Below are 57,671 nucleotides of genomic sequence, written 5' to 3'. Positions count from 1 at the left end.
TATGATAAATTCATCCATTGGAATTCTGACTTTTTTCATAGAAGAAAGCCAGTCATTAGCTTCGTCACGGTATCCAAGATATAAAAGAGTCACACTTTTTAATCCCAGTTCTTTCAATCCCAGTACTTCATCCACCACAGCATTGTTGAAACCTTCTGCAGGAGTACTGTCGATTTTAAGTTCTGCAGCCTGTGCAAGAGCAATTCCTAAGGCAATATAAGTCTGACGGGCAGTGTGGGCAAAATGCTCTTCAGGAGTCTGTGCTCCGTACATTTTTTTGATGGTGTCCGTATAGCTGCCGAAACGTCCTCTCGGAAGGTCTCTTACATCGGTGTGATAATCGTAAACTTTGTCAATTTTTTCATTAGAATAACTGTCCCATGCTGCAAAGACCAAAACGTGAGAAGAATCTCTCATTACTTCAGGGTTTAAAGCACCTGCTACCATTTTCTCTTTCAGTTCCTGATTTTCTACTACAATAATTCTGAACGGTTGTAGTCCAGATGAAGTAGGAGCCAGTCTTGCTGATTCTAAAATAGTATTAAGGTCTTCCTGTGAAACTTTTTTGGTAGGATCATAAGCTTTTACAGCGTGTCTCCAGTTTAGATTTTCTATTAATGACATTTTTATTTTGTTTTTAAATTAAACTACTTTGTGTTTTATCACTTCTATTTGAATGTTGAAGTAAATTAACAGTACAAATGTACATTCAATTTAATTGTGTGCAATTTAATTTTGAAAGATTTTATTGATGGCAATTATTGATAAACTTTAAAAAGGTAAAATAATGAAGAGGTTAATGAGAAATTTTTAGTTTCGGTTTTAATCATTTCAGCATGATTCGGATTTTTTCAAAGCCTTTGAATTCCAATCTTTGCCATAGAATTTTAAACTAAAAACAATGCAGAGATTTAAAAACAAAACCGCCTTAATTACAGGAGGAACCAATGGAATGGGCTTGGCAACGGCTCAGAAATTTATTGAAGAAGGAGGAAGAGTCATTATTACGGGCAGAAGTGAAGAAACAGTGAATAATGCTTTGGAAACACTTGGTGAAAATGCCTTCGGGATTGTATCCAATGCAGGAAATATAAAAGATCTGATGAATCTTCAGCAGGAAGTCAGAAAATATACAGAACATATTGATCTGATCTTTGCCAATGCGGGATACGGAAGATTTGCTCCCGTGGAATATGTAGATGAAAATCAGTTTGATGAACTCTTTGATATGCTGGTAAAAGGACCGTTTTTTACTGTACAGCAGATATTACCATTGATGAAAAGCGGAAGTTCTGTTATTTTCAATACTTCCGTGGCGACAGAGATTGCGATGCCCAATTTTTCGGTGTATTCTGCGGCAAAATCTGCGGTGCAGTCATTCATCAAAACTTTTGCCGTAGAACTTACAGAACGTGGAATCCGTGTGAATGGAGTAAGTCCCGGACATATTAAAACCAATATTTTTAATAATACAGGATTAACGGGAGAGCAGATTGAAAGTGCTATTGATGATATTATTCCGACAATCCCTTTTAAAAGGCAGGGCGAACCGTCAGAAATAGCCAATGTAGTTCTGTTTCTGGCTTCAGAAGAAGCTTCATACATTCATGGAGCTGAGATAAAAGTGGATGCCGGAATTTCTGTGATCAGATAATCCGGATTATTTGACCTCTTTGATTTCTTTGATGATATTGGTTTTATTTTCAATACCGATATTATAGGTCTTACCTTTTTTAAAGCTTTGGGTTGCTTTTTCCATAAGGCTTTTGTATTCCGGAGATTTTTTTGAAAGATAAAAAACCTGTGCACTGATTCCAATAGCGACACGCACCACTTCATTCGGTTTATCAGGATCTTCCATGATGTTGGAAATAGTGGCATTATTGTACCATGTCAAGTTCTGTGAACTGGAGTTACCGGAACAGGATGTAATCATAATAAATAGTAATAGTAAATAGGACCAGGCTTTCATAATAAAAGAGATTAAGTAAAAAAGCTCCTGCAATATATCAAAATATGGGCAGGAGCTCTATATAAATTAGTTAAAATCCACAGCTCGCTACACTTGGTGCAGGGGAAGGAGAACATCCTGAAAGGGATGAGAATATGTTTAATACACAGTTGGTATTGACATAATTGTTATCATATAACAGAGAACCTGATGGACTTCTGTAGTATACGTTTCCTGCTGTATTGGCATAAGAAGATACAGAAGCAGATCCACAGCTTGTATTGGTACATGCAGCTCTCCATGCAGTGTCAGTTACAGGTCCGCTGGAGAATAATGATGGGTCAATGATTCTTTTTTCAACAATTCCTGAAGCATTTTTGAAGCTTACCAAAATGGCTACGTGATATACCCATGAAACACAGCATGTTCCTGTAGAAGCTCTTAAGTTACCATATACGAATTGCTTTTCACAATCGTAACCTGCATTCAAAAGGATTTGTCTCATTTTGTGCGCTCTTGCATAGCATCCATCCACAGGATATCTGAATGTGATACATGGTGAAGATGCAGTAGAAGTTCCACAAGACTGGTTTTTGATCTGAGTGAATAAGCTGTTCAGTGTTGCAAGATTAGGAATAACGCTTACCGCTTTTTTGCTGTCACCTCTTTCTTCTTTGTTAAATACTGATTTGAAATAACGGATGTCATCAGCTGTTGCTTTTTCAACCTTTGCAATTTCATTAGAATTGGCCTTCAAGAAAACCTGAACAGGCGTTTCATTTTCTACAGCTTCTTTGATCATGGAGATAAATCCCGCATTTTCTTTGGTATCCTTAATTTGATAAGGTTGTGCGGAAACCATAAATGAAACTTTAAATTTTCCTTCCTCTTTTTCTATCCCTACCGGAACAGTTTTGCCGAAGTCTTTCATTGCGATTTCGTTAGACTCTTTAGCAACAAGATTAGGATCCTGATTGGCACCTGAATCCGAGCAGGAATTAAATGACAGTACCGTCACGAATACCATCATGGATAACAGAAATTTTTTCATAGTTTTTATATTTTGTGGTTAATTTTCAGTGAACTTTATAATGGTGATAGTTCACTATTTTGTGATATTAAAAGTAATAAAAATTAAAATATGTGCAAGAGTTTTTTTGAAAAAAATAAATTATTCTGCTGTTTTATTGGTTTTATGGTATTGAAAAAGGTAGAAAAATGATGATTTTTATAGGGATATTCAGAGAAAATAGAAAATTTTTAAAATGGTGAAATCCGTTATTTTTTGCGACGGGAATACAGATGTTTTAGTACGTATCTTTACTCGCTTTGTCCATTCCGTAGGAATCTAAACTCTTATTTTATCCTCATTCCTTATCACAAGCTTTCTGTGTCTGGATTCCTATGGAATGACAAACGTTGTGGATAGTCTAAACGAACTACGGAATAGACAATGCGAGTAAAGATGTAGACCAAAAATTACCAGTATTTTATGAATTGATTATCCATCCATATTGTCCATTCCGAAAGAATTTAAACATTGGAAAATAGTTTGTATGTCTGGAGCAAATAAGGGACTATGCACACCCATAAGCGCCCACCTTGTCATTCCGTAGGAATCTAAACTCTTATTTTATCCTCATTCCTTATCACAAGCTTTCTGTGTCTGGATTCTTGCGGAATGACAAACGTTGTGGATAGTCTAAGTGAATAAAAATAACATTATCATAAAACTAAAAACCCGGTTCCAACTATTGAAACCGGGTTTGTTATATTGTAAATAAACTTGACTATTTGTAAATCAATTCTGCCTGAAAAACATCAGCGAAATGTTTTCTGATCTTTGCTTTCAGTTCTTCCATTTCTTCTGGTGTCAATTCTCTTTCAAGTTCTCTTTTCAAAGAAGTTACCTGCTTGTCTTTGATCCCACATGGAATAATGTATTCAAAATAACGCATGTCGGTATTTACATTCAAAGCAAAACCATGAAGAGTTACCCATCGGGAAGCTTTTACTCCCATCGCACACATTTTTCTGGCGTAAGGCTTTCCTACATCCAGCCAAACTCCTGTTTCTCCCGGAGAACGTTCTCCTTTAATACCATATTCGGCAATGGTTCTGATGATCACTTCTTCCAGATTTCTCATATATAAATGAATATCCGTGAAAAAGTTTTCAAGATCCAGAATAGGATAACCTACCACCTGTCCGTAACCATGATAGGTAATATCTCCGCCACGGTTTACTTTCACGAAAGTAGCATCAATTTCTTTCAGTTTATCAATACCGGCAAGCATATTTTCTTCATGCCCACTTTTTCCTAAGGTATACACATGAGGATGTTCTACGAAAAGAAGATGATTAGGCGTAGTGGTATGCTGTTCTGCAGGAAGATCTCTGTTTTTTATTTTGGTGTCAATGATGTTTTTCATCAGCTGTTCCTGATAATCCCAGGCAGGCTGATATTCTTTGACTCCTAAGTCTTCAAATTCTACTGCTTTATTTTGATTTGTATTCATTTCAATTTTTGATATACAAATTTAGTGAATTTTACCCTTTTATGGAATGGATAAAATCTATAGCACTTTTCTTCCAGTCTCTATCCTGAAGTAAAATATTCACAAAGGCCGTCCCAATGATACCACCATCTGCTTTTTCTGTTACATTTTCAAAATCATCTTTCGATTTAATTCCGAATCCTATCATTACCGGATTTTTAAGTGGAAGAGCTGCTATTCTGGAAAGGTAACTCTCATTTTTCAAAACAGCATTTTCATTTCCGGTGGTGGAAGAAGAGCTTACGGCATAAAGGAAACCTGAGCTTAGAGAATCCAGATAGATCATCCTTTCATCGGACGTTTCCGGAGTTACCAGAAAAGTGAAATTAAGATTATACTGCTTTAAAATATGTTGATAATTTTTCTCAAACTCAATAGGAGGAAGGTCTGGAAGGATCAATCCTGAAACACCACTTTCCGAACATGCTGCACAGAATTTCTCAAATCCAAAGCTCAAAACAGGATTGATATAACCCATCAGAATAATGGGAATTTTTATTTCGTCCTTGATGGTTTTCAGCTGAGACAATAGTTTTTCAATGGTCATTCCGTTTTGTAAAGCCAGTTCGTGAGCTTTCTGGATCACAGGTCCGTCTGCTACAGGATCAGAATAGGGCATTCCGATTTCGATCATGTCGGCTCCCGAATCCTGAATCAGTTGTATAATATCAGCGGTATCTTCCAATTGTGGAATTCCTGCTGTGAAGTATATATTTAGTTTTTTCATTTCTTTATTATAGAAGTTAGAAATTAGCGATGAGAAGTTAGAAGGCAAATACTTTTTATGAGTTAATACTTACTGATTTCTGGTATCTAACTTCTAATTTCTTTCAGATAGGTTTCCATATCCTTATCTCCACGGCCACTCAGACAAATCACTACGACATCATTTTCCTTGAATTTTTTCTTGTCTAAAACTGCCAGTGCGTGAGAACTTTCCAATGCGGGAATAATTCCTTCCAGTCTGGTAAGGTCAAATGCACATTGTAAAGCTTCATCATCATTAATACTAAAGAATTCTGCTCTTTTTTCTTTAAACAAATGCGCATGAAAAGGTCCTATTCCTGGGTAATCCAATCCTGCGGAAATAGAATGAGGTTCTATCACCTGTCCGTCTTCTGTCTGCATTACAAGGCTTTTGCTTCCGTGAAGTACCCCCAAAGTTCCTAAAAATGTAGTCGCAGCAGATTTTCCTGAATCTACACCCAATCCTCCCGCTTCCGCAGCAATGATTTTTACTTCTTTTTCCTCTACAAAATGATAGAAAGTTCCTGCAGCATTGCTTCCTCCGCCCACACAGGCAATCACATAATCAGGATTTTCTCTTCCGATTTTCTCTTGAAGCTGTTCTTTGATTTCTTTTGAAATAATACTTTGAAATCTTGCCACCAAATCAGGAAAAGGGTGAGGTCCCACCACACTTCCAATCACATAATGAGTCGTCACAGGATTGTTGATCCAGTCTCTTAATGCTTCATTTACTGCATCTTTAAGGGTCTTTGAACCTGAAGTAGCTGCTACTACTTCTGCACCAAGCATTTTCATTCTTGCGACATTCGGGGCTTGTCTCTGGATATCAATTTCTCCCATATAAACGATGCACTCAAGACCAAGCAAAGCACACGCTGTAGCGGTAGCAACACCATGCTGTCCTGCACCGGTTTCAGCAATGATTCTTGTTTTTCCAAGACGTTTTGCCAATAAAACCTGTCCCAGAGCATTATTGATCTTGTGAGCTCCCGTATGGTTGAGATCTTCCCGTTTCAAATAAATCTGTGTCTGGTATTTTTGACTTAAGTTTTTAGCAAAATATAAAGGAGTAGCCCTTCCGACATAATTTTTCAGCAAATCCTGATATTCAGCCTGAAAATCTTCAGATTCTATGATTTCAAGATAGTTTTTTTGCAGTTCTTCTACATTAGGATAGAGCATTTCGGGGATGAAAGCGCCTCCAAACTCTCCATAATATCCGTTTTCATCGGGGTTTTTATAATTCATTTTTTTATTCTTTAGTAGTTAAATAGGCATTGTTTTGTGCACTCAGCTGGTTCAGTAGTTTTTTTCTTTCCTGCGAGGTATGAAAAATCAAAATATCATCATCTTCAGAATTTACCCACTCCGAACCGATACTTTCTTTGATCATTTTGGCTTTGTCGTGGAGAATTTCTATATCACATTTTTCATAAAAGGAACGAAGATCGGAATGGCAGAAACCAATCGTTTCCAAATTTCTCTGAATGACGTTTTCCTTGAAACTCTTTACCAATGCAGCACCATACCCTTTCTTTTTATGAACTGCCACAAGTCCTACGGCTTCTGCAAAAATATATGCTGTGTCTGCTATTTTTAAGGTAAAATCAAAATTCACCCTCATAATGGCCAGTATATTTTCATGGGTATCTACCAGAAAATGAAACTCTGAATCTTTAAAAAAAGACCGGAAATAGGTAGATTTCATCGTGTTCCATGCAGAAATGTCCCAAAGTTCAAGAATATGTTTTATCTCGGCTTCTGTTAAATCTTTCGTTTCTTTTATCTGATATTTCATGGGTTTAAGCTATTAATAAATGTGAGGTGATAATCGTGCTGCTGTTTGGTAATCAGTTTTTTATAATACAGCAATTCTATTTTGTGCATTAAATCAATTAAAGTTGCTTTATCAATTTTCGACTGATACATGGTAATCGCAATTTCCAGATTGTCAATCAGATAATAAGGATCGGAATCTTCATAAAGCAAGAATATTTTAGCATAAATCAGTCCTAAGTCATACTTTACACTTGATTTTACATGGGTTTCTAAAAATTTATCTGAAATAATGACAAGATAATAGCTGTTCCATAAGCTGATTCTTTCAAAAAAATACTGAATATCTGTTTCTTCAAAATCTTTAATAATACAAATGAAATCGGACAATAATCCACCCACTTCCCAATGTTCTGTATTACTGTCGTTCTGTGCAACAAAGTGGTACAGATTCTGGATTTTTTCATTCCCGAATTTAGGGGGAAATAAGGTTTTATAAAATGTCTTTTTGAGCAAATGTATATTCATCCTTGTGTGTTTTTATGTGTTATTTATTGTGCTGATATAAAGTTTTAAACTTTTTTATGCTGTCAATATTTTTACTGCCAGGTTCTGTTTCAAATTTAGAATTGATATCCAAAGCAAAAGGTTGTTGTTTCAATGTATCAATATTCCCTATATTTTCCTCAGAAATACCGCCGCTTAAAAAGTAGGGCAGTGGAATTTCAAATTCATTCAGAATATTCCAGTCGAATTGTTTTCCCGTTCCGCCAAAGGCTTTGCTGTCAGTATCGAATAGGTAGTAGGTGATAGGTTGGAGGTTGCAGGAAAGAGTTTGTGCTATTTTATCTTTGTTATCAGAATCAATATTTCCTATTCTGATTACTTTAATGATTCCAACCTTAGGACTCAGTTTTTGTCTTAGTTCAGTAATGAAATCATTACTTTCATCACCGTGAAGCTGTACAAAATTCAAATTTGCGTGCTGAACGATCTTTACAATGATATCTACTTCTTCATTAACAAAAACACCTACTTTTCCTTGATGATCAATGGTTGAGATCTCTTCCAGACTCAGATGATTCAGAACATATCTTGGTGACTTTTCGTAGAAGATAAAACCAAGGAAATCTGTATTCATAGCAATCAATTCCTGAATCTGGTCCTGTTTGGTCAGGCCGCAGACTTTGAGTTGAGGTAGCAGGTTTGAGGTTGTAGGTTGCAGTTTCATTGTTGTTGAGTTTAAATTTGAGATGCGAATTCTTCAAAAGCTTTGGCAGGATCTGTATTTTTCATAAAATATTCTCCCATCAGGAAACCGTCAAATCCTTTTTCTTTTAAAAACAGAAAATCTTCAAGGCTGTAAATACCACTTTCTGCAACAGATAAAACTTCTTTTGGAAGTTGATTCTTCAACTGAACCGAATGCTGAAGATCTACCTTAAAATCTTTAAGATTCCTGTTATTAATCCCAACTAAGTCGATTTTTGAATTAAAATGTTTCAGTTCATCTTCTGTATGAATTTCCAGTAAAACCTCCAATTTCAGTTGGTGAGCTAATTCTGTGAATTCCTGTACCTGAGCTGGTGACAGACATGAAGCAATCAGTAAAACGACATCAGCCCCAATACTTTTGGCTTCATAAAACTGATATTCATCAATCATAAAATCTTTTCGCAGAATCGGAATGTTAATCTCATTTCTTACATCCAGAACATCATTTAAATTTCCTCCGAAAAAATCATGGTCAGTCAGAATAGAAATTCCGCTGGCTCCAAAATTTTCGTAAGCAGAAACTACTTCTAAAGGCTGTACACTATTGTTGATGATTCCTTTTGAAGGAGACTGTCTTTTAAACTCAGCAATAATTCCACTCTTATTTTTGATGGATTCTTTCAGGGAATACGTAGGTCTTCCAAAAAAGGCTGTGCTTTTTAATCGGTCAAGGGAAATTCGCAATTTTGCTGCAGCAACTTCTTCTTTTTTTCGTTCAATAATTTTATCCAGTATAGTCATTTTTTTGTGTTTAAAATTTAATCAATGATTATTTTATTCGAACCTGTTTAAACTTTTTTCTTTTGAACCATTAAGATTGTATTAAGGTGTTAAGATTATTAAGATGAACTTTGCTCTAGCTTAAAATCAGAATGATTAATCTTAACGATTCTTCATTACTTAAAAATCCTTAACGGTTAAAAAAATTGTAAGACTAATTAATTAAAAGATTAAAACTATTCAATGCTTTTCCGTTTTGAAGGCTTTCCTGAGCCATTAAAAGACAGTTGTCATACGTCCCGAATTTATGAGTGTTGTGTAAGGCTACTGAAGCGTTGGCAAGGATTACAGAATTCTGTTGCTCTGTACCATTTCCTTCCAGAATATTCATAAATATTTTTGCGGTTTCCCGAATAGAGCTTCCGGCTTTAATATCTTCCAGCATTACCGGATTGAAACCTAAATCTTCTGCAGAATAGATTTCTTCACCGTTTTTTGTAATAATCTTGCTGTCGTCGGTAAGGCTTATTTCATCATATCCGTCAAGACCATGAACCAGAGTAAAGTCACGTTCCTCTTTCTGAAGGAGATACTGATAAATTCTTGCGATTTCCAGATTATAAACTCCAATCATAGAATATTTAGGTTTTGCAGGGTTCACTAATGGTCCCAAAAGATTAAAAAATGTTCTCAATCCCAAAGATTTTCTCAATAATCCGACTGATTGCAGTGCAGGATGAAAATAAGGGGCATGTAAGAAGCAGATGTTGGCTCTTTCAAGATCTTCATTCAATTGTTCTGAACTGTTTTTAAACTGATATCCCAGTTCTTCCAGTACATTCGATGACCCTGTAGTAGTGGAAGCTCCGTAATTTCCATGTTTTGTTACTTTCTGTCCGGCTCCGGCAACTACAAAACTGGCCAAAGTTGAGATATTAATGGTGTCCTTTCCGTCACCTCCGGTTCCAACAATGTCAATGGCATCACTGGCGTTGATATTTACAGGAACAGCCATTTGTAATAGTGCTTCTCTGAAGCCTTCCAGTTCTTTCAGGGTGATATTCCGCATCAGGAAAACACTTATGAAAGCGGTAACTTCTGCAGCGTTGAATTTATTCTGTGCAATCTCAATCATCATCGCTTTTGCTTCAGATTTTGAGAGTGTGTTATGATTGAACAGATATTGCAGTATTTCTTTCATTTGTGGTGTTTTTATGGTTGTTGAAGAGATTTCTAAGGTTTTCATGACAACAGAAAGTTTTTAATAATTACTTCTCCTTCCGGCGTTAAAATACTTTCAGGGTGAAACTGTACTCCGTGTACATCATATGTTTTGTGCTGCAAAGCCATGATCATTCCGTCTTTATCTACAGCTGTAATTTCCAGTTCTTCCGGAAATCCTTCCGGATTTACTGCCCAGCTGTGATATCTTCCTACTTCCAATCCTGATTGCAGATCTTTGAAAACTTTGGTATTTTCTTTTACAATTTCAGTAGTGGTGGCTACTCCGTGGAAGATTTCAGAGAGATTAATCAGGCTTCCTCCAAAAGCTTCGGCTATAGCCTGCTGCCCGAGACATACCCCAAGGATACTTTTTGTAGGAGCATATTCTTTAATAAGGTCTAATAAAATACCGGCTTCTTCTGGAATTCCGGGGCCGGGAGAAAGGATGATTTTGTCATATTTTCCAATCTCTTCGAGAGTAATTTTATCATTTCTTACCACATCCACTCTTTGATTCAGAACTCTTTCGATAATCTGGACAAGGTTATAGGTGAAGCTGTCATAGTTGTCGAAAACGAGAACTTTAAGCTGTGGCTGTTGGGTGTTTATATTGTTGTTCATTGCTTTTTTTGTTAGATAGTTGCTGGTAATTTTTGTTGCTGGTTGACGGACTTATTTTTCAACTATTTTTTCGGCTTTTTCTACAGCTTTTTTAAGAGCATTCAGTTTGTTATTGACTTCCTGCAGCTCACTTTCAGGAACAGATTTTGCCACAAGGCCTGCACCAGCCTGATAAAATAATGTATTGTTTTTGCTTAAGAAGGTTCTGATCATAATAGCCTGATTGCAGGTTCCATTCAATCCGATAATTCCTATACAACCGCCATAGTATCCACGGGAATCTTTTTCGTATTGGTTGATTAGCTGAAGTGCTTTATGCTTAGGTGCACCGCTCAATGTTCCTTGAGGGAAAGTTGTGGAAACCATTTCAAGAGGATTGATATCATTAGCAACATCTGCAGTCACTTCACTTACCATATGAATCACGTGAGAGAAAAGCTGGATCTCTTTAAGTTTAGTAACAGTTACATTTTTTCCAAGCTTTCCAAGATCATTTCTAGCGAGATCTACCAGCATAGTATGTTCTGCATTTTCTTTGGGATCAGCTTTTAAAACTTCAATAGCTTCAAGATCAGCTTCAAAGTTTCCTGTTCTTTTTGAAGTTCCGGCAATCGGATGAATAATTGCTTTATTATTTTTAATGATTAACTGGCTTTCAGGACTTGATCCGAATAATTTATAATTTCCGTAATCAAAATAGAACAGGTAAGGGGAAGGGTTGATATTTCTCAAAGCACGGTACACATTGAACTCATCTCCCTTGAATTTCTGTTCAAATCTTCTGCTCAGTACCAACTGGAAAACATCACCACGCATACAGTGTTTCTGTGCTGTTTTTACCAGTTCAAGATAATCTTCATCAGTAATATTAGAGGTTTCCTCACTGGTTTTCTCAAAAGGATAAACCGGAGTATTTTGATTTTTAATAAGGTTTTCCAACAGATGAAGTTCAGATTTTACCCCATCAATAAAGTTTTCAATAATATGCATTTCATCATTGAAATGATTGATCGCAATTACATATTGGTATAATCTGTATCTCATCACAGGAATTTCTACTTCCTTGCTCTGTGCTTTAAGATGGATGTTTTCAAAAAACTGTACCGCTTCAAAACTTGTATATCCAAAAAGACTCTGAGCTGTCTGTTCAATCGGATCATTGGTTTCTTCACATTTAAAAATTTTTCGGAACTCTTCAAATATATCTGTGATATTTCGCTCCATAATAAATTGCTTTACGGGAGCAGAAGCAGGAAGTTTGATTTCATATTCGTTGAGGTTTTTCACTTCTATTCCGGCAATAGCATTTACCGCAATGAAGGAAAAGTTATTATCAATACTCTTGGAATCTGAACTTTCCAGAAGAATAGTATCCCGGAATTTATCCCTGATCTTAAGATAAATATTCATGGGAGTATGAAGGTCTCCCAGTGTTTTTTTCGAAACAGTTTTTATTGTAATTGTGTTGGTCAACATTTTATTGTTTTTTGTGAGATTAAGGAATAAAAAAAGGCTTTAACGGTATCCGTCAAAGCCTATATATTGTTTTTTGATTATTTCTGCTGTAGTTAACAACATGACAATACCTCCAGACCCGACGAAGAGTTTGAAAGCCACCACCAAATATTGTTGTTCATTTTTAACATGGGACAAATGTAGAAATTTTTTTAATAAAAAAACTAAAAAATATCAGAAAATACTAAAACTTAATATAAAAATCCTTTATTTAAGCTGCTTAAGCTCCTGTTTCAATTCTTTGATTTTTTCCTTATAAGTTTCATTATCGTAGTATCTTACATAATCTTCCAGGGCAGAAATGTATTCTTCAATAAATTCTTTATTCGTTTTGTCTGCTTCATATTTGATTCTGGCAGAGTTTACAGGAGCCAGTTTTGAATATTTAAGATTAGCCTGCCCTTCATCAGACTGATTGTAAAGAATGACGATATTTTTTTCATATCCCGGAATATATTTTACAGGGAAAGCAATTTCAGTTTGCGGGATTCTGATTGCATTTTCAATAGGATAGATGGATGCAGTAGTGGTGGAGAAAAAGGTTGAAATATATTTTCCATCCTGTTTTTTCACAATAGCTTCATAATCGTGGATATACATGTCATTCAGGGTAGAATTGGTTTCTACATCCGAGGTGATAATAGCTGTGCTTTCCACTCCGTATTTGTTTAAAAACCATGCATTTAAAAACTGTCCGCCAAATCCATTTACTATAGCCAATGGAATAATCGGAATTAAAAGCCATGCTTTTTTGGTCAGATAGGAGAGCAATCCAAAGAACGCAAACAACAGAATCACAGTATAAAAACCATGATGACTGGTGAAAAACAGAATTTTTGAAATTAAAACCATGGATTAAATATAACCATAATAATCTTTTATTTAAACGCTGAGATCGCAAAGATGTTATTAAATGATTGTTAAAATGGCCACAAAGGCGTTTCACTCAGCAAAAGACGCTGTCATTAGCTAAACGACGTGGCTTTGCGAACATAAATAAGGTTTTACTATAAATATTTTGCGAGCATAGTGTTTAAACTATTTATTGTATTGGTTCTATAGAAGAATAATCTAAACGCTGAGGTCGCAAAGATGCTATTAAATTATTATTAAAACGGTCGCAAAGGCGTTTCACTTAGCAAAACCCGCTGTCATTAGCTGAACGAAGTGGCTTTGCGAGCAAAAAATATAGTTTTATGATAATTTCCTTTGCGAACAAAGCGTTTAAAACCATTTATTGTACCGGTTCGGACAAAGGAATATCAGGAGTTCCGCTGTAGAAAACAATTAAGGTGACTCCTTTGTCTCCCGTTTTACCTCGGTGGCCCACATTCACCATTTCTGGCAGCACCTGACCTTTACGTATCCATTGTGTTTTGCCATCTTCCTTTCTTTCCACCTGAATTTCACCTTTTTCTACATAAGCTGCATTGATCACAGGATGTTTATGCCAACTCAGTGCTGAATTAGGAGGTACGGTAATTTTAAGAACCGTGATTTCCGGCTGTGTAGTAGGATAGGCCGGATATACTGTTCCATCCCATGATTTAGTTGTTTTTAAAAGTGTCACCGACTCTATTTTATCAGAATATTCTGATTGTGGTTCGTTAGATGAATTGTCACACGAAAGAAAAAGGGAAGAGGCTACAACAAAGAAAGTTGTAGCCAACAAATTTTTTTTAGTCATAAGCTTCATATTTATATTTCGGTTTTGGCTCGGATCATCCGATATACAAAAATAATAACCTATTTTAAATTTCCCTATTGATTGAATTATTTTTTTATTGTTAAATTAAAACTCTGATCCCAAAAATATTTCTCAAAGAAAACATTTGTCATAAGTTTAAAAGGTTATTTTTTATATTTTTGCTTCCAAATTAGAAAAAAATGAAAAAAGTATTAGCAATCGCATTTATCGGAGGTTTATTATTAGCAAGCTGTTCTAAAAAAGTAGATCACTCTTTACAGGACACCAACACGATGCTTCCAGAGCCAGAAGTAGCTACTGTTGATTCTACGGCTAAAACTGCTGCTCCAGCTGCTGCAACTCCGGCTGCTCCTGCACCTGAAGCTGCTAAAACAGATTCTACAGCGAAGAAATAATGAAAAAAATACTTTTAGCAGGAACTTTAGGTCTTATGATCATTTCCTGTTCTAAAAAAGAAAATACAGCAGAACTAGCATCTTCTTCTGAAACGGCCGCTGTTTCAGAACCTGCTCAATCTAATCTTTCAGGTGATCAGATCATGGAAACATTGGATTGCTCAGGATGCCATTCTGTTAATGAGAGAATGATAGGACCTTCTTATAAGGAAATTGCAGGAAAGTATTCTGAAAAGGATACAGAACTGCTGGCTTCCAAAATTATAGAAGGCGGAAGTGGAGTATGGGGAAGTGTGCCTATGGCCGCCCATCCACAGGTATCTAAAGAAGATGCCAAAAAAATGGTGGAATATATTTTAAGTCAGAAGAAATAGAATATGTCCGCTGAAAAATCCAGTCTGCACACAAGAAATCTGCATCGCAATCCCTATGATTTTGATCAGCTTATTTCTTGTGTGCCGGAACTGAAACATTATGTTTTCGAGAATGCTTATCAGACGGTAACCATTAATTTCAGCATTCCAAAAGCAGTGAAACTGCTCAACAAAGCCTTACTCTTACATTTCTACAATATTAAAGGCTGGGATATTCCCGATACCAATCTTTGTCCGCCCATTCCGGGAAGGGCAGATTATGTACATTATATTGCAGATCTTTTAGGCAAACAGCTTGATACAATTCCCGTAGGAAATTCTGTAAAAGGGTTGGATATAGGAACAGGAGCTAACCTTGTGTACCCTTTAATCAGTCAGAGATCTTATGGCTGGACCATGCTGGGAACAGATATCAATCAGGATTCTTTGAAAAATGCTCAGAATATTCTGGACCAGAATGAAGATTTATCCACTGCCATTCAGTTGAAAAGTCAGCCTGATGCTGGTCATATCTTTACCAATATCATTGGTTCTGACGACAGATTCACTTTTACGATGTGTAATCCTCCTTTTCATGATTCTGAAGAATCTGCCATAAAAGGGAATATCAGGAAAACCAAAAACCTTAGTAAATCAAAGAAAACGAAACCTCTTCTTAACTTCGGTGGGCAACAGTCGGAACTTTGGTGTGAAGGTGGTGAGCTGGCATTTATCACAAAAATGATTAATGAAAGCGTATTATTTTCATCACAGGTTCTTTGGTTCACATGTCTGGTTTCTAAAAAAGATAATCTCAATAAGTTGACTAACCTTTTAAAAAACGTCAAAGCCGTAGAGGTGAAAACCATTGATATGGCTCAGGGACAAAAAGTTAGCAGAATGCTGGCGTGGACGTTTATTCCTCAGAAAAACAGAAAAACTGGTTGGTTTAAAGTTCGAGGGTTTAAAGTTTAAGGTTAATAGCGCAATAATTCAACTCTTGCATCTTATACCCCGCATCCCGCAACACGTACCTCACAACCCGCATCTCAACTACTTTTTAAAATTTCTGAAAAAAGCCATTGATGGTCATGTCAAAAATGCCTAAATTTGTACGCTTTTAGAAAAATAAGAAATGCAATTATCAGAACAAGAAATCATTAGAAGAGAAAAGCTGAATAAGCTTACTGAAATGGGGATTAATGCGTTCCCTGCGGATGAGTATATAATTACAGATACTACAGAATCTATAAAACAGGACTTTTCTGAAAGTAAACAGGTGAAGATCGCTGGTAGATTGATGTCCCGCAGAATTCAAGGAAAAGCTTCTTTTGCAGAATTGCAGGATTCTAAAGGAAAAATCCAGGTTTACTTCAACAGAGACGAGATCTGTCCGGGTGAAGATAAAGAACTATATAATGAAGTTTACAAGCACCTTTTGGATATCGGTGATATTATCGGTATTGAGGGAGAATTGTTTACTACTCAGGTAGGAGAGAAGACTGTTTTAGTGAAAAACTTTACGCTTCTTACAAAGGCTTTACGTCCTCTTCCTCAGGCAAAAACTGACGATAACGGTGTTGTACACGATGGGTTCACCGATCCGGAATTAAGATACAGACAGCGTTATGTAGATTTAACGGTAAATCCACAGGTAAAAGAAATTTTTGTGAAAAGAACAAAATTGTTCAATGCCATGAGAACATTCTTTAATGATGCAGGATATTTTGAAGTGGAAACACCAATTCTACAGTCAATTCCTGGTGGAGCAGCAGCAAAACCGTTTATCACACACCACAATGCGCTGGACATTCCACTATATTTAAGAATTGCCAACGAATTATATCTGAAAAGACTGATCGTAGGTGGTTTTGACGGAGTATATGAGTTCTCTAAAAACTTCAGAAATGAAGGGATGGACAGAACCCATAACCCGGAATTTACGGCTATGGAAATCTATGTAGCGTACAAAGATTACAACTGGATGATGGATTTCACTGAGAAATTATTGGAATTCTGTGCTATCCAGGTAAACGGAACTACAACGGCTACTTTCGGAGAACATAATGTAGACTTCAAAGCTCCTTATCCAAGAGTTTCCATGACAGAAGCAATCCTTAAATTTACAGGATTCGATATCACTGGAAAAACGGAGAAGGAATTATACGATTTTGCCAAGTCTATCGGTATTGAAGTGAATGAGACAATGGGGAAAGGAAAATTAATCGATGAGATCTTTGGTGAGAAATGTGAAGGAAACTTCATTCAGCCGACTTTCATTACGGATTATCCGATCGAAATGTCTCCACTGACAAAGAAACACAGAAGCAAAGAAGGTTTAACAGAGCGTTTTGAATTAATGGTATGCGGTAAAGAAATCGCTAACGCTTATTCAGAGCTTAATGATCCTATCGATCAGAGAGAACGTTTTGAAGCACAGATGGCGTTATCTGAAAGAGGAGATGATGAAGCAATGTTCATCGACCAGGACTTCTTAAGAGCGCTGGAATATGGTATGCCGCCAACTTCAGGATTAGGTATCGGTATGGACAGATTAATTATGTTCTTAACGAATAATGCCTCAATCCAGGAAGTATTGTTCTTCCCTCAGATGAGACCTGAAAAAGCAGTTCCACAGATTGAATTAGGTGAGGATGAGAAAGTAATCCTTGAAATCCTTAACTCTCAGGAAGAAGCAATGTCTCTAGCTGAAGTAAAAGAAAGAAGCCAGTTATCAGGTAAAAAATGGGATAAAGCTTCTAAAACTTTGACAAAAAATAATATTGTGAAAGTAGAAAAGATTGACGAAAATCTTTTGATGAAATTGGCTTAAGATTTAATACAATAAATAGTATAAATAGAAAGACTGCTTTTGGGCAGTCTTTTTTTGTAGGACATTGTAAAAGAAGGTTTTATTTGTATATTCATCTCTTAAAAAACTAACTGAAAACCTATTAAACATGTCAAAACGAATTAAAATTCTTCAGCCTGTGGCGCTATATTCTGCTCATGAAGAAAATTCCAAAACCTCTGACTTTTTACATGAAGGAGAAATTGTAGAATTTAACCGGGAAAAAAGGCGAAATGGAATTAACTGGATGGAAATTTATATTGCCGGAAAGACCTTATATATTAAGAAAGATTTTTCTAAAATGTATATTGTGAGAGATGCCAGTCTTTCCGATGATTCCTGCACCGTTGTATTTATTGAAGAAAATGATGGTAGAAAAAGATCTTTTTCTGAAGTATTCAGTGGTTCAAGAATAGAAAATGAAGAAAATAATACGGCTGTAAGACTAAGCAGGACTTATGATTCAGGGAAAAAGGAAAAGTATCTGGAACTTTTCTATGATAAAAGCAATGCAGACGTGAATATTAAAACACTTGTTAAAAAAGATAAATTTGACATTACTTCTGAAAACAAGGTTTTTCTTGAAATTTTATATGGTAAAAGAACAGGGTATATTCTTTCCAATGTAGATTATTCTGAAAGTAAAGACTGGTGGATGAAACCCCTTATGTATATCATCATGATTGCTGTGGCAATCCTTGCATTTGCCGTAATTTTTAAAACCGGATGGATCGTTATAGGGCCAATTCTTTTGATTCCAGGTGCTATATTAGCATTTGTCATTATGCTTGTTGTCAAAATAACACTAGGAATACTCAATTTCTTTTTTCAAAGGATCAGAAAGCGTTTTTAAACAATAAAAAAGGTACAGAACTATGCTGTACCTTTTTCTTTTTTCCATTTCCGAAGCTGTGCCCTGAAGTTTTTAAACGGAGCCACGGTATTGATATGAATCCATTTCCAGACTGGCCACTGGGCGGGAGTAGTTGCCCATTTTCTTTGTCCGGGAGTGAATAATGTTTCATCGTCAAGATTTTCTATCCAAGTGATAATTTCATCAACCTTACTTTGCAGCAGTTCTCTTTGCTGTTGTAAACTATAAGAACCGTATTCATGATAAAAAAACTGATATAATCCTCCCAGATTATTCCATTTATATTCAGGAGTGGGAGTTTTCACTTCAATTCCTTTGCTTTCATCAGATTCCCACTGTAAAAGCAGGTGAGTCCAACCCAATTGATAGGAAATATTTTGGGACGGAGTTTTGTCAACTCCTGGTTGCAGAAGATCTTTTTCCTCTTCTTTTACATCATTAAATTCCTGATCATAGAGCAGGTATCTTTTCTTTAGCTCCTCAATGAGTTCTGTTTTGTCTTTATAAGTCTGCATATTTTACCTATTTTCTCAACTTACTGAAAGAAGCCATCAGATAAAATAAAAACGGAAGAATAAATAATGAACCCAGCATCAATGCCCATCCCAATGCGGCAATAGTCTTTGGAGGAGCCATATGCTCAAGCAATGAAAGATGTTGTCCGTTTCCTAATAAAATAATATCCGGATTATGCTGATACGTTGCTGCCACTAAAATCATCACCATCTGGAATCCGGCCAAAGCACGTACAGGAAGTAGTTTTTGACGGTTCATCGCTCTTAAAATAAGCAATAAAGCAATCGTAGCAAAGGCAATTGCCATAATCCCCAAAGGTTTAGAAAATACCCACATCAAAAGGGGAATGTCTGAAATATAAGCGGTCACAAATACCAAAATACCTGTAATTACCACGAAGATCATCGTCTGCTTGGATTTTCTGATCATTAATAAAAGATCAGCCTTATCACGCGTTTCTCTTAATGAAAAGATAGAAGCAAGATAGGCACAAAGCGCTACCGTAAATAAACCTACAGAAACTCCAAACCAGTTCAGCCAGCTGAATACATACAAGTCCAGAAAACCTACAGCATCAGGATTGATAGAATGTGAAACCGTAGCAGCAGCAATTAATCCCAAAAAGAAAGGAGTTAAAAGACTGGCATAATAAAAGATCTGAGTATATAAAACCTGCCAGTTATCTTTCACAGCATCATAATGTCTGAAGGTAAATGCTGTTCCTCTCGCAATAATTCCCAAAAGCATCAGTACTAAAGGAATATGAAGATAGGTAGACATGGTGGTATAAATCTCGGGAAACCCTACAAAGAGAATTACAATCGCAATGATGAGCCACATATGATTGGCTTCCCATACAGGAGCTATGGATTCATACATGATTTCCTGGGTCTTATTTCTGGCTTTTTTATGCGTGAAAAGTTCCACAATTCCAGCCCCGAAATCAGCTCCGCCTAAAATAATATAAAGACAGATGGATAGCCAGAGAAAACCTATTACAATGTAAATCATGATTTTTTGTTTTTATCGTTAAACTGAGCATCGGTAGGATCGTAAAGCTTCGGTACCATTTGAATCTGTCTCTTTAAAAGAAAAACAAGGATTAATGATAATGATACGAAAATAGCAGTAAAGAAATAGAATGAATACTGTATTCCCGGCATAGGAGTTACTGCATCAACCGTTCTCATAATCCCATAAATAATCCAGGGCTGTCTTCCTACTTCTGTCACTGTCCATCCGGCTTCCAGCGCAATATATCCGAAAGGTGTTGCTATTAAAAATGTTTTCAGTAACCAGTGTTTGTTCAGCCATTCTTTTTTGAAGAAGAAAGCATATAAATAAATAGCTCCAATAACAATCATTACCACTCCGAAGAAAATCATGATTTGAAAAGCATAATGAACCACAGCAATCGGAGGCCATTCATCTCTAGGGAAATCCTTAAGACCTTTAACTTCAGAGTTGAAATCATTGCTCACCAGAAAACTTAAAACTTTCGGAATTTTTACTGCATATTTCACCTCTTCTTTTTCCTCATCAGGAATTCCTCCGATCACAAATGAAGCCCCTTTTTCAGTTTCAAAATGAGCTTCCATAGCTGCCAGTTTGATAGGTTGTCTTTCTGCCACCGATTTCGCAGCAACATCACCACTTAAAGGTGCTCCGAACGCTCCAATCAAAGCAAATCCTACGGCAATTCTAAAAGCTTTGGTATGAAATTCAATATTTCTTTTTCGTAGAATCATAAAGGCGTGTACTCCAGCTACAGCAAACCCCGTTGCACAAAATGCCGCAACCGTCATGTGAAGAGCCTGAGGGAACCAAGCATCATTGAACATTGCTTTGATAGGATCTATGTTAAGATACTGTCCATTGATATAATCGAAACCGGTAGGAGAATTCATCCATGAGTTGGCTGCTACTACCAGAATTCCGGAAGCAAGTCCGCTTACTCCTACTAGAAATCCACAGAACCAGTGAAACCATTTATTGAACCTTTCCCATCCATATAAAAAGAAGCCGATAGCAATAGCCTCAATGAAAAAGGCAGTTCCTTCCAGAGAAAACGGCATCCCGAAAATCGGACCTGCATGTTTCATAAAACCGGGCCATAGAAGTCCGAGTTCAAAGGAAAGCATCGTTCCTGAAACAGCTCCCGTAGCAAAAAGGATGGCTACTCCTTTGCTCCATGCTTTTGTCAGTCCTTTATATACTTCATTATTGGTCTTTAGGTATTTCCAATGGGCAAAAGCCATCAGAAAAGGCATCACCATACCCACACAGGAGAATATGATATGAAAGCCCAGAGAGAGTGCCATCTGAGCGCGTGCAGCTATAAAATCATCCATAATATCAACTTTTCAGTAAATAAATTTACGCATAAATTATTGATTAGAGTATGATTTACAACAGTTGGTATTTCAACAATACATTTTAATTTTGAATCTTTTATTGGCTTACTTTTTCTTATGTTTTTACTAAGAAAACTCTACATTTTTTTGACACTTTTTAACTTTCATACCTCGAAAAAAATCACGATATTTGTAAGTCTTTGCATATAGCAGGATTTTTAATATTTAATATGAGTCAAAAACAATATACAGCTAGTAGTATTCAGGCATTGGAAGGAATGGAGCACGTTCGTATGCGTCCTTCAATGTACATTGGTGATGTAGGAGTCAGAGGACTTCACCACTTGGTTTATGAAGTAGTAGATAACTCTATTGACGAGGCATTGGCAGGATACTGCGACACGATCTTCGTTAGCATCAAGGAAGGAAACGGAATTGAAGTAAGTGATAACGGTAGAGGTATCCCGGTTGATTTCCATGAAAAAGAACAGAAATCTGCCCTTGAAGTTGTAATGACGAAAATTGGAGCCGGAGGTAAGTTTGACAAAGACTCTTATAAGGTTTCAGGAGGTCTTCACGGGGTTGGGGTTTCGTGTGTGAATGCACTTTCCAATGAGATGATCACTACAGTTTACAGAGATGGAAACGTTTACCAGCAGATCTATTCAAGAGGAAAAGCTCAGACAGGTGTAGAGGAAATTGGTCACAGTGAAAGAAGAGGTACCAAACAGTTTTTCCAACCGGATGATACCATCTTTACAGAATTAATTTATAATTACGATACATTAGCAAGCCGTTTAAGAGAACTTTCTTATCTTAATAAAGGAATTACCATTACATTAACTGATGAAAGAGAGAAATTAGAAGATGGTTCTTTCAGAACGGAAATTTTTCATTCAGAAGGTGGGTTAAAAGAATTCGTTGCTTACATTGACGGAAACCGTGAATCTATCATGGAACACGTAATTTTCATGGAAGGTGAAAGAGATGATATTCCTGTAGAAGTAGCAATGCGTTACAATACTTCTTTCAATGAAAATCTTCACTCTTACGTAAACAACATCAATACGCATGAAGGAGGAACTCACCTGGCAGGTTTCAGACGTGCTTTGACGAGAACCCTTAAGAAATATGCAGATGATCTTGGTATTCCACAGAAAGAGAAAGTAGAAGTTACAGGAGATGACTTCCGTGAGGGGTTAACAGCTGTAGTTTCTGTAAAAGTAATGGAACCTCAGTTTGAAGGACAGACTAAAACAAAATTAGGAAACTCTGAAGTTTCAGGGGCTGTAGATAAAATTGTAGGGGAGATGCTTACTAACTTTTTGGAAGAAAACCCTAATGAAGCTAAGCTGATCGTTCAAAAGGTTGTTTTAGCTGCAAAAGCAAGACAGGCTGCTAAAAAAGCCCGTGAAATGGTTCAGAGAAAATCTCCGATGGGAGGTTCTGGTCTTCCGGGAAAACTATCTGACTGTTCTTCAAAAGATCCGGCAGAATCAGAGATCTTCCTTGTAGAGGGAGATTCCGCAGGTGGAACAGCTAAGCAGGGAAGAGACAGACACTTCCAGGCTATCCTTCCTTTAAGAGGTAAAATTCTGAACGTAGAGAAATCTATGCTTCATAAAGTTTATGACAATGAGGAAATCAGAAATATATATACAGCTCTTGGGGTTTCTGTAGGTACTGAAGAAGATAGCAAAGCATTGAATATGGCTAAGCTGAGATATCACAAAATCGTTATCATGACCGATGCCGATATTGACGGATCTCACATTTCTACACTGATCCTTACTTTCTTCTTCAGATATATGAAGGAGCTTATTGAGAACGGTTATATTTATATTGCTCAGCCACCTTTATATCTATTAAAGAAAGGAAACAAAAAAGTATATGCTTATAACGAAAAAGAACGTGAAGAGTTTACTTTAGAAATGGCTCCGGACGGTAAAGGAGTAGAAGTACAACGTTACAAAGGTCTTGGAGAAATGAACCCTGAGCAGCTTTGGGAAACTACCCTTAATCCTGAACACAGAATTCTGAAGCAGGTAACTATCGATAATGCTGTAGAGGCAGATAGTGTTTTCTCAATGTTGATGGGAGATGAAGTTCCGCCAAGAAGAGAGTTTATCGAGAAAAATGCGAAATATGCAAAAATTGATGCATAAACGTTTTTAAAAATATAATAAAAAAAGCTTCTAATTATTTAGAAGCTTTTTTTATATTTGGATAAACCAAAAAAACAATAATATGTTAACTCTTTTACAAACAGACCCTTACAACGGGGCAGATGCAGCTTCTGGAGCAGTAGCTGCAGGATTAGGGATCGGAACAATGTTCTTCGGCTTACTTTGCTATATTTTCTATGGATATTGCATGTACAAAATCTTCCAGAAAGCAGGAAGACAAGATGCCTGGGCTGCCTTTATTCCTATTTATAACACCATCGTATTGCTGGAAATTGTGAAAAAACCAATTTGGTGGATCATTCTTTTCTTTATTCCATTGGTGAATATCTATGCATGCTGGATTGTATATGACAGGCTAGCTAAAGGCTTTGCCAAAGAAACTCCTCTTTACACGATTCTGATTCTCCTTTTCGGATTTATTTTTATTCCTGTACTGGGACTTGGAAGTGATCAGTTTGATAGTAAACTGGTCCCGAATGATTAAAAAAGAAACAAAAAAATTAAAAGACTTCATTTTTGAGGTCTTTTTTTATAAATAATTTTCAACTGTAGAATTTATTGTACTTCTTATTGTTATTAATTCTACATTATTTAAATTACATGAATTGTAATTTATTTTAAATTTGAAATGCAGATAATATGAAGTTTATCCCTTCATGCTACAGAATAGGTACACCCTTCTCCCAATATAGAATGAGTATAAATATTCTGTTTTTAACTTTTCAAAATTGAATGATGAAAAGTTGATAATGTGTTCATTTTCTTATAGGTACATTTAATACGGTACTTTTTTAAGTAATAGGTTAAGGCTTCACATGTTGAAGCCTTTTATATTTTTTTTAACAGTTATTAAGATTTTATTATTTTTGTACCATCTTAATAACTATGATGAAAATATTAGTCTTGGGGGCTTTATCTACCGCCTCATTATATTTCGCACAGAGCTATCCTGCCTCTGCTATTCCTGAGAATTTAAAGAAAAATGCAGATGTTGTGATTCGGAAGGATTTTACAACAATTCAGATCAATAAAATTGATGAAATAAAATATCAGAAAAATAAGGTAACTACAGTCTTAAATAAAGATGGGGATAATGAAGCCGTAGCTTATATTTCTTATGATAAATCAAAAAGTATTTCGAACATCAAAGTGACGATCTATGATGAAGCCGGGAAAAAAATTAAAAGTGTTTCAAAATCTGATTTTAAAGATGTAGCCAACAATCCTCAGGGAGTTTTTTATTCTGATAACAGAATATTGGTTTATTCATATACTCCAGTTCAATATCCCTACACTATTGATTTTTCGTATGAAGCGGAAGATGAAGATACTGTTTTTATTCCGGATTTTGTACCGTTTACTTCTCCTAAAATCTCTTTGGAGGAAGCACAGTTTAAAATCATTAATACGTCGGGAATTGAACTTAGATCTAAGATTTACCCTTCAAAATACAATTACACTTCTGTGATAGAAAGCGGTAGTGGAAATGATAAAACGTATTCATATAAAAATGTACCAGCCATTGATGATGCTTTTATGATTCCACAACCTGTTAAAATTTTACCTGCAGTCAACTTCGCACTTGCGAAATTTAATCTGGCAGGAAAGCAGGGAACTTTAAATACCTGGACAGACTTTGGAACCTGGATTTACAATGATCTTTTGGTACCTGTTTCTGCATCTACTCCTGCAATTAAAGCTGAAGTAGCTTCTTTGCAATTACAAGGATCTGTAGAAGATAAAGTAAAGAAAATTTATCAGTACATGCAGAACAAAACCCGATATATCGCTGTTTCATTAGGAATAGGAGGCTGGCAGCCCATGTTGCCGGATGAGGTTCAGAAAAAAGGGTATGGAGATTGTAAAGGGCTCACCAATTATATGAAGATTCTTTTGAATGAAGCTGGAATTCCTTCCAATTATTGTATTATCAATTCCGGTCGTTCACAGGTTTCCTTTGATCCGGAATTTCCTTCTATGGGTGGGAATCATATTATTCTGATGGTCCCAACGGAAAAAGGAAATATCTGGCTTGAAAATACTTCTCAGCAAATAGCTTTTAACCACTTAAGTTACAGTACTACGGACAGAAATGTACTTTCCGTAACATCAAAAGGAATTGAGCTGATCAATACACCGGTTTATAAAGCTGAACAGAACAAAGAAAAACAAATATTGAGAGTTAACCTTAATGAAGATAACAGCATTACGGGAACAGGAAATTTTTCCTATACAGGAAATCAGTATGATTATAATTTAAGATTTGCTAATCTTAATCCTAAGGAAAAAAATGATGCACTGAAGGGAACTTTTGATGTTTTAAACTTTGAAAAAGTTGAAATGAAAAATTTTAATAATGACAGAGATAATGCTGTTATTTCTTATGATGTGGATTTCAAAACCAATAATTTCTCTAAAAAAGCAGGAAACAGTCTTCTGTTCAGATCGGTTCCTATTTTCTCTGATTTGATCTTTAAAACAGACGAAAATCGTGAACTTCCTTTTGAAGTAAATATGTCTTACGAAGATGAATATGAAATTGCTTTTGTTCTTCCTATGGGGTATAAAGTGGATGAAACTCCGGATAATTCAAGCATTACTTCTGAATTTGGATCTTATAAACTGAGCTTCGCTACAAGTGACGGGCAAGTAAAGGTGATCAGAAAAATGCAGATTAATAAAGGATTATATCCAAAAGAAAAATACAATGATTACATCAATTTCAGAAAAAAGATTCTGAATATGGACAACTCAAAAATTTTAATAACAAAAATATAACCATGAAAAAAATTATAGTATTGCTTCTTTGCTCTGCCAATACAATATTGGTCAATGCTCAGAAGAAATATGAATTTCTGAATCCTCCTAAATTTAATGACGCAGACCTATCTAAAGCAAAATCATTATTAGATGAAAATGCTCCTGCTGAAATTTTATATAAGTCTGCTTATTTTATGGTAGATGCTAATACAGGGAATCTGCACAAAAGATATTTTTACAGAGTTAAGATTTATAATAAAGATAAAGCTGAAGACTGGTTGAATCTTGAAATTCCTATTTATAATGTTGGAACCAACAGAGAATCGCTGGGGAAGTTCAAAGCTTTTACCTACAATCTTGAAAATGGAACTACGGTTCCCGTAAAAGTGGAGAAAAGTTCTCAATATAAAAGCAAAGAGAATAAATATGTTACTTTAACGAAATTTGCTTTTCCAAGCGTGAAAAACGGATCGGTAATAGAATATCAGTATGAAATTATATCTCCGTTCCGATTTATAATTCCAGAGGTATTGATAGAATCCGATACTCCTTCACTGAATACAGAATATGTCTTTGATACGCCCATCAATATGTCTTATAATGTAAACTATACGGGAGGAATCAGCCCTAAGTATAGAGAAATGGAAGAAAGATATCTGTATGGTGCTCAATATAAAACCTTTAGATTTGCTTATGAAAACTTGAATGGTTTTAAAACCGAGAAATTTGTAAGAAATGATAGAAATTTCAGAACAAAAATCAGTGCGGAGCTAAATTCTACGAATTTCGGTGAGCTTAAACTGTATTCATCTTCATGGGATCAGATTTCGAAGAGACTTTATGAAAGTGAAGATTTTGGAGGTGAGCTGAAAAGAACAAAACTGGCAAAAGAAAATATGCCGGCAGGAGTTTCGGAAATGAAAACTGATCTTGAAAAAGCAAATGCTATTTTTTCATACGTTCAAAAGACTTTTACCTGGAATAAAGACAAAGGGATTTACACAGAAGATGGTATCAAAAAGCTTTTGGAAACTAAAACGGGGAACGCCGCAGAAATCAATCTTTTTCTGGTTATGATGCTTCGTGAAGCTGGTCTTAAAGCCGACCCGCTGGTTATTTCTACAGTAGAAAACGGGCTGATTAATTTGGTATCTCCCAATATATCCAATATGAACTTCGTGTTGAGTGCCATCAATATAGATAATCAGCTGCATATTTATGATGCTACCTCTAAACAGTCTTCGCTGGATGAAATTCCTCTTAAAAACTGGAATCAGTTAGGGATTTTGGTGACCAAAGATAAAGCTCTGCAGATTCAAATGACCAATTTGAAATCCAGTAATACTTATCTTACTGCAAATGCCAAGATCAATGATGACGGAAGTATTTCCGGAACCTATTCAGATAAAGATACAGGTGCATACGCAATGTATGCTAAAGACAACTACGATGATAATGCAGAAAAATACAAAAAACAGTATAAGGAGAACTTTTCAATGGACTTCACAGATATCAATTCAAAAGTGTTGGAAAATGGAGACTTTGAAAGCAGTATGAAATTCTCTTCATCCAACCTTATTGACAGAGTAGGGAAGAAAATGATTATTAATCCGATGTTGTTTTTAAGTAAAAGCTCTAATGAATTTGATCAAACCGAAGTAAGAAAATATCCTATCGATTTTGGATCGCCTATAACCAAAACCAAAAAGGTCACTCTTGAAATCCCGGAAGGGTATGTGATTGAGGAAATGCCTAAAGAAAAAAGAATTGTTACCGAAGATAAAGAGATAGCTTATACTTATTCTGTAGAACAAAAAGGAAATTTATTGGTGGTGACTACGACTACAAAAATTGGTAGTTCAGATTATCCGAAAGAATATTACCCTGCATTCAAACAAATCTGGGGTGTTGCTTCGAAATTTGAAAATCAGGTAATCAGTCTTGTAAAAAAGTAATAGTTAACAGGATTTAAATAAAAAAAATATTTTTTTTCAAAAACCATTCATCTTTTGAATGGTTTTTGTATTTGATACCCAAAAAATTAGAATTATGAAAAATACGATTGCTGTTATAGCATTATCTTCTTTCTTAGCAGTGACTGCCTGTAAAAAAAATGAAACGGCAGGATCAGTAGAAAAAACAGAAAACAAAGCCGCTGAAGAATTTGTAGTAGACTCTGTGAAAGTCAATGACTCTACAAAAATTACAGACTCTTTAAAAGTGAGCTTTACTTCAAAGCTCTTGGTTTTCCCTACTTTAAAAGATAAAAAACTGTTAGACAGCATCTATTTCCAGAATGAAAAGATTAAAGATTTTTCCAAAGCCGGTCTTCAGGCTTATCTGGATAATGAAAAAAACAGTTATTTCAATTCTGTAAAAAATGATAATAAAGACTGGGTTTCAGATGTCACTTATGCTCAAAACTGGTATTCAAGCTCGCATATGAATCTTATTTCTAATACCAACGGTTATATGCATATTCAATATTTGGGAAGCGGATATGAAGGAGGAGCACATGATAACTACGGATTTTCTGAAAGGGTTTTTGATCTTAAAAACAACAAAAAATTAGAATTGAAAGACATTACTTCAATGCCTAAAAATAAAATTGAAGCCATTCTGATGAAAAATATTGATAAAATAAATAGTGGAACAATGGATGGAGACGGAGAAGTAAAAAATTCAGAAATGCTTTTAGTTGATAAAATTCCGGCATCTGATAACTTTTATTTTGATGATAAAAACCTGTATTTTCACTACAGTCCCTATGAAATTGCCGCTTTTGCAGCCGGAGATATTACAATTCCTGTTTCATGGGAAGACCTGAAAGGAACTTTAAATGCTGAATTTAAAGAAAGAATGAAAATTAAGTAAATTAATGCTTCCAGTTCAGGAAGCATTTTTTAATTTTGCGGTAATGGAAAAAGTAGCTTTTATTATCAACCCTTTTTCGGCCAAAAAAAACTATCAGCCGTTTTTGAATGAACTTAAAACAAAGGTAAACAACCCGTTGTATTATGTATCAGAATCTATTCCCGGAACAGATGAGTTTATTCAGGCTCATTTTGAAGAAGTGGATATTTTTGTGGCCATTGGAGGAGATGGAACCATTTCTACAGTAGCCAAAAATCTTATTTATACAGATAAAATTCTGGCAATTTTTCCGGCAGGTTCAGGAAATGGGTTTTCCAATGAAACACAATTCAGTAAAAATCTTGATGAACTTTTAGAAAAAATTAAAATCAAAAATTCCAGAAAGATTGATACTTTTACGGTAAATGACAGGCTTTCCATCAATGTTTCGGGAACGGGATTTGACGGTAAAGTCGTTAAAGAATTTGAAAAAACAAGCCGTGGATTCAAAAACTATATCAAAGTTTCCCTGAAAACCTTTTTCAATTACAAGCCCATCAAGGTGAAATTTTTTGATGAAGAATATCAACAGTACAATGGAAGGTATCTGATGATGAACATCGCCAATACCCGCCAGTTTGGGAACAACGCCTATATTGCACCGAAAGCCAGTAAAAGTGACGGGCTGGTTGACATGGTTTTGGTGAAAAAGTTTCCTTTGACCTATTCTGCGCTGTTTGCTTTCAGAATGTTTACCAAAAGACTGAAAGATGATGAATATGTAACCTATCTTCCGGTCTCTGAAATATCATTTAAAGTCAATACCAAAAACTGGCATCTGGACGGTGAATTCAATAAGATCAAATCACCGATTCATGTTAAAGTACAGCCAGCGAGTTTGAGTATTTTGGTTTAGATTCTAGGGTACGGGTTTCGAGTTTACGAGTTGCTGGTTGTTTGGTTGCGAGTTGTTTTGGTTGCGAGTTGCGGGTTTCTTTTATTTCGAGGTTACTAGTTGCTGGTTACAACTTTAAACCTTGAACCTTGAACCTTGAACCTTGAACCTTGAATTCCCCCTAATCCCTGCAACCTAAAACCTGTCATCTACCACCTGCTACACTTCCAGTTTCTTTTCTACTTCAGCCGGATGATCCAGGCAGTATTGAAGTTGCTTCTTATCAAGCTGCTTTTCCCAGTTGGCAACTACTACGGTAGCTACAGAATTCCCAATTACGTTGGTTAAAGCTCTGCATTCGCTCATGAACTTATCAATTCCAAGAATTAAAGTCATTCCTGCAATCGGAATTTCAGGAACTACGGCCAATGTTGCTGCAAGGGTAACAAATCCGGCACCTGTAACACCAGCTGCACCTTTTGAACTTAGCATAGCCACCAAAAGAAGCATCAGTTGTTTTTCGATAGGAAGATGAATATTTAAGGCCTGCGCAATAAAAAGAGAGGCCAGGGTCATATAAATATTCGTTCCGTCAAGATTGAAAGAATATCCGGTGGGAACCACAAGACCTACAATGGCGCGTGAACAGCCTGCTTTTTCAAGTTTTTCCATAATTCCAGGAAGGGCAGACTCTGAAGAGCTTGTACCCAAAACGAGAAGTAGCTCTTCTTTAAGATAGAAAAGAAGTTTGAAAATATTAAATCCATTATACCACGCTACTGCTCCTAATACCAGAACGACAAAAAGGATAGACGTAATATAGAATGTACCTACCAGAAATATAAGATTCAGAACAGAATGAAGTCCATATTTACCGATCGTAAAAGCCATTGCTCCGAAAGCACCTATCGGGGCCAGCTTCATCAACATGTGAACAATTTTAAATACCGGAGTTGATAAATCCTGTAGGAAATCAGTTACTTTCTGGCTCTTTTCTTTTGTTAAAACTAAAGCAACTCCCATTAAAATTGCTACCAAAAGTACCTGAAGAATATTTTCACCCACCAACGGACTGAATAATGTCTCCGGAATAATATTCATAATGAAGCCCGTAAGTGTTGATTCATGAGCTTTTGCCTGATATTGCGAAACATCACCCGAAAGAGTAGAAGGATCAATATTTAAACCATGTCCTGGCTGTAGAATATTTCCTACTAATAATCCGATGATAAGAGCCAGAGTTGAAAAGGTGAAAAAATAGATCATTGCTTTGATTGCAATTCTGCCTACTTTTTTCAAATCGGTCATATGGGCGATTCCTAGCGTAAGCGTAATAAAAATTACCGGAGCGATAATCATTTTTACCAATTTGATGAATCCATCTCCCAAAGGTTTCATCTTTTCTCCTAATTCAGGATAAAATTTTCCTAGAAGAATACCTGCAATGATGGCGATAATCACTTGGAAATAAAGCTGATTGTGTATTTTTTTTGCTTTCAAAGAACAGTCGTTTTGTTTTTTTAAGGGCGAAAATTAAGAAAATTTATCTAAAAACATGATAAAAGTCATTGAAAATAATCTCTTGTGCCAGCTTTATGGATAAAAAACTCCGGCTTCATTCAAAAAGGCTTTTGCCTTTTTACGAATGAAGCCGGAGCTGTATTTTATTTTTTGAAGATACTATTGTTCCACTGCAACAGAGTCATCTCCGCGGCCGTCTGCTACTGCATGGATGCTTCCGTTTTCATCAAGAACAATCATTTCTGTTTTACCAATATATTTTGTCTTTTCAATGATGTAATTCTTGCTTTTCAGTTCAGAAATAGTGCTTTCCGGGAAATTATTTTCCACGGTGATGGTTTCAGGCAGCCACTGATGATGGAATTTCGGGGCATTCACCGCAATATTGGCATTCAGTTTAAAATCCACTACATTCACGATAGACTGATACACTGAAGTCGGAATTGTAGTTCCTCCTGGAGTTCCCACGACCATATAAGGCTTTCCGTTTTTAAGAATAATGGTTGGGGTCATAGAAGAGAGCATTCTCTTGTTAGGCTGAATGGAATTAGCTTCTCCGCCTACTGCTCCAAACATATTCGGTACACCTGGTTTGATAGAGAAATCATCCATTTCATTATTTAAAAAGAATCCGGCTCCTGAAACAAGGACTTTACTTCCATAGTATCCATTAAGTGTGGTGGTTACAGAAGCTGCATTTCCATCTTTATCCAATACGGAAATATGAGTAGTCTGCATAGATTCTTTAGGCTGTTCTATGATTTTACCTACTTCTGCACTTGGAGTAGCCTTGTCAAAACTGAAACTTTTCCATCTTCCTTTCAGGTATTCATCCGAGATCAGATAAGAGGTTTTGTCCTGAATAAAATCCGGATCGCCCATATATTCTGCTCTGTCGGCGTAAGCTCTTCTTTCTGCTTCAGTCATGATCTGAACTGCTTTTGTAGAGTTTTGCTGATACTTTTCAAGGTTTTCAAAACTTGCCATTCTTAGCATTTGAGCCAGAAGAACTCCACCGCTTGAAGGCAGAGGCATGGTAACAACATTGCTTCCTTTATAGTCGAATTCCAGAGCTTTTCTTTCGGCAACTTTATAATTTTTAAGATCTTCCAGAGTGATGATTCCGTTTCCTCTTTTCATTTCAGCAACCAGAAGATCAGCTGTTTTTCCTTCATAAAAACCTTTAGCGCCTTGTTTTTGAATCAGTTTCAATGTCTCAGCTAAGTCTTTTTGGATCAACAGATCTCCGGCTTTCCACGGAGTACCTTTTACAAAAATGATCGAAGATTTATTATGCTTCTGGAATTTTTCTCTTTGATTATTCAGCATTTCCGCTTCTTTATCCGTAATGGCAAATCCTTTTTCGGCAAGGTCAATAGCGGGCTGGATGATTTTTTCCATAGGCAGTTTACAGTATTTCAGCGTAGCAAAGAATCCTGCTACACTTCCCGGAATACCTACGGCCAGTCTTCCGTTCTGGGAAAGATCAGTATCTGCTTTTCCTTTTTTATCAATGTACATATCTCTGGAGGCTTTTTTAGGAGCGGTTTCTCTATAATCCAGAGTGAATTTTTCACCGTTATTTTTTACGCCAACCAAAAATCCACCTCCTCCGATATTTCCAGCCTGAGGATAAACTACAGCAAGTGCGTATTGTGTTGCGGTAACAGCGTCATAGGCATTTCCGCCCATTTTTAAGATCTTAGCGCCCGCTTCACTGGCTAATGGGTGTGCAGAGACTACAACACCTTTATTCTTTACCTGTACTTCCTTGATAATATTGATATCTGTGAACTGAGCCCAGCTGAGTTGAGCTGCCAACAGCATCGAAGCAATTAAAATCTTCTTCATGTGATTGTTTTTTCTTACAACAAAATTATTGATTTTTTTGTGTAAATGGCTTTTTTAGTAAGTATGTGAAAATAATCCTTTGATTTTTATAGTTATCAATATATTTTAAATTTATTTATTGATAATTATTAATTTATTCAATAGTATTGAATAATGTTTAATCTATTTCAATTTTTAATGAACTTTAATTTATTTTTTATCATTTTAATTGATACATTTGAAAAAAAAACACATGAAAAAAAATTATCAGAAAATTATATTTTTGGGTACATTATTCTTTCTATCCGCTAATCTAAATGCGCAAACGAAAGATTCTGTACAAGTAAAAACAGTAGATGAAGTTAAGATTACTGTAGGGTCAAGAAATAAAAGCCGTGTGGCAACTGATACACCTGTTCCCGTAGATGTTATCAATATTGGATCACAATCTGTATTAACTCCGCAAACCGATCTGAATCAGATTTTAAACTATGCTGCACCATCTTTTACCTCCAATTCAACAACTGTAGCAGATGGTACGGATCATGTTGATCCTGCTCAGCTGAGAGGGTTGGGACCCGATCAGGTACTTGTCTTACTTAATGGAAAAAGAAGGCATACTTCATCACTGGTTAATATTAACGGTTCTCCTGGTAGAGGATCTGTAGGAACGGATCTGAATGCTATTCCGGCTTTTGCTATTGAAAGACTGGAAGTATTGAGGGATGGGGCTTCAGCTCAGTATGGTTCAGATGCCATTGCCGGGGTTATTAATGTGATCATGAAAAAAAATACGAATGCATTCACCGCTGCAATTACAGGAGGAGGATTTAATTCGAAGGGAGCTAATGATCATACCGGAGGATGGGACGGAGCGAAGTATCAGCTTGATCTTAATTACGGAACTAAAATTGGCAATAATGGATTTATCAATTTTACAGCAAGTTTGCTGAACAGGGATGACACCAGAAGAGCCAAGTCAGCAACAGGCGATATTTTTAATGGTTATAATGCTATTGAGCAAAGGGCGTTAGAAAAAGGAGTTAATATTTCCGCTCTTTTTGGGAATATCAATAATACTTCCAATACACAGCAAATCATAGATTATATACATCAGTATGCTCCAAATGTAAATTATTTTACTGCGGCACAACAGGCTAATATTCAGTCGGCTAATACAATTGTAGCCTTGCAGGATCTTCTGAAGGGAGATGTTACTGAAAATGAACTTGCTTACAGAGGGTTAACAAGAGATGACTTTAATATGCGGGTGGGACAATCCAGGTTAGGATCCGGTCAGTTTTTTATGAACTCTGAATTTGATCTGTCTTCAACAATCCGGGGATATGCTTTTGGAGGAATTTCCTATAGAGCTGGAAATGCAGCAGGTTTTTACAGAAGACCTAATCAAAGCAGAACTTCTACCTCTATATATCCTAATGGTTTTCTTCCGGAAATAGCTTCGGATGTTATAGATCTTTCGTTTGCTGCGGGATTTAAAGGAAAGTTGGGAAATATTAATTATGATATCAGCAATACTTTTGGAAGAAATACTTTTGACTATACGATAAAAAATACAGCCAATGCCTCCATGCGATATCCAAATAAAAGAGAATTTGATGCAGGCGGTTTAGGATTTTCTCAAAATACCATCAATGCAGATTTTGATACAAAGATTGACTGGTTAAAAGGCTTTAATGTTGCTTTTGGGGGAGAGATGAGATTCGAAAAGTATAAGATAGAAAATGGAGAGGAAGCTTCATGGGCTCTTTATGATATTAATGGAAATATTCAGACTCCCACAACAGCTGCTGCTCTAAAGCCTACTGACTTCTTTGGAGGTACCAGACCCGGAGGGTCTCAGGTATTTCCAGGTTTTCGCCCTGAGAATGCTCTAAATAATGGAAGGCATTCTGTTGCTGCTTATGTGGATACGGAATTGGATGTAACTGACAGATGGCTAATGAGTGCTGCACTTAGATTCGAAAACTACTCAGATTTTGGATCTACATTCAATTATAAATTAGCTACAAGATATAAACTTACTGATCAGATCAATATCAGAGCAGCACATTCTACAGGATTCAGAGCTCCTTCTTTGCAGCAGATCTATTTCAATGCTACTGCCACACAGTTTGTTGGAGGAGTGCCATATGAGGTGGGAACTTTTTCAAATGATTCTGATGCAGCCAGATATTTAGGAATCCCACAATTGAAGCAGGAAGAATCAACGAGTTATTCTGCCGGTTTTACGGCTAAGATCCCTCAGATGAATCTAACGTTTACAGTAGATGGCTATTATATTAAAATTAAAAACAGAGTGGTTTTAACGGATCAGTTTTCGAGACCATCAGGAACTTATCCGGCGGAAAGTGACCTTGGTAGGTTACAGGCTGCCTTTGATAAGGCCAATGCGAATGCAGCTACATTTTTTGCTAATGCAATTGATACCCAGACCAAAGGTATTGAAGGCGTGATTTCGCATAAAGCAAAGTTTTCTGAAAGATATTCTCTGAACTCAGACTTGGCAATTACTGTTTCAAAGACTAACAGGGTAGGAGATATTCATGGTTCTGATGTTTTAATCAAAGCCGGCCAGGTAAACAGGTATTATTCTGAATCCAGCCGTGTTTATCTTGAAGAAGCTATACCAAGATTTAAAGCTTCACTGAATAATGCTTTAGAGATGGATAAATTCAGCGTATTGTTGAGGAATGTTTATTTTGGAAAAGTTACAGATCCCAATACAATGGATGCTAACGGGGACGGAATTGTAAGTGGAGAAATTATTAATGGGCAGGCTGTGGCTACTGAACATCCGGTTTGGGGAGGAAAAGTGATTACAGACTTATCTGTAGGGTATAAATTTACCAAAAACCTTAAACTGACATTAGGAGCCAATAATTTATTTGATATTTATCCCGATAAAAACTATGGTCCGACAGCTGTGAAAACACCTTCTTTGGATGCTTCCGGTAACCTTGTGTATGTTAATACTTCTACTATTGATCTTTCTAATCAGAATCAGTTTGTGTACTCCCGAAATGTTTCTCAGTTCGGAATGAACGGAAGGTTTCTTTTTGCCAGGATAAATCTTAATTTTTAATCAATATTTTTCTTAGGATTATAAAAGGTACGCGAAAGTGTACCTTTTTTATTCTGGTTGACATGTTTTTTTTACTTTTGTACAATTCTAAAAAAATCTGAAAAATGGAATCCTATACGGAAAGAATACTGATTACAGGTGCCTTGGGACAAATTGGTACCGAATTGACGAACAGACTTGTTGAAATTCACGGAGCGGAAAACGTTGTTGCTTCAGGATTGGACAGATGGCAGGAAGGAATTACTTCTGCCGGACACTATGAAAGAATGGATGTTACCAACACTCAATTGGTAAGACAGGTGATTCATGATTATGAGATCACGACAGTGTATCACCTTGCTTCACTTTTATCCGGAACTTCGGAAAAGCAGCCTGTTTTTGCGTGGAAACTAAATCTTGAACCACTACTTCATTTTTGTGAAATGGCGAAAGAAGGGCTTCTTAAAAAGATCTTCTGGCCAAGTTCTATCGCGGTATTTGGAAAAGGAATTCCAAAGCATGAGGTGGGACAGGATGTAGTGCTGAACCCAACAACTGTTTACGGGATCTCTAAAATGGCAGGGGAGAAGTGGTGCGAATATTATTTCGACAAATATGGTGTGGATGTAAGAAGTATCAGATATCCTGGATTGATCTCATGGAAAACTCCTGCAGGAGGTGGAACTACCGACTATGCTGTTGAGATTTTCTATAAAGCTATTGAAGATGGAAAGTATACAAGTTTCATTTCCGAGAATACAGGAATGCCGATGTTGTATATGGATGATGCCATCAATGCAACCTTAAAATTAATGGATGCTCCAAAAGAAAGTTTGACGGTTCGTTCTTCTTATAATTTGGGTGGAATGTCATTTACTCCAAAAGAATTGGCTGAAGAAATTAAGAAAGAAATTCCGGATTTTGCAATTGATTATAACCCGGATTTCAGACAGGCAATTGCAGATTCATGGCCGGCTTCCATTGATGATTCCGTAGCGAAAAAAGACTGGGGTCTGACGTATGATTTCGGAATTTCTGAAATGACAAAAGATATGATTAAGAATCTGAAAGTAAAATTGGGTAAAGATTAATAATATAAAGTAATACTTTAATTACTTTTATTTTTAACATCTGATTTTTAATATTTTATAGAATCTATATAAACTTTAATTTAAATGGTATTATTGACTTTTAACATCACTTGTATTGAGGCTGAAGTAAAAAACGGCTCTCAAATTACTGCTGATGAGCGATTGAAAATTACAGAAGATAATACCAAAGCGATTCTTAGAATTTTAGATATTCATGATATCAAATCAAGTTTTTTTGTAGAGGTTTCTCTTACCGAAAAACTTCAGAATTTAATAAAAGCAATTTCATCCAAAGGGCATGAAATTGCTTTTTATAATAAAGGGTCAAATCCTGAAGAAATTGAAAATGCCAAGAAGAATATTCAGGAACTTCTGGAAAAACAGATCAGAGGAATTCGTCAGAAAGATGTAAAAGTTTCTCAGGAAACTTTGAAGATGATGGAATTTAATTACGTCTCAAATATCGATAATGCTAATATTCTTTTTCCCTTCAAAAGACTTAAAAGAGATACTGTAATTACCGAAGAAGACGGACTGAGTATTGTTCCGGAAAGTATCTCTCCATACAGTCAGCTGCCTTATAATGATTTTGTATTTCAGATCCTGCCGATGAAGTATTATCAGAATATGGTTCTGGAAACTTTGCAGAATGAAGAGTTTGTGCTGATTTATCTGAATACATGGCAGTTTACAGATTTCAAGAAATACCGTTTTGATATTCCTTTTTACCGAAGCTTATTTTCGGGCAAAAAAATGGAGGACAAATTAGATGCCCTCCTTACTTTTCTCAATGACAGGGAAATGGCTACTTCCCGCATGAAAGATTATATTTTTTAGGTGATAGGTGTTAGGTAGCAGGGTTTTTGAGTTTGAGAGTTTGAGAGTGAGAGTGTTTAATGCGGTAGGTAATCAGGAACAAAAACAACCAAACATTCGCAAATAATAACTCGCACCCCGAATCTCGCATCCCGAAACCCGCACTTCTAGCTCAGTTCAAAAAGTGTAATCTCCGGCAGTACACCCACTCTTCCCGGATATCCCAATACTCCAAATCCTCTGTTTACATATAATAGTTTTCCTTCACTTTCGTATAAATCGGCCCATTTTGGATATTTGTATTGTACGGGTGACCATTTTACATTTTTAAGGTCTAAACCAAACTGCATTCCATGGGTGTGACCTGAAAGGGTCAGATGGATGTTTGATGGGTGTTTTTTAACCACATAATCAAAGTGGGTTGGGTCGTGGCTCATCAGAATCTTCGTAGCGGATTCAGGCACTCCTTTTAAAGCATCATCTATTTTTCCGAATTGAGGAAATGGTTTCAATCCCCAGTTTTCAACTCCCAGAATGTATAGTTTTTCTCCGTTTTTTTCAATAACTCTGTGTTCGTTTCTCAACATATCGAAACCAGCCTGTTTTTCATAACCAATTAAGGTGTCAAGGTTTTCTTTTTTGGCGGCAGGTGATTCCCAGGTTACGTAATCTCCGTAATCATGGTTTCCTAGCACAGCTAATTTTCCGTCTTTGGCCTTGATCTTTGAAAACAAGGGGATGAAAGGTTTGAACTCGTCCGCAACGTTGTTCACCATATCTCCGGTAAATAATACCAGATCAGGCTTCTGCTCGTTGATCAGATCAATCGCGTGCTGTAATTTACTCGGATCTGAGAAGCTTCCACTGTGAACGTCAGAGATCTGGATGATTTTATATCCTTTAAAGCTTTTCGGAAGGTTAGCAAAATTTACCCTTACTCTCCTTACTTTATGTCTGTACTTTCCAAACGTAATTCCGTCAATAAAAAGAGCAGAAAGAACGCCACTCATTCCCAATCCAACCAGACTCAGGAACTTCCTTCTTTCCGGGAAGAAATTCTCAGAAGGTTTGGCAAAACCTATCAGGTAGCCTCCGGTTCTGATGATATCATCAATTAATAAAAAGAGAACCACGAATATTTTGGGAAGAATGAAGATTAAAAATAAGGAAATCATGATCTGGGCTCTTACCATGCTTCTGTCTGATCTCTGATAATGAGTGACTTCGTAAGCGAAAATCCCGTACACAACCAAAGAAATTACCCAATATCCGATTCTGATCCAGAAATTATCGGTAAGTGTTCTGATGGCCTGATAAATGTACACTTCCAAAAAAAGGAAGATTCCGGCGATGATTAAAAAATTCTTTTGCATGTCTGATCAAAAAAAAGCACAAAGAATAAACTTCCCTGTGCTTTTATATTTTTAATGGTTTAAATATTACTTTTTAGGAAATCTATAAACGATAGCATTGATGTTCATTCCGGCACCTACCGAAGTCATCACAATGTTACCATTATCTTTAAACGATTGACCCTCCATTTTTCCTTTAATTATAATGTCATACATAGTAGGAATTGTGGCTACGGAAGTATTTCCAAGGTCCTGAATCGTCATTGGAGAGATTGCATGATCGTATTCTTTTACATCATAAAGCCTGTGAAGTCTCTCAATCATTGCATAATCCATTTTAGCGTTTGCCTGGTGAATTAAGATTTTATCTATATCTTCAATAGAAAGATTTGCATCAGTAATGGTATCTTTAATCGCAACCGGTACGTTTTTAAGAGCGTATTCGTAGATCTTTCTTCCTAACATTCTTACATAAAGACGTTTTTGATCTGCTTCTTTATTGATGGAAGGTTGGTTTTCAAGGTAGTTTAATTCCGGTCCGTTGTCACAAATCGTGTTGTGAGCAATAATTCCTACATTTTCTTCGTCAGTTGCTTTTACTACTACAGCTCCGGCACCATCAGCGAAGATCATTCTGTTTCTGTCATATGGATCAGTTACTCTGCTTAAAGTCTCTCCTCCAATAACAAGGATTGTTTTAGCTACTTTAGCTTTGATAAGATTATCAGCCAAAATCATAGCTTCAACCCATCCCGGGCATCCGAAAACCATATCATATGTTACGCATTTTCTGTTTTTTATTCCCAGTTTATTCTTTACTCTCGCTGCCATTGTCGGCATAAAATCAGCGTATCCGTTTTCAGTAACTTCCCCGAAATTGCTTGCGTAGATGATATAATCCAATTCTTCGCCGTCTACTTTTGCATCCTCAAGGGCAATTTTTGCAGCTTCATAACCGATTTGAGAGTTGGAAAGATCATCCTCAATGAATCTCCTGTTTTCGATTTCTGTAATCTCTACAAATTTCGCAATGGTCTCTTCCACAGGCTTTTCAATCTTTACTCCGTCTTCAGTATAGAACTCGGAATTCATGAAGTAATCTCTACCAATAACTCTGTTCGGAATATAAGATCCAGAGCCAATAATGATCGTATTCGGCATTCGTTTATATGATTTTTTTAAAGATGCAAAGTTAATAATTAATATTAATAACGGAGAATTAAAAATATTATTAAATTTGCAAAAATTGTACTTTACAATCTATGAAAAACAACTCGTCCTTAAAAGGCTTACTTATTGCAGCTGTGGCGTTTATCGTTGCCTTTGGGATCTACTTCCTTTTTTTAGCCAAGAAGAATTATTATGTGGTAGATAATCCTACCCCGAATACGTATTACTTTAAGATCAATAACGGATCTGAAGGAATTATTTCAGCGGGGCAGTATGTGCATGTGGATTTGAATAAAGGGAAAAACTCTATTCAGGTTTTTGATCAGAACAAAAAAATGCTTTATGATTCAGCATTTGAAGTGAATAAACTTCGTGGTCTGATTAATATTACACACCAGGATTACTATGTAAACGATCAGTATTACGGATACAATCTTAAGAAAGATTCGTTACTGGCCAACCTTGATAAAACTGTTATTGACGGAAAGGATTATTACGGAGGAGCAAGACGCTTCAATAAGCTTTACACAGAAGATTTTTATTACAATGTAGATGAAGACTATGACAAAGTGATCAAAAATATCCAGAAAGTGGAATCAAGATCCAAAATCTTCAGAAAGCAGGATTACCTAAATTATTACAAAGAATATTACAAGTTTTAAGTTTTGACAAAAGATATCACCAAAGTTACTCCCTACAATTCAGAGGCTACAAAAAAGAGCCAGGTAGAGGATATGTTCGACAACATTGCACCGAAGTACGACCTTCTGAACCGTGTTTTATCCATGAAAATTGACATTTTGTGGAGAAATAAACTGGTAAAATGGATGAAAAATGATAATCCGCAGGAAGTGCTGGATGTGGCTACAGGAACGGGAGATCTGGCAATTACGATTGAAAAAGGAACCGGTTCTAAAGTAGTTGGATTAGATTTATCACAACAAATGCTGAATGTTGGCGTTATTAAAATAAAAAAACTTAAATTAGACGGCAAAATTTCCATGCAAAAAGGAGATGCAGAAAATTTACCTTTCGAGGACAATAGATTTGATGCTGTTTCCGTTGCATTTGGAGTAAGGAATTTTGAAAACCTTACCAAAGGTTTGGCAGAGTTAAGAAGAGTAGTTAAAGATAACAAAAGTGTTTATATACTGGAGTTTTCAAAGGTTGAGGGTTTCATGGGACCATTTTATATGTTTTATTTCAAAAATATATTACCTGCCATCGGCAGATTGGTTTCTAAGGATAATAGGGCGTATACATACCTTCCGGATTCTGTAAATGCTTTTCCTTTCGGGGAGAAGATGAAGCAAATTCTTTTAGATACGGGATTTAAGAAAGTTGAATATAAAAAATTAAGTTTAGGTATAGCCACAATTTATAAAGCAACAAAGTAACCTATGAATAAATTTCTATTAAAAGCACTGGTTTTAACCTCAGTAAATGTTGCCGTTTTTGCAAACGCGCAATTCAGAACCCGAAACAGAATGGACAAGTTGGAAGATTTCGACGAACAGAAATTCAGTTGGGGGTTTTATTTGAACGGGAACAGACTGGATTACCGCATTGTTTTGCATCCGAAATATGGGATGAATGATAATGAAAACCTTGTTACCTCTAAGGAAAGTTATAGTTTCGGTGCCGGGCTTATTGCAAAATGGAGACTGAATGACTATCTTGATGTAAGAGTAGAACCAGGGTTACAGTTTGCACAAAGACAGTTGACTTTTAATACTCAATCCAATGACATTTATGCGGGTGGATCTTTAACCAATCCTCCTTTTATGCCATTCCCTTTACAGGAAAAGGATAAAGTAAGAGAAATTAAATCTACTTTGATTGATATTCCGGTACTTCTGGAACTTCACGGTCAAAGATGGTACAATTCAAGGCCTTACGTTGCTGCAGGGGTGAACTATGTTGTAAACCTTCAGTCTAACTCAAGTTCTACAGATGACAACATGCAGGGAATCTACAGATCTACAACGCACAACTTTGCATGGTCTGCAGAAATGGGAATTCAGTTTTATTTCAACAAGTTTAAACTGACTCCTGCCGTAAGAGGAACATTCTTCATGAACAATGAAAAAGTGGCAGATAACGCTACTACACCTCCTTACTGGTCATCTGCGATCTCTACATTGCAGACTAGAGCGGTAATGTTCGTTCTGAAATTTGAATAAAAAATATTGTATTAAAAAATACAGAGGAGGTGCACTAGCGCCTCCTTTTTTATTGTTATATCAAAATATAGAGTGTTTTATTTTTGTTAGTGTTATTATTTTTTTATTTTTGCTTTTAGTTAGAATATACAAACCTGAAATGCTTCAAGATTTAGAAAACAATTTTTCAGAATTAGAGAGAAAGATTTCGACTCTGCAAAAGAACTATAAAAATCTTACGGAAAATTTAAAAGAATTAAATTTTGAGCATGAAGAGTTGAAGAAGAAATATGATGAGGAAAGAAGAAAGAATCAGGTATTAGCAGAAGAACAAAAAAATATAAAACTTTATTCAGCAATATCAGGAAATCCTGAACACAATAGATTAATGAAAAACCATATCAACAGATTGGTGAAAGAAATTGATTTCTGTATTGCTCAGCTTCAAAACAGTGGATTATAATGGAGGTAAGGAGAATAACCGTCAACATTGCAGGAAGAGTGTATCCGCTGAACGTACCGGCAGCAGAGGAAGAAACTTTGCGTAAAGTAGGGAAGCAGATCGAGAATATGATTAAAGATTTTGAACAGAATTTCGATGTAAGAGATAAACAGGATGCTTTGGCCATGTGTGCCCTTAAACTGGGAACCAATGCAGAAGTAGTTTCTCTTAACTACGAGAAAAATATTAATTCAACCAATGAAAGATTAACGCAGATTAATCAATCGTTGAATGAAATCGGGAAATAGATTTTTTTTCCTGAAAAGTACTGCCTACAATAATTCTAACACATTAAAGGTAAACTCAACGCTAAACAATTACCGAACAAATGTCCATTGAATGGCGTGCCGGACTTCCGGATTACAGACAGTGGAAATCAGTTCAAATCGTGTTGATTAGGAGTTTACTCTCAATCTCTGGATTATTGTAGGCTTTTTTTATTGAACAAGGATATGAATACAATTAAAACTCAATATAAATTATGATAGAAGTTATAGTCGGTGTTGTTTGTTTAGTAATCGGAGCTGTCGTGGGAATGTTTTTTTCCAGAAGTTCTCTGAATACTAAAGCAAAATTCATCATAGATGATGCAAAGAAAAATGCCGAAAACCTTATAGAAAAAGCTAACGTTCAGGCTGAATCCATAAAGAAAGAAAAGAATCTTCAGGCTAAAGAAAAATTTCTGGAATTGAAATCACAGCATGATGCAGATATTCAATCCCGCGAAAAGAAAATGCAGGAAGTTGAAAAGAGAACGAAAGACAAAGAACATAAGCTGAATGACGAGCTTAGCAAGACTGGAAAACTTGAAAAAGATTTAGACAAGCAGATTGCAGATTATGCTAAGAAAAATGAAATTCTTGAAAAGAAACAACAGGAATTAGATACAGCTACTGCCAAGAAAGTAGAAGTACTTGAGAAAATCTCTAATTATACAGCAGATGAAGCTAAGGCAGAATTGGTAGAAACCATGAGAGCTGAAGCTAAAACAAGAGCACAGGCACATGTTCAGAGCATCATGGAAGAAGCTCAGATGAATGCTAAAAATGAAGCGAGAAAAATCGTTATCCAAACGATCCAGAGAATCGGAACAGAGCAGGCTATCGAAAATTCAGTATCAGTTTTCAACATTGAATCTGATGAAGTAAAAGGTAGAATCATCGGTAGAGAAGGTAGAAATATCCGTGCTTTAGAAGCCGTAACAGGAGTAGAAATTATTGTTGATGATACTCCGGAAGCTATTCTTCTTTCATGTTTTGATCCTGTAAGAAGAGAAATTGCAAGACTATCCCTTCACAGATTGGTAACCGATGGTAGAATTCACCCGGCAAGAATCGAAGAAGTTGTAGAAAAAACAAGAAAACAGATCGAGGAGGAAATCATCGAAGTGGGTAAGAGAACCATCATTGATTTAGGAATCCACGGATTACACCCGGAATTGATCAAAATCGTAGGTAGAATGAAGTACCGTTCTTCTTACGGACAAAACTTACTACAGCACTCAAGAGAAGTAGCTAACATCGCTGCAACTATGGCTGCTGAGTTAGGATTAAACGTAAAATTAGCTAAAAGAGCAGGTCTTTTACACGATATCGGTAAAGTTCCTGAGCAGGAATCAGAATTACCACACGCCCTTTTAGGAATGCAGTGGGCTGAGAAATATGGTGAAAATCCTGAAGTAGTAAATGCTATTGGAGCTCACCACGACGAAATTGAAATGAAGTCATTATTATCTCCGATCATTCAGGTTGCCGATGCGATCTCTGGAGCTAGACCGGGAGCAAGAAGACAGGTATTGGAATCTTATATTCAGAGATTAAAAGACCTTGAATCTGCAGCATTAAGCTTCGATGGAGTATCAAGTGCTTACGCAATCCAGGCAGGTAGAGAACTGAGAGTAATGGTAGAGAGTGGAAAAGTAAATGACGAAGTAGCGTCTCAGCTTTCTTACGACATCTCTGAGAAAATCCAGAATGAACTGACTTATCCGGGACAAGTAAAAGTAACAGTAATCAGAGAAACGAGAGCTGTGAATATTGCCAGATAATAATCAGAAAAAGATATTTGATAAAAACCTTTCAAGAAATTGAAAGGTTTTTTATTTTTATCAAAACTTAAAAATGCAAGAACTGTCCCTGTCTTCAAAACTGAAGTACATTTTCTCTATTCCCGTTATTATTTCTGCCTTAGGCTATTTTGTAGATATCTATGACCTTCTTTTATTCGGTATCGTTAGAATTCCAAGTTTAAAAGCTTTAGGGCTTAATCCGGATGCAGACGGAACCTTTATACTGAACTGCCAGATGGTAGGACTTCTCATCGGAGGAGTATTCTGGGGTATTTTCGGAGACAAAAAGGGAAGGCTTTCTGTACTGTTTGGATCTATTCTGGTCTATTCATTAGCCAATATCGCCTGTGGTTTTCTTCCTTATTTTCCCAAAGAGCATTTGGTGTACCAATATGCAGGTTTAAGGTTCATTGCAGGTATTGGGCTTGCCGGAGAGCTTGGAGCGGGAATTACACTGGTTTCTGAGAGTCTGCCGAAGAATTTAAGAGCAATCGGAACCTCAGTGGTTGCTGGTTTTGGATTAATGGGTGCTGTAGTGGCTCAGCTTACTGTAGAGCTGTCTGGAGGATGGAATATTTCTTACATTATTGGTGGAATCATGGGAATTATGTTATTGATACTGAGAATAAGCGTATCGGAATCCGGAATTTATAAGAATCTTGAGCATAAAAATATCTCAAAAGGAAACTTTCTCTCCTTTTTTACCAATAAAGACAGATTGATAAGATATTTAAAATGCATTGCCGTAGGGTTACCTACATGGTATTGTATAGGGATTCTGGCTGTTTTAGCCAATCAGTTTGCCCCTGAATTAGGAATTACAGAGATCAACCCCGGAAAAGCAATTATGTGGGCTTATGTGGGGATTTCTGTCGGTGATCTGCTGAGCGGTTTTATTTCCCATGCTTTAAAATCCCGTAAAATGGCCATCTTTTATATGCTGATCTTTACCCTGATCGGGGTGGCAATCATGTTATTTGGTAATACGAATACAGAAACAAAATATTATCTGTTTTGTGTATGGCTTGGTTTCGGAACAGGATACTGGGCAATGTTTGTGACACTGGCCGCAGAGCAGTTCGGAACGAATATCAGAAATACCGCCACCACAACCGTTCCTAATATGGTAAGAGGATTGGTACCGGTGATGATATTCGCTTTTGATTCCCTTAAAGGACATTTTCCTGTTGTGGAAAGTGCTGCTATAGTTGGAGTCGTGGTATTTGGGCTTGCATTTTATTCTTCACTTACCATTTCTGAAACCCACGACAGAGACCTTGAATTTACAGAATAATTTAACTTGTTTAATAAATAAAATACTGATAATCCTTATTTTGAATGTAATAATGAAGTTATAATCAATAAATTATTAAATTTTATTCTGGTTTTTGTTGCGAGTGTTTAATATTTGTTTAACTTTGGAATGTAACTAAAACTAAATTATCTAATTAAAACTAAATCTCACGAACATTATGAAAAACGCTAAAAAACTGAGAAAACAAGACTTGAAAAATATTACAGGAGGAATAAGCGGTAATCCGGATTTATCTCTTTGCGGATGCAGCTGCTCAGGATCTGTAACAGGACCTTGGTATTGTGTACAGTATATCGGTTGCCCGCAGGTATATACTTGTGGTGAAGCCGCAATCTAAAGAAAATTATTTCAATTAGAAATAAACATTTCCACATTTAATATGCAGAACCCTTTTGACTTCAAAAGGGTTCTGCTCTTTTTAATGGATGATGTAAAGAAGACTACCGATGCTTATCGTTACCCATAGGATAATTGCCATAACCAAAGGTTTTAATCCGATTGATTTCAGCGTTTGAATAGAAAGGGTAGAACCAATCAAAAATAAAGTCAGATTCAGACCGGATTTTGCAAGAACAGTAATTGAAGTGCTGAAACGATCAAGAAACGGGAAATAAGTATTCAATAGGATCGCCACAATGAAATATCCAATAAACCATGGAATCTTTATTTTGGAATCTTTACTTTTAAAAATAAACATGGTAATCAGTGAAACAGGAATAATCCATAAAGCACGAGCCAATTTCACAGTAGTTGCTATTTTCAAGGCTTCATCTCCATATTTGCTGGCAGCGCCTACTACAGAACTCGTATCATGAATTCCCACTGCACACCAAAGTCCAAACTGTTCCTGTGACAGATTCAGAAGATGTCCTATGGCAGGATAAACAAACAGCGCAATAGAATTTAGGGTAAAAACAATAGCCAGCGCAAGAGAAATCTGTTTCGTACTGGGTTTAATAATAGGAGATACGGCTGCAATGGCACTCCCGCCACAAATAGCCGTTCCTGCGGAAAGAAGATAAGATAAAGGTCTTTCCAGTTTAAATAATTTTCCAAGAAAATAACCTAATACCATTACAGTAACAATACTTACAACGGTCAGCATCAGTCCTGTTTTTCCTGCGTGAAGTGCTTCATCCAGCTTCAGCCCGAATCCCAGACCTACAATTGAAATCTGCAGCAACAAATGAATATATTGATGAAGGTGTTTTTCAAATGGGTTTCCGATAAAAACAACTAGAAAAAAACCTAGAGCCAGAGCGATTGGAGAAGATATAAGCGGTGTAAGGCATAATACAGCCAAAACAATAAAAAATACTTTCCGTGTCATTTCATTTTGAATGAAATCTTTCATAATGCGAACTTTTAAAATCTGCATCAAAATTCCGGAAAATACTATTATAAAGTAAATCGTATTTTGTTATATTGGATAACTAAAGGTTATATCTTTGCTTGTTGCTTATTCTGCAAATCTCAGAAAAAGCCTGATCAGTTCAGATTGTTCGCCTTTAGGAAGAATAAAATGAAAATCTCTTTCAATACTGAAATTTTTAATATCAATCACGGTCAGTATATTGTTTTTCAATTCATTCAAAATCGTACTGATGGAAAGAAATGCCATACATTCCGAATGAAGAAGATAATTTTTGATACTCTCACTGCTTCCCAGCTGCATGACAGTATTCAGATCGTTCATATTGATTTCTTTTTCTTTAAGCCTGTTTTGTATAAACTCAAGAGTTCCAGAACCTTGTTCTCTGAAGATCAGATCCAGTTGATACAGATCTTTTAAGTTTAATGTTTTATGAGAAAGAGGATGATCTGACTTTGCAGCCAGAACAATTTCATCCGGCTTAAATGTTTTATACTCGAAATAAGAAGACTGTGATTCTCCTTCAATGATGCCCAGGTCAATCTTTTCTTCCTTCAAAAGGGTTGTGATGGTTTCTGTATTTCCTGTAAGAAGTTCAATCTTAATATCTTTATAATATGAATTGAATTTGGCCAAAATCTCCGGTAAAATATACTGTGCAACAGTTGTACTCGCCCCGATAATCAGTTTTCCCTTATGCTGCTGATTGATCTGGCTGATCTCAAATTCCATATCACGGTAGATATTTCTGATCTTTTCTGCATGCTCAAACAGAATCTTTCCGCTTTGGGTTAATTGAATAGAAGTTCCTTTACGGTCAAATAGCTTAGCACTTATCTGAGTTTCAATTTCTTTAATATGTTTAGTAACAGCCGGCTGGGAAATATGTAGCTCTTCTGAAGCCTTCGTAAAGCTTAATCGGGTAGCTACCGTATGGAAAACTTTTAATCTGTAATCGAACATGGGGTAAAATTACGAATTATAGTTGGAAATGGAGTGAGGGAGTTGGTGAGTTTGAGAGTTTGAGAGTGGGAGGGTTTGAGGGTGATGAGATGCGAGTTGCGAGTTTCGGGGTTTTTTGAGTCTGAGAACTTGAGAGATTCGGGATTCGAGGTTTGTGGTTTTGAGTTTGAGTGATTTTTGGTTATGCGATTGTATATTTTGGGTTTCAAGATTTTATAAGCGAACAACTAAGAACCAATAAAAACCAGCATCACACAACAAAATAAACCTAATGTAAATCTCATAACCACGAATCTCGTACCTTTTAACTAGCAACCCGAATCCCGAATCTCGCACCCCGAATCTCGCACCTCGAAACCCGTAACCCCTTATAAAAAATCCGAAATAGATTTGTCCTGCTGATTTTCATACCTTCTGTTTTTTGCTTCTCCGATCTTCTGTTTTGTATAAATACTGTTGTGACCGGAAAGAAGATAAGATACAACACAGGCAATAGCCACATACACACCACATTCCGCTCCAAATAATTCAATTCCCATCAACATACAGGCTAACGGAGTATTGGTAGCTCCGGCAAATACGGCTACAAAACCCATTCCCGCCAATAATCCGAAGGGTAATGGGATGAAAAGTGATAAAGCACTTCCTAATGTAGCTCCGATAAAGAATAAAGGGGTGACTTCTCCACCTTTGAATCCAGCGGAAAGCGTAACAATGGTAAAAATCATTTTTAATGCAAAATCATATAATGGAAGCTGCTTTTCAAAAGATTCTACAATCACAGGAACTCCCAATCCGATATAGCGGGTTGTTCCCATTGCAAAAACAGCAAGTGCTATAATGATTCCTCCTACAACAGGACGAAGCGGAGGATATTTGATTTTTGATTTGAAAAGAGAGCCCATCCAATGGATGATTTTACTGAAAGCAGCCGCACAGATTCCAAAGACAATACCCGCCAGAATACTGTAGAGAATGGGTAAAAACTCCAGTTTGGGAATAAAATCAATATGATAATGAGTATGTTTTACATTCCAGAGATTGGTTGCCCAGTCTGCCAGAATTGCAGAAGCGAATGCCGGAAAAATGGCATTGTAACGAATTCTTCCGATCAGAAAAACTTCAAGACCAAAAACTGCTCCTGCAAGTGGAGTTCCGAAAACAGAGCCAAATCCAGCAGCAATCGCTGAAATAACCAATATTTTTCTGTCGTTTCTGTCGAGCTTAAAAGGTTTTGTAAGCTGATCAGCGATAGCTCCCGCCATTTGAAGTGCTGTTCCTTCACGGCCTGCAGAGCCTCCGAAAAAATGGGTTACAATCGTTCCGAGATAAACAAAAGGTGCCATTTTAAAAGGAATGATTCCCTTAGGCTCATGAATAGTATCAATTAACAGATTGTTTCCTGCTTCTACATCTTTCCCGAAGTAATAATAAAGAAGTCCTATCAGGAATCCCGCTACAGGAAGCAATGCAATCAGCCAGAGATGGTTTTCTCTGAAGTTTGTTGCCCATTCCAGAGATTGAAGAAATCCTGCTGAAGCGGTTCCTATTAAAGTTCCAATAATGATACTGATACACAACCATTTTAAAATATAGGGTAGAGCCGGAAATTTTCTGAAGAAAAAATGAGTAAGAAAAATTGCTTTTTTAGCTGGTGTTCTTTGACTTTTTGACATGATAATCCTGATTAGTTATTTGTTAATAATCTTTTAATCAGGCGTCATCAGCTTTTGTAAAGCGGTTGGGTAAGGAAGAACACCATTTCCTTTTGATACTGCAAATATAAGAATTATGATAAAAAGATAAAAGATAAAAGATAAAAGATAAAAGATAAAAGATAAAAGATATTACCATTAAGTATCCGGATGTCAACATCAATAGAGGTGGGCTTTAGCCCACCTAAATAAATTTTTAACTTTCCTCAGGCTTTAGCCTAAACTTAAAAATAAACCATCGTTTTAATATATTGGATAATGCATTGCTTTATCAATCTCAAGCGGATTGTTGTATTTTCTTATGACTTCCTGCATACTTTTGGTTTGGGTATTCAATTCATCTACATTCCGGATTTCTTTTCCATTGATATTAATTTTAAGATCATTATTGGATTTGCTGAAATTGTTTCTCTCGAAAGCAAAAGGATCGTTGTAAAATTCCATGATCAGTTTATATTTTTGCTTTTCATTGATAGAAATGGCTTTGTTTCCGAAATTGGATTCAATAAAGTTATCTGTCGGATAGACTTCCGGCAGTTCCTGACTTTTAATAAGATGATAAATGAAGTTCTTTTTGGTATCAGAAAGCTCAAAAATTAAACCTGGCAATCCTCGGAGTTTAAATGGTCCTTCATTAAAAGGAATATCTTTACAGAACCAGGCGATCCAGTTTCTTCCTCCAAATCGGGTAGTGGCTTTTTGTAATGTATAATTTTCTACCTTTTTGGTTTCATCAGAGATTATCCAGTTTATTTTATCTGTAGTTTTAAAGGAGTAATATCCATTTTTAATATTAATGAAATTCTCATTATCAAAAGAATTGATTTTTCTTTTCACTACCTGTCCGGACATATCCGTATGACTGGTATTCATCCCGAATTTCTTGTTTAAAGAATCCGTTGTAATGAGATTTCTTCCGTAGAATTTTACCTCTTTGGGAGTAATATCCAGTATCATATTCAGCTTTTCATAAGAGGTTTCGGTAGAATCCATCTTATATTGCAGTTCATACATAAACCGATGCGTCTGAGCCGGACACAAAGCTATCATAAGCAATGCCGTTAAGGTGAAAATACTTTTCATATCATGTGATTGGTCGTCTTTTTGTCATTGATTTCTCAAAAACGTTAAACCCTGAACCTTAAACTTTGAACCTCGTACTCTTGCATCTCGAAACCCGCTCTTACAAAAACGGTTTCATTTCATTCTCAATCTGCGTTCTCAACTCCATCAGGCGCTTAGCGTAAATTTCCTGCTGCTTTTCTTCTTCTGTTTCGGGGATCCATTTCGGTACAGGAAGTTTCTTTCCGTTTTCGTCTACCGCCACAAAAACAATAATACAGTGGGTTTTTTTCTCAAAATTCGGCTGTTTCAGGTTTCGGGAAAAGACATTGATGGCAATATGCATACTGGATGTTCCGGTATAGATCACCTGTGCATCTACTTTTACCACTTCACCGATTTTAATTGGATCGTAAAAACGGATTCCACCTACATACACCGTGACGGAATAATTACCACTCCAGGTTGTCGCACATGCATAACCCGCCTGGTCAATCCATTTCATAACACTTCCTCCATGTACATTTCCTCCGTAATTAACATCTGAAGGCTCCGAAATAAACTGAAAAGTAATAGGCTTGTTCTGCATCTTTATAAAATTTGAATAAAGTTATTTAATAATTTCCAAAGTTTTAGATTAAATCCTACTTTTGAAAGACGAAACTTTCAATGAAAGAGAATTTTAACCCATAACAGATTTAGAAACCGTAATGAAGAAAGTATTTTATCTCAACACATGTGATACCTGCAGAAAAATTTTAGCCCAATTCGATCTTACAGACTGGGAACTTCGCGAAATCAAAAAAGAGCCGATTACGAAAGAAGAATTGGTGGAAATGCATAAAAAAACAAAATCATACGAAGCATTGTTCAGCAAAAAATCTACTCAGATCAAACTGAGAGGGCTGGATGTGAAATCTTTGACTGAAAAAGATTTTAAAGAATTATTGCTGGATCACTACACCTTCCTGAAAAGACCTGTATTTATTACTGATAAGGAGATTTTCGTTGGAAATGATAAGAAAAATGTTGAAGAACTGCAGAAGTTCTTTGGCGTACATGAATAAATAAAACTTTAACGAGTTAATTTATCCGGCTTAATGATTTCTATTGTTAAGCCGGTTGTTTTTATTTGGGAGTGTGTTTTATGTTGTTGTTTTTTAATGTTTTGTTGTGATTTATGACTATATTTATGATCACCAAAAATTACATCATGAAAACAAACTTTTCAAAAACAAAGAATCTTAACAGATCAGCCTTAAAGGAAATTAATGGTGGAGGGAAAACCCTTCCGGTTAACTGTAATACATTATGTTTTCCTGCAGGCGGAGTGCTTTCCAATACTCCCGGGGTAGGTGATGCCTGTTCTCCCGACAGGAAAATCTGCTGTATCTGTTATTAGACAAAAAAGAGGCTGTGAACACATCACAGCCTCTCTTATTTAAGTATATCTTCAGAACAGATTATACAAAAGGAGCTTTTACCACTTTTGCAGGAATGTTCTTGTTTCTTACCTGAATAAAGATCTCAGATCCTAATTTGAAATGTGGTTTGTCTACATAAGCAAGACCTAAACCTACTTTCTTCATTGGAGACTGTGTTCCAGAAGTTACTTTTCCAATCACATTTCCTTCAGCATCTACTACAGGATAGTCATGTCTTGGAACTCCTTTGTCTGTCAATTCGAAACCTACTAATTTTCTTCCAACTCCTTCTTCTTTCTGTTTTGCAAAAACATCTTTAGAAACGAAGTCTTTATCAAATTTAGTGATCCATCCTAAACCAGCTTCAATTGGAGATGTAGTATCGTCGATATCATTTCCGTAAAGGCAGAATCCTTTTTCTAATCTTAAAGTATCTCTGGCAGCCAGTCCACAAGCAATGATTCCTTCTTCTTTACCTGCTTCCATTACAGCATCCCAAAGTTTTTCAGCACTTGCATTATTGAAATAAATCTCAAAACCTCCGCTTCCTGTGTAACCAGTGTTTGAAATGATCACATCATTTTCTCCTGCAACACTTCCTACGGTAAAATGATAGTAAGGAATTTCTGAAAGGTTTACTTCCGTAAGTTTCTGAAGAATTTCAGTAGCTTTTGGCCCCTGAACTGCCAATAATGACATCTCATCAGAAGCATTGGTCATTTTAGCTCCGAAAGTATTGTATTTTGAAATATGATTCCAGTCTTTATCAATATTGGAGGCATTTACTACTACAAAATATTTGTCATCTTCCATTTTGTATACGATAAGGTCGTCTACAATTCCTCCGTTTTCGTTAGGAAGACAAGAATACTGAGCTTTTCCGTTTTCAAGAGCATCTACATTATTAGTAGTTACGTATTGTAAAAGATCTTTTGATCCTGGTCCTTCGATGAAAAACTGTCCCATGTGGGAAACATCAAATAATCCTGCTTTTTCTCTTACGGCAAAGTGCTCTTCTGTAACCCCTGAATATTGAACAGGCATTTCAAAACCTGCGAAAGGTACGATCTTAGCTCCCAAAGAAACATGTTTGTCGTACAAGGCTGTTTTCTTCATATTTAATTTTTATTTCTTTATTTTAAAACTGTTAAAAGTCTCATTGAATAGGGTCATATAGTTTCCGTTCCAGAACTTCTGGCCACAGTTGATGGAAACTAAATATAAGTTTTTATCTTTTTGAAAAGCCTTGGTAATCCAGAACAGCTTCTCTTTTTCATCAAAATGTTCATACAGATATTCTGTATATCCTTTTTGGCTCTTTTTTGCTTTTACTTTTTTCTCTTCATCCTGGGATTGATAAAGGGCCAGGATGAATTTTTTCACTTCTTCTTTTGGAAGAGAAAGATCATGATATTCCGAGATGGTAATAGCACCGATCTGGCTGGTAGGGAAAATATTGATGATCTCACTGTCGTTGGTGGATTTCCAACCTTCAGGAACATTGATAGAGTAGTTCGGAGTGTCAAATACACCTGCCTTTTGGGCAAAAAACAGACTTCCTGTCAGAAAAGCAGAAAAAAGCAATATTTTTTTCATCATTAAAAGTGGTGTTTATATTCTTCGAGGATGATTTTGAACCATTCCGTAAAGTTTTCAGGCTGTTCGGAAATTTCTTTATCCAGATCTTCCATAGAAATGAATCTTACTTCTTCCACTTCCTCTTTATTTAAATTGAAATCAGTTTCATGATTTCCTACAAATACATGATCCAGCTCGTGTTCCCAAAGGCCACCTCCTACATCTGCTTTGTAAATAAAATTGAATTTTTCTGAAAGCTCTGCCTCAATTCCCAGTTCTTCCTTCAGTCTGCGTACTGCTCCTTCTAGATAAGTTTCCCCTTCTCGTGGGTGTGAGCATACTGCATTGGTCCATTGATTGGGAGAATGGTATTTTCCTGACGCTCTTTTCTGCAATAGCATTTCTCCTTTATTATTGAAAAGAAATACAGAAAAAGCACGGTGTAACAGGCCATTGATGTGAGCCTGCTGTTTCTCCATCAGCCCTAAAACTTCATCTTCAGGATTTACTAAAACGACAAATTCTTCCATTCCTACAAATGTAAGAGTAATAAATGTATTTTGGAAATTTTTAGATAAACATCATGCTTTTTGTAATCATGATACAAGATGATGAAGAAGCCGGCAATGCAAACAGGTAAATTTGTTAATTGCTTAATTGATTTTCTTTTACGTTTTCACTTTATTATTTAAAAACAAAATACGAAACGAAAATTTTTAACTTTTTCGGGTGAAATGACGGATAAAATATTGATATTATTCTTTAAATAATAGTTTTTGTAGTAAAATATTAACATAAACTAAGATTAATATACCTGATAGTTGTAAAAACGCTAACTTTGTTACTTAATATTTAGTAATGGAATTAGAATACATTGAACACATTAGTCCTATTCTAAAGGATGGAATAAAAAATTACTTAATAGATATCGACGGAACCATTACAGATGATGTTCCCAACGAAGAACCGGAAAGAATGGTTACCTGCGAACCTTATCCTGATGCACTGGAAACAATCAACAGATGGTATGACGAAGGACATCAGATCTGCTTTTTTACTTCAAGAACCGAAAATCTAAAACAAATCACGATCGACTGGCTGGATAAGCATGGCTTCAAATACCACAGCGTGCTTTGCGGAAAACCAAGAGGGGGAAATTATCACTGGATAGACAACCACCTGGTAAGAGCTACAAGATACAAAGGAAGATTTACGGATTTGGTAGAAAAACAAGTGACCATTGAAGTATTCAAAGAAGACGGCGAATAAAAATATAATTCAAAGATTTAAAGATTAAATGCGAACCTGTTCCTTTAATTTTTAAATCTTTCATTTTTTAATATACTTGATATTTTATGAAAGTTTTAGCAAACGACGGCCTTGATCAATCTGGAATAGATGCATTGACAGAAAAAGGCTTTGAGGTGATTACTACAAAAGTTCCACAGGAATTTTTAGTAGATTATATTAACGAGCACAAAATCCGTACTCTTTTGGTGAGAAGTGCTACGCAGGTAAGAAAAGATATTATTGACGGATGCCCGTCCATCGACATTATTGGCAGAGGTGGAGTAGGTATGGATAATATTGATGTAGATTACGCTAGAGAAAAAGGTATTCACGTGATCAATACGCCTTCCGCATCTTCAGAATCTGTGGCTGAACTTGTTTTTGCCCATTTATTTTCCGGGGCAAGATTTCTTCAGGATTCCAACAGAAAGATGCCTTTGGTAGGAGATACTGAATTTGGAGGTCTTAAAAAAGCCTATGCTGCAGGGATTGAATTGAGAGGAAAAACCATTGGTATTGTAGGAATGGGAAGAATCGGTCAGGAAGTGGCAAGAATTGCTTTAGGACTTGGGATGAGAGTGGTAGCGGCTGATAATAATGTTGGAAAAGCAAGTATCAAAGTGAAGTTTTACAACAATCAGTTCATCAACGTAGATATCGAAACTGAACCACTTCAGGAAGTGCTGAAACATTCAGACTTCATTACTTTACACGTTCCGGCGCAGAAAGACGGTTATATGATCGGTGAGAATGAATTTGAAATGATGAAAGAAGGAGTGGCTATTGTGAACTGCTCAAGAGGAGGAGTTATTGATGAAACAGCTTTGATTCAGGCTTTGGATTCAGGGAAAGTAAGATTTGCCGGATTGGATGTGTTCATTAATGAGCCAACCCCTTCTAAAGAAATCCTTACTCATTCTAAAATCTCTCTTACTCCTCACACAGGAGCGTCTACTCTGGAAGCACAGGATAGAATCGGTCTTTCCCTGGCAGAGCAGATTTCAAGTATCTTACAGATTCAATAATCTGAAAACGATATAATATAGCAAAAGAGGTTGTCCAAAAAGTTTGGGCAGCCTCAATTTTTTGTTGATAGAATTTTGAAGAGTTTGAGAGTCATATAAATGTCTTGAATCAACCTTAGGTCTGACATTTTAAATAAAAAAACATTCTTATTCGATAAAATTTAAATAGAATCAAAAGGTCGCTCCTCCGGAGCT

57 protein-coding genes and 1 riboswitch (1 of these 58 running past the window's edge) are annotated in these 57,671 nt (G+C 36.2%); of the genes, 27 read left to right on the top strand and 30 right to left on the bottom strand.

Translation table 11 applies throughout. The annotated features are described in order from the left end of the window. On the bottom strand, positions 1 to 624 hold the 5' portion of the coding sequence (locus NK356_RS11845; protein WP_253317053.1) for an NAD(P)H-dependent oxidoreductase. The gene continues 9 nt to the left of window position 1, outside the view; the window shows 624 of its 633 coding nt (coding positions 1-624); its start codon is at positions 622 to 624; the stop codon falls past the left edge of the window. Positions 625 to 901: 277 nt separating this feature from the next. On the opposite strand from NK356_RS11845, the gene NK356_RS11840 reads away from it, so the two are divergent. Next, entirely contained in the window at positions 902 to 1,654 is a 753-nt protein-coding gene (locus NK356_RS11840) for an SDR family oxidoreductase (protein ID WP_253317052.1), read from the top strand. 6 nt (positions 1,655 to 1,660) lie between these two features. Here the strand turns inward: NK356_RS11840 and NK356_RS11835 are convergent, their stop codons facing one another. From NK356_RS11835 to NK356_RS11770, 14 genes are all read right to left on the bottom strand, one after another. After that, on the bottom strand, positions 1,661 to 1,936 hold the full coding sequence (locus tag NK356_RS11835) for a hypothetical protein (protein ID WP_142014486.1): 276 nt from the start codon (positions 1,934 to 1,936) through the stop codon (positions 1,661 to 1,663). A gap of 106 nt (positions 1,937 to 2,042) precedes the next feature. After that, complete coding sequence (locus NK356_RS11830; RefSeq protein ID WP_253317051.1) at positions 2,043 to 3,002, bottom strand: protein-glutamine glutaminase; 960 nt, start codon at positions 3,000 to 3,002, stop codon at positions 2,043 to 2,045. Positions 3,003 to 3,741: 739 nt separating this feature from the next. Continuing rightward, positions 3,742 to 4,470, bottom strand: a complete 729-nt coding sequence (gene lipB, locus NK356_RS11825) for a lipoyl(octanoyl) transferase LipB (RefSeq protein WP_034696030.1) — start codon at positions 4,468 to 4,470, stop codon at positions 3,742 to 3,744. A 31-nt stretch (positions 4,471 to 4,501) separates the two neighbouring features. After that, positions 4,502 to 5,236 carry a tryptophan synthase subunit alpha gene (gene trpA, locus NK356_RS11820; protein ID WP_034696029.1) on the bottom strand — a complete coding sequence of 245 codons (735 nt, stop codon included), beginning with the start codon at positions 5,234 to 5,236 and terminating at the stop codon, positions 4,502 to 4,504. Positions 5,237 to 5,322: 86 nt separating this feature from the next. After that, complete coding sequence (gene trpB / locus NK356_RS11815; protein WP_034696027.1) at positions 5,323 to 6,507, bottom strand: tryptophan synthase subunit beta; 1,185 nt, start codon at positions 6,505 to 6,507, stop codon at positions 5,323 to 5,325. A gap of 4 nt (positions 6,508 to 6,511) precedes the next feature. Then, a complete protein-coding gene (locus NK356_RS11810; protein WP_253317050.1) occupies positions 6,512 to 7,057 on the bottom strand; it encodes a hypothetical protein in 546 nt (181 codons plus the stop codon). After that, positions 7,054 to 7,563 (bottom strand): hypothetical protein, encoded by a 510-nt coding sequence (locus NK356_RS11805; RefSeq protein ID WP_253317049.1) that lies wholly within the window; start codon positions 7,561 to 7,563, stop codon positions 7,054 to 7,056. Before NK356_RS11805 ends, NK356_RS11810 begins: the two co-directional genes overlap by 4 nt. 19 nt (positions 7,564 to 7,582) lie before the next feature. Further along, positions 7,583 to 8,266: a phosphoribosylanthranilate isomerase gene (locus NK356_RS11800; protein ID WP_253317048.1), complete on the bottom strand. Its 684-nt coding sequence runs from the start codon at positions 8,264 to 8,266 to the stop codon at positions 7,583 to 7,585. Between the two features lie 11 nt (positions 8,267 to 8,277). Beyond that, entirely contained in the window at positions 8,278 to 9,051 is a 774-nt protein-coding gene (gene trpC / locus NK356_RS11795; protein ID WP_253317047.1) for an indole-3-glycerol phosphate synthase TrpC, read from the bottom strand. Between the two features lie 193 nt (positions 9,052 to 9,244). Beyond that, on the bottom strand, positions 9,245 to 10,231 hold the full coding sequence (trpD, locus tag NK356_RS11790; RefSeq protein WP_034696094.1) for an anthranilate phosphoribosyltransferase: 987 nt from the start codon (positions 10,229 to 10,231) through the stop codon (positions 9,245 to 9,247). A 41-nt stretch (positions 10,232 to 10,272) separates the two neighbouring features. Beyond that, positions 10,273 to 10,875 (bottom strand): aminodeoxychorismate/anthranilate synthase component II, encoded by a 603-nt coding sequence (locus NK356_RS11785; RefSeq protein ID WP_034696020.1) that lies wholly within the window; start codon positions 10,873 to 10,875, stop codon positions 10,273 to 10,275. 51 nt (positions 10,876 to 10,926) lie between these two features. Continuing rightward, complete coding sequence (locus tag NK356_RS11780; RefSeq protein ID WP_253317046.1) at positions 10,927 to 12,351, bottom strand: anthranilate synthase component I family protein; 1,425 nt, start codon at positions 12,349 to 12,351, stop codon at positions 10,927 to 10,929. Between the two features lie 246 nt (positions 12,352 to 12,597). Then, positions 12,598 to 13,242, bottom strand: coding sequence for a hypothetical protein (locus NK356_RS11775; RefSeq protein ID WP_253317045.1), 645 nt, complete (start codon positions 13,240 to 13,242; stop codon positions 12,598 to 12,600). A gap of 382 nt (positions 13,243 to 13,624) precedes the next feature. After that, complete coding sequence (locus NK356_RS11770; RefSeq protein WP_034696093.1) at positions 13,625 to 14,077, bottom strand: cupin domain-containing protein; 453 nt, start codon at positions 14,075 to 14,077, stop codon at positions 13,625 to 13,627. A gap of 200 nt (positions 14,078 to 14,277) precedes the next feature. On the opposite strand from NK356_RS11770, the gene NK356_RS11765 reads away from it, so the two are divergent. From NK356_RS11765 to NK356_RS11745, 5 genes are all read left to right on the top strand, one after another. Next, positions 14,278 to 14,493 carry a hypothetical protein gene (locus tag NK356_RS11765; protein ID WP_034696013.1) on the top strand — a complete coding sequence of 72 codons (216 nt, stop codon included), beginning with the start codon at positions 14,278 to 14,280 and terminating at the stop codon, positions 14,491 to 14,493. Beyond that, a complete protein-coding gene (locus tag NK356_RS11760; protein ID WP_253317044.1) occupies positions 14,493 to 14,867 on the top strand; it encodes a c-type cytochrome in 375 nt (124 codons plus the stop codon). The genes NK356_RS11765 and NK356_RS11760 overlap by 1 nt, the downstream gene beginning before the upstream one ends. 3 nt (positions 14,868 to 14,870) lie before the next feature. Next, positions 14,871 to 15,821 carry a 23S rRNA (adenine(1618)-N(6))-methyltransferase RlmF gene (gene rlmF, locus NK356_RS11755; RefSeq protein ID WP_253317043.1) on the top strand — a complete coding sequence of 317 codons (951 nt, stop codon included), beginning with the start codon at positions 14,871 to 14,873 and terminating at the stop codon, positions 15,819 to 15,821. A 160-nt stretch (positions 15,822 to 15,981) separates the two neighbouring features. Continuing rightward, on the top strand, positions 15,982 to 17,679 hold the full coding sequence (gene lysS, locus NK356_RS11750; protein ID WP_034696005.1) for a lysine--tRNA ligase: 1,698 nt from the start codon (positions 15,982 to 15,984) through the stop codon (positions 17,677 to 17,679). Positions 17,680 to 17,806: 127 nt separating this feature from the next. Further along, positions 17,807 to 18,550 (top strand): hypothetical protein, encoded by a 744-nt coding sequence (locus NK356_RS11745; RefSeq protein ID WP_034696004.1) that lies wholly within the window; start codon positions 17,807 to 17,809, stop codon positions 18,548 to 18,550. A 20-nt stretch (positions 18,551 to 18,570) separates the two neighbouring features. On the opposite strand, the gene NK356_RS11740 is transcribed toward NK356_RS11745, so the two are convergent. The 3 genes from NK356_RS11740 to NK356_RS11730 are packed head-to-tail and all read right to left on the bottom strand — an operon-like array spanning position 18,571 to position 21,438. Then, positions 18,571 to 19,086 (bottom strand): ClbS/DfsB family four-helix bundle protein, encoded by a 516-nt coding sequence (locus NK356_RS11740; RefSeq protein ID WP_034696002.1) that lies wholly within the window; start codon positions 19,084 to 19,086, stop codon positions 18,571 to 18,573. 7 nt (positions 19,087 to 19,093) lie between these two features. Further along, complete coding sequence (locus NK356_RS11735) at positions 19,094 to 20,098, bottom strand: cytochrome d ubiquinol oxidase subunit II (protein ID WP_034695999.1); 1,005 nt, start codon at positions 20,096 to 20,098, stop codon at positions 19,094 to 19,096. Next, on the bottom strand, positions 20,095 to 21,438 hold the full coding sequence (locus NK356_RS11730; protein WP_034695998.1) for a cytochrome ubiquinol oxidase subunit I: 1,344 nt from the start codon (positions 21,436 to 21,438) through the stop codon (positions 20,095 to 20,097). Before NK356_RS11730 ends, NK356_RS11735 begins: the two co-directional genes overlap by 4 nt. Positions 21,439 to 21,671: 233 nt before the next feature. Here NK356_RS11730 and gyrB point away from each other — a divergent pair, with 233 nt between their 5' ends. The 6 genes from gyrB (at position 21,672) to NK356_RS11700 (ending at position 30,156) form a co-directional block, all read left to right on the top strand. After that, on the top strand, positions 21,672 to 23,606 hold the full coding sequence (gene gyrB / locus NK356_RS11725) for a DNA topoisomerase (ATP-hydrolyzing) subunit B (RefSeq protein ID WP_034695996.1): 1,935 nt from the start codon (positions 21,672 to 21,674) through the stop codon (positions 23,604 to 23,606). An 82-nt stretch (positions 23,607 to 23,688) separates the two neighbouring features. After that, positions 23,689 to 24,111: a DUF5684 domain-containing protein gene (locus NK356_RS11720; protein WP_253317042.1), complete on the top strand. Its 423-nt coding sequence runs from the start codon at positions 23,689 to 23,691 to the stop codon at positions 24,109 to 24,111. A gap of 401 nt (positions 24,112 to 24,512) precedes the next feature. Beyond that, complete coding sequence (locus tag NK356_RS11715) at positions 24,513 to 26,405, top strand: DUF3857 domain-containing protein (protein WP_253317041.1); 1,893 nt, start codon at positions 24,513 to 24,515, stop codon at positions 26,403 to 26,405. A gap of 2 nt (positions 26,406 to 26,407) precedes the next feature. Then, positions 26,408 to 28,342 (top strand): transglutaminase-like domain-containing protein, encoded by a 1,935-nt coding sequence (locus NK356_RS11710; RefSeq protein ID WP_034695991.1) that lies wholly within the window; start codon positions 26,408 to 26,410, stop codon positions 28,340 to 28,342. A gap of 94 nt (positions 28,343 to 28,436) precedes the next feature. Next, the gene (locus NK356_RS11705) at positions 28,437 to 29,261 is read left to right on the top strand and encodes an RsiV family protein (protein WP_034696092.1); all 825 of its coding nucleotides are present in this window, start codon (positions 28,437 to 28,439) and stop codon (positions 29,259 to 29,261) included. Positions 29,262 to 29,304: 43 nt separating this feature from the next. After that, complete coding sequence (locus NK356_RS11700) at positions 29,305 to 30,156, top strand: diacylglycerol kinase family protein (protein WP_253317063.1); 852 nt, start codon at positions 29,305 to 29,307, stop codon at positions 30,154 to 30,156. 198 nt (positions 30,157 to 30,354) lie between these two features. Here the strand turns inward: NK356_RS11700 and NK356_RS11695 are convergent, their stop codons facing one another. Together NK356_RS11695 and ggt are read right to left on the bottom strand one after the other, a co-directional pair. Then, positions 30,355 to 31,635, bottom strand: coding sequence for a dicarboxylate/amino acid:cation symporter (locus NK356_RS11695; RefSeq protein WP_253317040.1), 1,281 nt, complete (start codon positions 31,633 to 31,635; stop codon positions 30,355 to 30,357). 180 nt (positions 31,636 to 31,815) lie between these two features. After that, positions 31,816 to 33,507 carry a gamma-glutamyltransferase gene (gene ggt, locus NK356_RS11690; protein WP_253317039.1) on the bottom strand — a complete coding sequence of 564 codons (1,692 nt, stop codon included), beginning with the start codon at positions 33,505 to 33,507 and terminating at the stop codon, positions 31,816 to 31,818. A 232-nt stretch (positions 33,508 to 33,739) separates the two neighbouring features. Here ggt and NK356_RS11685 point away from each other — a divergent pair, with 232 nt between their 5' ends. From NK356_RS11685 to NK356_RS11675, 3 genes are all read left to right on the top strand, one after another. Further along, the gene (locus NK356_RS11685; RefSeq protein WP_253317038.1) at positions 33,740 to 36,592 is read left to right on the top strand and encodes a TonB-dependent siderophore receptor; all 2,853 of its coding nucleotides are present in this window, start codon (positions 33,740 to 33,742) and stop codon (positions 36,590 to 36,592) included. A gap of 104 nt (positions 36,593 to 36,696) precedes the next feature. Continuing rightward, positions 36,697 to 37,662, top strand: coding sequence for an NAD-dependent epimerase/dehydratase family protein (locus NK356_RS11680; protein WP_253317037.1), 966 nt, complete (start codon positions 36,697 to 36,699; stop codon positions 37,660 to 37,662). A gap of 84 nt (positions 37,663 to 37,746) precedes the next feature. Next, positions 37,747 to 38,499: a polysaccharide deacetylase gene (locus tag NK356_RS11675; RefSeq protein ID WP_253317036.1), complete on the top strand. Its 753-nt coding sequence runs from the start codon at positions 37,747 to 37,749 to the stop codon at positions 38,497 to 38,499. Between the two features lie 146 nt (positions 38,500 to 38,645). On the opposite strand, the gene NK356_RS11670 is transcribed toward NK356_RS11675, so the two are convergent. Then, a complete protein-coding gene (locus NK356_RS11670) occupies positions 38,646 to 39,851 on the bottom strand; it encodes a metallophosphoesterase (RefSeq protein ID WP_253317035.1) in 1,206 nt (401 codons plus the stop codon). Positions 39,852 to 39,917: 66 nt separating this feature from the next. Continuing rightward, positions 39,918 to 40,991 carry a 3-oxoacyl-ACP synthase III family protein gene (locus tag NK356_RS11665; protein ID WP_034695978.1) on the bottom strand — a complete coding sequence of 358 codons (1,074 nt, stop codon included), beginning with the start codon at positions 40,989 to 40,991 and terminating at the stop codon, positions 39,918 to 39,920. A gap of 101 nt (positions 40,992 to 41,092) precedes the next feature. On the opposite strand from NK356_RS11665, the gene NK356_RS11660 reads away from it, so the two are divergent. The 8 genes from NK356_RS11660 to NK356_RS11625 all read left to right on the top strand — a co-directional run bounded on the left by NK356_RS11660 (position 41,093) and on the right by NK356_RS11625 (position 47,384). Further along, the gene (locus NK356_RS11660; RefSeq protein ID WP_034695976.1) at positions 41,093 to 41,662 is read left to right on the top strand and encodes a hypothetical protein; all 570 of its coding nucleotides are present in this window, start codon (positions 41,093 to 41,095) and stop codon (positions 41,660 to 41,662) included. 3 nt (positions 41,663 to 41,665) lie between these two features. Next, positions 41,666 to 42,397: a bifunctional demethylmenaquinone methyltransferase/2-methoxy-6-polyprenyl-1,4-benzoquinol methylase UbiE gene (gene ubiE, locus NK356_RS11655; protein WP_034695974.1), complete on the top strand. Its 732-nt coding sequence runs from the start codon at positions 41,666 to 41,668 to the stop codon at positions 42,395 to 42,397. A 3-nt stretch (positions 42,398 to 42,400) separates the two neighbouring features. Further along, positions 42,401 to 43,183, top strand: a complete 783-nt coding sequence (locus tag NK356_RS11650; protein ID WP_034695972.1) for a porin family protein — start codon at positions 42,401 to 42,403, stop codon at positions 43,181 to 43,183. A 139-nt stretch (positions 43,184 to 43,322) separates the two neighbouring features. Continuing rightward, positions 43,323 to 43,625: a hypothetical protein gene (locus tag NK356_RS11645; RefSeq protein ID WP_034695970.1), complete on the top strand. Its 303-nt coding sequence runs from the start codon at positions 43,323 to 43,325 to the stop codon at positions 43,623 to 43,625. Further along, complete coding sequence (locus NK356_RS11640; RefSeq protein ID WP_034695967.1) at positions 43,625 to 43,912, top strand: cell division protein ZapA; 288 nt, start codon at positions 43,625 to 43,627, stop codon at positions 43,910 to 43,912. Before NK356_RS11645 ends, NK356_RS11640 begins: the two co-directional genes overlap by 1 nt. A 233-nt stretch (positions 43,913 to 44,145) precedes the next feature. Beyond that, a complete protein-coding gene (rny, locus tag NK356_RS11635; RefSeq protein WP_034695966.1) occupies positions 44,146 to 45,711 on the top strand; it encodes a ribonuclease Y in 1,566 nt (521 codons plus the stop codon). A 73-nt stretch (positions 45,712 to 45,784) separates the two neighbouring features. Next, positions 45,785 to 47,026, top strand: coding sequence for an MFS transporter (locus tag NK356_RS11630; RefSeq protein ID WP_034695965.1), 1,242 nt, complete (start codon positions 45,785 to 45,787; stop codon positions 47,024 to 47,026). Between the two features lie 178 nt (positions 47,027 to 47,204). Then, the gene (locus tag NK356_RS11625; RefSeq protein ID WP_034695964.1) at positions 47,205 to 47,384 is read left to right on the top strand and encodes a hypothetical protein; all 180 of its coding nucleotides are present in this window, start codon (positions 47,205 to 47,207) and stop codon (positions 47,382 to 47,384) included. 81 nt (positions 47,385 to 47,465) lie between these two features. Here the strand turns inward: NK356_RS11625 and NK356_RS11620 are convergent, their stop codons facing one another. From NK356_RS11620 to NK356_RS11600, 5 genes are all read right to left on the bottom strand, one after another. Continuing rightward, on the bottom strand, positions 47,466 to 48,401 hold the full coding sequence (locus NK356_RS11620; RefSeq protein WP_156106448.1) for a YeiH family protein: 936 nt from the start codon (positions 48,399 to 48,401) through the stop codon (positions 47,466 to 47,468). A gap of 105 nt (positions 48,402 to 48,506) precedes the next feature. Further along, positions 48,507 to 49,382, bottom strand: coding sequence for a LysR family transcriptional regulator (locus NK356_RS11615; RefSeq protein ID WP_253317033.1), 876 nt, complete (start codon positions 49,380 to 49,382; stop codon positions 48,507 to 48,509). Positions 49,383 to 49,750: 368 nt separating this feature from the next. Beyond that, the gene (locus NK356_RS11610) at positions 49,751 to 51,058 is read right to left on the bottom strand and encodes a voltage-gated chloride channel family protein (RefSeq protein WP_253317032.1); all 1,308 of its coding nucleotides are present in this window, start codon (positions 51,056 to 51,058) and stop codon (positions 49,751 to 49,753) included. A 31-nt stretch (positions 51,059 to 51,089) separates the two neighbouring features. Then, positions 51,090 to 51,157: riboswitch (Fluoride riboswitch) on the bottom strand. A 183-nt stretch (positions 51,158 to 51,340) separates the two neighbouring features. Beyond that, the gene (locus NK356_RS11605; RefSeq protein WP_253317031.1) at positions 51,341 to 52,180 is read right to left on the bottom strand and encodes a GLPGLI family protein; all 840 of its coding nucleotides are present in this window, start codon (positions 52,178 to 52,180) and stop codon (positions 51,341 to 51,343) included. 100 nt (positions 52,181 to 52,280) lie between these two features. Continuing rightward, entirely contained in the window at positions 52,281 to 52,748 is a 468-nt protein-coding gene (locus NK356_RS11600) for an acyl-CoA thioesterase (RefSeq protein ID WP_034695960.1), read from the bottom strand. 121 nt (positions 52,749 to 52,869) lie between these two features. Between NK356_RS11600 and NK356_RS11595 the strand changes: the two genes are divergently transcribed. Next, a complete protein-coding gene (locus tag NK356_RS11595) occupies positions 52,870 to 53,226 on the top strand; it encodes an arsenate reductase family protein (RefSeq protein ID WP_034695958.1) in 357 nt (118 codons plus the stop codon). Positions 53,227 to 53,372: 146 nt separating this feature from the next. Further along, positions 53,373 to 53,561 carry a hypothetical protein gene (locus NK356_RS11590; RefSeq protein ID WP_253317030.1) on the top strand — a complete coding sequence of 63 codons (189 nt, stop codon included), beginning with the start codon at positions 53,373 to 53,375 and terminating at the stop codon, positions 53,559 to 53,561. Between the two features lie 61 nt (positions 53,562 to 53,622). Here the strand turns inward: NK356_RS11590 and gcvT are convergent, their stop codons facing one another. The 3 genes from gcvT to idi are packed head-to-tail and all read right to left on the bottom strand — an operon-like array spanning position 53,623 to position 55,691. After that, positions 53,623 to 54,699, bottom strand: coding sequence for a glycine cleavage system aminomethyltransferase GcvT (gcvT, locus tag NK356_RS11585; RefSeq protein ID WP_034695952.1), 1,077 nt, complete (start codon positions 54,697 to 54,699; stop codon positions 53,623 to 53,625). Between the two features lie 9 nt (positions 54,700 to 54,708). Beyond that, positions 54,709 to 55,182: a hypothetical protein gene (locus NK356_RS11580; RefSeq protein WP_034695950.1), complete on the bottom strand. Its 474-nt coding sequence runs from the start codon at positions 55,180 to 55,182 to the stop codon at positions 54,709 to 54,711. Continuing rightward, positions 55,182 to 55,691, bottom strand: a complete 510-nt coding sequence (gene idi, locus NK356_RS11575) for an isopentenyl-diphosphate Delta-isomerase (protein ID WP_034695949.1) — start codon at positions 55,689 to 55,691, stop codon at positions 55,182 to 55,184. Before idi ends, NK356_RS11580 begins: the two co-directional genes overlap by 1 nt. A gap of 328 nt (positions 55,692 to 56,019) precedes the next feature. Here idi and NK356_RS11570 point away from each other — a divergent pair, with 328 nt between their 5' ends. Both NK356_RS11570 and NK356_RS11565 read left to right on the top strand, forming a co-directional pair. Further along, entirely contained in the window at positions 56,020 to 56,430 is a 411-nt protein-coding gene (locus NK356_RS11570; protein WP_002980498.1) for a phosphoheptose isomerase, read from the top strand. Positions 56,431 to 56,516: 86 nt separating this feature from the next. Next, entirely contained in the window at positions 56,517 to 57,476 is a 960-nt protein-coding gene (locus NK356_RS11565; RefSeq protein ID WP_253317029.1) for a D-2-hydroxyacid dehydrogenase, read from the top strand. Positions 57,477 to 57,671: the final 195 nt, after the last annotated feature.

This window comes from Chryseobacterium sp. S0630, assembly GCF_024158915.1.
GTDB lineage: Bacteria > Bacteroidota > Bacteroidia > Flavobacteriales > Weeksellaceae > Chryseobacterium.
Note: the sequence above shows the minus strand (reverse complement) of the source record. Positions and strands in the feature narration are given on the sequence as shown.

Coding starts and splice junctions, on each gene's coding strand:
- NK356_RS11840 (WP_253317052.1), top strand. CDS start 902: ATGCAGAGATTTAAAAACAAAACCGCCTTAATTACAGGAGGAACCAAT.
- NK356_RS11835 (WP_142014486.1), bottom strand. CDS start 1,936: ATGATTACATCCTGTTCCGGTAACTCCAGTTCACAGAACTTGACATGG.
- NK356_RS11830 (WP_253317051.1), bottom strand. CDS start 3,002: ATGAAAAAATTTCTGTTATCCATGATGGTATTCGTGACGGTACTGTCA.
- lipB (WP_034696030.1), bottom strand. CDS start 4,470: ATGAATACAAATCAAAATAAAGCAGTAGAATTTGAAGACTTAGGAGTC.
- trpA (WP_034696029.1), bottom strand. CDS start 5,236: ATGAAAAAACTAAATATATACTTCACAGCAGGAATTCCACAATTGGAA.
- trpB (WP_034696027.1), bottom strand. CDS start 6,507: ATGAATTATAAAAACCCCGATGAAAACGGATATTATGGAGAGTTTGGA.
- NK356_RS11810 (WP_253317050.1), bottom strand. CDS start 7,057: ATGAAATATCAGATAAAAGAAACGAAAGATTTAACAGAAGCCGAGATA.
- NK356_RS11805 (WP_253317049.1), bottom strand. CDS start 7,563: ATGAATATACATTTGCTCAAAAAGACATTTTATAAAACCTTATTTCCC.
- NK356_RS11800 (WP_253317048.1), bottom strand. CDS start 8,266: ATGAAACTGCAACCTACAACCTCAAACCTGCTACCTCAACTCAAAGTC.
- trpC (WP_253317047.1), bottom strand. CDS start 9,051: ATGACTATACTGGATAAAATTATTGAACGAAAAAAAGAAGAAGTTGCT.
- trpD (WP_034696094.1), bottom strand. CDS start 10,231: ATGAAAGAAATACTGCAATATCTGTTCAATCATAACACACTCTCAAAA.
- NK356_RS11785 (WP_034696020.1), bottom strand. CDS start 10,875: ATGAACAACAATATAAACACCCAACAGCCACAGCTTAAAGTTCTCGTT.
- NK356_RS11780 (WP_253317046.1), bottom strand. CDS start 12,351: ATGTTGACCAACACAATTACAATAAAAACTGTTTCGAAAAAAACACTG.
- NK356_RS11775 (WP_253317045.1), bottom strand. CDS start 13,242: ATGGTTTTAATTTCAAAAATTCTGTTTTTCACCAGTCATCATGGTTTT.
- NK356_RS11770 (WP_034696093.1), bottom strand. CDS start 14,077: ATGACTAAAAAAAATTTGTTGGCTACAACTTTCTTTGTTGTAGCCTCT.
- NK356_RS11765 (WP_034696013.1), top strand. CDS start 14,278: ATGAAAAAAGTATTAGCAATCGCATTTATCGGAGGTTTATTATTAGCA.
- NK356_RS11760 (WP_253317044.1), top strand. CDS start 14,493: ATGAAAAAAATACTTTTAGCAGGAACTTTAGGTCTTATGATCATTTCC.
- rlmF (WP_253317043.1), top strand. CDS start 14,871: ATGTCCGCTGAAAAATCCAGTCTGCACACAAGAAATCTGCATCGCAAT.
- lysS (WP_034696005.1), top strand. CDS start 15,982: ATGCAATTATCAGAACAAGAAATCATTAGAAGAGAAAAGCTGAATAAG.
- NK356_RS11745 (WP_034696004.1), top strand. CDS start 17,807: ATGTCAAAACGAATTAAAATTCTTCAGCCTGTGGCGCTATATTCTGCT.
- NK356_RS11740 (WP_034696002.1), bottom strand. CDS start 19,086: ATGCAGACTTATAAAGACAAAACAGAACTCATTGAGGAGCTAAAGAAA.
- NK356_RS11735 (WP_034695999.1), bottom strand. CDS start 20,098: ATGATTTACATTGTAATAGGTTTTCTCTGGCTATCCATCTGTCTTTAT.
- NK356_RS11730 (WP_034695998.1), bottom strand. CDS start 21,438: ATGGATGATTTTATAGCTGCACGCGCTCAGATGGCACTCTCTCTGGGC.
- gyrB (WP_034695996.1), top strand. CDS start 21,672: ATGAGTCAAAAACAATATACAGCTAGTAGTATTCAGGCATTGGAAGGA.
- NK356_RS11720 (WP_253317042.1), top strand. CDS start 23,689: ATGTTAACTCTTTTACAAACAGACCCTTACAACGGGGCAGATGCAGCT.
- NK356_RS11715 (WP_253317041.1), top strand. CDS start 24,513: ATGATGAAAATATTAGTCTTGGGGGCTTTATCTACCGCCTCATTATAT.
- NK356_RS11710 (WP_034695991.1), top strand. CDS start 26,408: ATGAAAAAAATTATAGTATTGCTTCTTTGCTCTGCCAATACAATATTG.
- NK356_RS11705 (WP_034696092.1), top strand. CDS start 28,437: ATGAAAAATACGATTGCTGTTATAGCATTATCTTCTTTCTTAGCAGTG.
- NK356_RS11700 (WP_253317063.1), top strand. CDS start 29,305: ATGGAAAAAGTAGCTTTTATTATCAACCCTTTTTCGGCCAAAAAAAAC.
- ggt (WP_253317039.1), bottom strand. CDS start 33,507: ATGAAGAAGATTTTAATTGCTTCGATGCTGTTGGCAGCTCAACTCAGC.
- NK356_RS11685 (WP_253317038.1), top strand. CDS start 33,740: ATGAAAAAAAATTATCAGAAAATTATATTTTTGGGTACATTATTCTTT.
- NK356_RS11680 (WP_253317037.1), top strand. CDS start 36,697: ATGGAATCCTATACGGAAAGAATACTGATTACAGGTGCCTTGGGACAA.
- NK356_RS11675 (WP_253317036.1), top strand. CDS start 37,747: ATGGTATTATTGACTTTTAACATCACTTGTATTGAGGCTGAAGTAAAA.
- NK356_RS11670 (WP_253317035.1), bottom strand. CDS start 39,851: ATGCAAAAGAATTTTTTAATCATCGCCGGAATCTTCCTTTTTTTGGAA.
- NK356_RS11665 (WP_034695978.1), bottom strand. CDS start 40,991: ATGCCGAATACGATCATTATTGGCTCTGGATCTTATATTCCGAACAGA.
- NK356_RS11660 (WP_034695976.1), top strand. CDS start 41,093: ATGAAAAACAACTCGTCCTTAAAAGGCTTACTTATTGCAGCTGTGGCG.
- NK356_RS11650 (WP_034695972.1), top strand. CDS start 42,401: ATGAATAAATTTCTATTAAAAGCACTGGTTTTAACCTCAGTAAATGTT.
- NK356_RS11645 (WP_034695970.1), top strand. CDS start 43,323: ATGCTTCAAGATTTAGAAAACAATTTTTCAGAATTAGAGAGAAAGATT.
- NK356_RS11640 (WP_034695967.1), top strand. CDS start 43,625: ATGGAGGTAAGGAGAATAACCGTCAACATTGCAGGAAGAGTGTATCCG.
- rny (WP_034695966.1), top strand. CDS start 44,146: ATGATAGAAGTTATAGTCGGTGTTGTTTGTTTAGTAATCGGAGCTGTC.
- NK356_RS11630 (WP_034695965.1), top strand. CDS start 45,785: ATGCAAGAACTGTCCCTGTCTTCAAAACTGAAGTACATTTTCTCTATT.
- NK356_RS11625 (WP_034695964.1), top strand. CDS start 47,205: ATGAAAAACGCTAAAAAACTGAGAAAACAAGACTTGAAAAATATTACA.
- NK356_RS11620 (WP_156106448.1), bottom strand. CDS start 48,401: ATGAAAGATTTCATTCAAAATGAAATGACACGGAAAGTATTTTTTATT.
- NK356_RS11615 (WP_253317033.1), bottom strand. CDS start 49,382: ATGTTCGATTACAGATTAAAAGTTTTCCATACGGTAGCTACCCGATTA.
- NK356_RS11610 (WP_253317032.1), bottom strand. CDS start 51,058: ATGTCAAAAAGTCAAAGAACACCAGCTAAAAAAGCAATTTTTCTTACT.
- NK356_RS11605 (WP_253317031.1), bottom strand. CDS start 52,180: ATGAAAAGTATTTTCACCTTAACGGCATTGCTTATGATAGCTTTGTGT.
- NK356_RS11600 (WP_034695960.1), bottom strand. CDS start 52,748: ATGCAGAACAAGCCTATTACTTTTCAGTTTATTTCGGAGCCTTCAGAT.
- NK356_RS11595 (WP_034695958.1), top strand. CDS start 52,870: ATGAAGAAAGTATTTTATCTCAACACATGTGATACCTGCAGAAAAATT.
- NK356_RS11590 (WP_253317030.1), top strand. CDS start 53,373: ATGAAAACAAACTTTTCAAAAACAAAGAATCTTAACAGATCAGCCTTA.
- gcvT (WP_034695952.1), bottom strand. CDS start 54,699: ATGAAGAAAACAGCCTTGTACGACAAACATGTTTCTTTGGGAGCTAAG.
- NK356_RS11580 (WP_034695950.1), bottom strand. CDS start 55,182: ATGATGAAAAAAATATTGCTTTTTTCTGCTTTTCTGACAGGAAGTCTG.
- idi (WP_034695949.1), bottom strand. CDS start 55,691: ATGGAAGAATTTGTCGTTTTAGTAAATCCTGAAGATGAAGTTTTAGGG.
- NK356_RS11570 (WP_002980498.1), top strand. CDS start 56,020: ATGGAATTAGAATACATTGAACACATTAGTCCTATTCTAAAGGATGGA.
- NK356_RS11565 (WP_253317029.1), top strand. CDS start 56,517: ATGAAAGTTTTAGCAAACGACGGCCTTGATCAATCTGGAATAGATGCA.